The 56,913-nt window shown below is 39.7% G+C and carries 56 protein-coding genes, 1 tRNA gene and 3 pseudogenes (1 of these 60 only partly in view); 24 read left to right on the top strand and 36 right to left on the bottom strand.

Annotated elements, in window-relative coordinates:
• Window positions 1-2,207, top strand: the 3' portion of a protein-coding gene (gene leuS / locus A7Q09_RS02365; RefSeq protein ID WP_134389711.1) for a leucine--tRNA ligase. Its footprint begins 274 nt before the window's first position; only the last 2,207 of its 2,481 coding nucleotides appear in the window; its start codon lies off the left edge, out of view; it ends in the stop codon at window positions 2,205-2,207.
• Between the two features lie 15 nt (window positions 2,208-2,222).
• Here the strand turns inward: leuS and A7Q09_RS02360 are convergent, their stop codons facing one another.
• Window positions 2,223-3,566, bottom strand: a complete 1,344-nt coding sequence (locus A7Q09_RS02360) for a TldD/PmbA family protein (RefSeq protein ID WP_134389710.1) — start codon at window positions 3,564-3,566, stop codon at window positions 2,223-2,225.
• Window positions 3,563-5,101: a TldD/PmbA family protein gene (locus A7Q09_RS02355; RefSeq protein ID WP_244228467.1), complete on the bottom strand. Its 1,539-nt coding sequence runs from the start codon at window positions 5,099-5,101 to the stop codon at window positions 3,563-3,565. The genes A7Q09_RS02360 and A7Q09_RS02355 overlap by 4 nt, the downstream gene beginning before the upstream one ends.
• A 161-nt stretch (window positions 5,102-5,262) precedes the next feature.
• Here A7Q09_RS02355 and A7Q09_RS02350 point away from each other — a divergent pair, with 161 nt between their 5' ends.
• A complete protein-coding gene (locus A7Q09_RS02350) occupies window positions 5,263-6,510 on the top strand; it encodes a M20 family metallopeptidase (protein ID WP_134389709.1) in 1,248 nt (415 codons plus the stop codon).
• A gap of 94 nt (window positions 6,511-6,604) precedes the next feature.
• Here the strand turns inward: A7Q09_RS02350 and A7Q09_RS02345 are convergent.
• The 3 genes from A7Q09_RS02345 to A7Q09_RS02335 form a co-directional block, all read right to left on the bottom strand.
• Window positions 6,605-6,678 (bottom strand) — tRNA-Arg (locus A7Q09_RS02345).
• Between the two features lie 58 nt (window positions 6,679-6,736).
• The gene (locus A7Q09_RS02340) at window positions 6,737-7,285 is read right to left on the bottom strand and encodes a ferritin (RefSeq protein WP_134389708.1); all 549 of its coding nucleotides are present in this window, start codon (window positions 7,283-7,285) and stop codon (window positions 6,737-6,739) included.
• A 64-nt stretch (window positions 7,286-7,349) separates the two neighbouring features.
• Window positions 7,350-8,114: a ParA family protein gene (locus tag A7Q09_RS02335; RefSeq protein WP_134389707.1), complete on the bottom strand. Its 765-nt coding sequence runs from the start codon at window positions 8,112-8,114 to the stop codon at window positions 7,350-7,352.
• A gap of 185 nt (window positions 8,115-8,299) precedes the next feature.
• Here A7Q09_RS02335 and A7Q09_RS02330 point away from each other — a divergent pair, with 185 nt between their 5' ends.
• The 4 genes from A7Q09_RS02330 (at window position 8,300) to A7Q09_RS02315 (ending at window position 13,430) form a co-directional block, all read left to right on the top strand.
• Window positions 8,300-9,238 (top strand): ABC transporter ATP-binding protein, encoded by a 939-nt coding sequence (locus A7Q09_RS02330; protein ID WP_134389706.1) that lies wholly within the window; start codon window positions 8,300-8,302, stop codon window positions 9,236-9,238.
• A gap of 108 nt (window positions 9,239-9,346) precedes the next feature.
• Complete coding sequence (locus A7Q09_RS02325; protein ID WP_134389705.1) at window positions 9,347-10,096, top strand: ABC transporter permease subunit; 750 nt, start codon at window positions 9,347-9,349, stop codon at window positions 10,094-10,096.
• Window positions 10,097-10,136: 40 nt separating this feature from the next.
• A complete protein-coding gene (locus A7Q09_RS02320) occupies window positions 10,137-11,615 on the top strand; it encodes a GldG family protein (protein WP_134389704.1) in 1,479 nt (492 codons plus the stop codon).
• Between the two features lie 21 nt (window positions 11,616-11,636).
• Entirely contained in the window at window positions 11,637-13,430 is a 1,794-nt protein-coding gene (locus tag A7Q09_RS02315; protein ID WP_134389703.1) for a DUF4340 domain-containing protein, read from the top strand.
• 66 nt (window positions 13,431-13,496) lie between these two features.
• On the opposite strand, the gene A7Q09_RS02310 is transcribed toward A7Q09_RS02315, so the two are convergent.
• A complete protein-coding gene (locus A7Q09_RS02310; RefSeq protein WP_134389702.1) occupies window positions 13,497-14,051 on the bottom strand; it encodes a DUF2062 domain-containing protein in 555 nt (184 codons plus the stop codon).
• A gap of 76 nt (window positions 14,052-14,127) precedes the next feature.
• Complete coding sequence (locus A7Q09_RS02305) at window positions 14,128-14,739, bottom strand: TetR/AcrR family transcriptional regulator (protein ID WP_134389701.1); 612 nt, start codon at window positions 14,737-14,739, stop codon at window positions 14,128-14,130.
• Between the two features lie 96 nt (window positions 14,740-14,835).
• Here A7Q09_RS02305 and A7Q09_RS02300 point away from each other — a divergent pair, with 96 nt between their 5' ends.
• The 3 genes from A7Q09_RS02300 to A7Q09_RS02290 all read left to right on the top strand — a co-directional run bounded on the left by A7Q09_RS02300 (window position 14,836) and on the right by A7Q09_RS02290 (window position 18,181).
• A complete protein-coding gene (locus A7Q09_RS02300; RefSeq protein ID WP_134389700.1) occupies window positions 14,836-15,879 on the top strand; it encodes an HlyD family secretion protein in 1,044 nt (347 codons plus the stop codon).
• Between the two features lie 300 nt (window positions 15,880-16,179).
• Complete coding sequence (locus A7Q09_RS02295) at window positions 16,180-17,988, top strand: glycosyltransferase family 39 protein (protein ID WP_134389745.1); 1,809 nt, start codon at window positions 16,180-16,182, stop codon at window positions 17,986-17,988.
• Window positions 17,989-17,998: 10 nt separating this feature from the next.
• Entirely contained in the window at window positions 17,999-18,181 is a 183-nt protein-coding gene (locus A7Q09_RS02290; RefSeq protein ID WP_134389699.1) for a hypothetical protein, read from the top strand.
• 33 nt (window positions 18,182-18,214) lie between these two features.
• Here A7Q09_RS02290 and A7Q09_RS02285 read toward each other — a convergent pair whose 3' ends face one another.
• From A7Q09_RS02285 to A7Q09_RS11210, 3 genes and pseudogenes are all read right to left on the bottom strand, one after another.
• Window positions 18,215-18,655, bottom strand: a complete 441-nt coding sequence (locus tag A7Q09_RS02285) for an NUDIX domain-containing protein (RefSeq protein WP_134389698.1) — start codon at window positions 18,653-18,655, stop codon at window positions 18,215-18,217.
• A 203-nt stretch (window positions 18,656-18,858) separates the two neighbouring features.
• Complete coding sequence (locus tag A7Q09_RS11405; protein WP_394346607.1) at window positions 18,859-19,011, bottom strand: alkaline phosphatase family protein; 153 nt, start codon at window positions 19,009-19,011, stop codon at window positions 18,859-18,861.
• Between the two features lie 121 nt (window positions 19,012-19,132).
• Window positions 19,133-20,033 (bottom strand): annotated as a pseudogene (locus A7Q09_RS11210) (RNA-guided endonuclease InsQ/TnpB family protein); the annotation flags it as partial.
• Window positions 20,034-20,072: 39 nt separating this feature from the next.
• Here A7Q09_RS11210 and A7Q09_RS11400 point away from each other — a divergent pair.
• Window positions 20,073-20,237, top strand: a pseudogene (locus A7Q09_RS11400) (recombinase family protein); the annotation flags it as partial.
• Between the two features lie 109 nt (window positions 20,238-20,346).
• Here the strand turns inward: A7Q09_RS11400 and A7Q09_RS10855 are convergent.
• From A7Q09_RS10855 to A7Q09_RS02255, 3 genes and pseudogenes are all read right to left on the bottom strand, one after another.
• A pseudogene (locus tag A7Q09_RS10855) lies at window positions 20,347-20,445 on the bottom strand (IS607 family transposase); the annotation flags it as partial.
• A gap of 112 nt (window positions 20,446-20,557) precedes the next feature.
• Window positions 20,558-20,824 (bottom strand): hypothetical protein, encoded by a 267-nt coding sequence (locus A7Q09_RS02260; protein ID WP_134389696.1) that lies wholly within the window; start codon window positions 20,822-20,824, stop codon window positions 20,558-20,560.
• A gap of 442 nt (window positions 20,825-21,266) precedes the next feature.
• A complete protein-coding gene (locus A7Q09_RS02255; protein ID WP_134389695.1) occupies window positions 21,267-21,527 on the bottom strand; it encodes an alkaline phosphatase family protein in 261 nt (86 codons plus the stop codon).
• Here A7Q09_RS02255 and A7Q09_RS02250 point away from each other — a divergent pair.
• Window positions 21,516-22,100, top strand: a complete 585-nt coding sequence (locus A7Q09_RS02250; RefSeq protein ID WP_134389694.1) for a hypothetical protein — start codon at window positions 21,516-21,518, stop codon at window positions 22,098-22,100. The two genes, A7Q09_RS02255 and A7Q09_RS02250, sit on opposite strands and share 12 nt — an antisense overlap.
• On the opposite strand, the gene coaD is transcribed toward A7Q09_RS02250, so the two are convergent.
• The 13 genes from coaD to A7Q09_RS02185 form a co-directional block, all read right to left on the bottom strand.
• A complete protein-coding gene (gene coaD, locus A7Q09_RS02245; RefSeq protein WP_134389693.1) occupies window positions 22,101-22,625 on the bottom strand; it encodes a pantetheine-phosphate adenylyltransferase in 525 nt (174 codons plus the stop codon). It abuts the gene before it with no gap.
• A complete protein-coding gene (murA, locus tag A7Q09_RS02240) occupies window positions 22,622-23,887 on the bottom strand; it encodes a UDP-N-acetylglucosamine 1-carboxyvinyltransferase (RefSeq protein WP_134389692.1) in 1,266 nt (421 codons plus the stop codon). The genes coaD and murA overlap by 4 nt, the downstream gene beginning before the upstream one ends.
• Window positions 23,880-24,707 (bottom strand): peptide chain release factor N(5)-glutamine methyltransferase, encoded by an 828-nt coding sequence (gene prmC, locus A7Q09_RS02235; RefSeq protein WP_134389691.1) that lies wholly within the window; start codon window positions 24,705-24,707, stop codon window positions 23,880-23,882. The genes murA and prmC overlap by 8 nt, the downstream gene beginning before the upstream one ends.
• Window positions 24,682-25,818, bottom strand: a complete 1,137-nt coding sequence (gene prfA, locus A7Q09_RS02230; protein WP_134389743.1) for a peptide chain release factor 1 — start codon at window positions 25,816-25,818, stop codon at window positions 24,682-24,684. Before prfA ends, prmC begins: the two co-directional genes overlap by 26 nt.
• Window positions 25,819-25,907: 89 nt before the next feature.
• On the bottom strand, window positions 25,908-26,150 hold the full coding sequence (gene rpmE, locus A7Q09_RS02225; protein WP_134389690.1) for a 50S ribosomal protein L31: 243 nt from the start codon (window positions 26,148-26,150) through the stop codon (window positions 25,908-25,910).
• A gap of 28 nt (window positions 26,151-26,178) precedes the next feature.
• A complete protein-coding gene (gene fabF, locus A7Q09_RS02220; RefSeq protein ID WP_134389689.1) occupies window positions 26,179-27,423 on the bottom strand; it encodes a beta-ketoacyl-ACP synthase II in 1,245 nt (414 codons plus the stop codon).
• Window positions 27,424-27,454: 31 nt separating this feature from the next.
• Window positions 27,455-27,709 (bottom strand): acyl carrier protein, encoded by a 255-nt coding sequence (locus A7Q09_RS02215; protein WP_048810425.1) that lies wholly within the window; start codon window positions 27,707-27,709, stop codon window positions 27,455-27,457.
• Between the two features lie 63 nt (window positions 27,710-27,772).
• A complete protein-coding gene (locus A7Q09_RS02210) occupies window positions 27,773-28,513 on the bottom strand; it encodes a 3-oxoacyl-ACP reductase family protein (RefSeq protein ID WP_134389688.1) in 741 nt (246 codons plus the stop codon).
• Window positions 28,497-29,375, bottom strand: coding sequence for an ACP S-malonyltransferase (locus tag A7Q09_RS02205; protein WP_244228466.1), 879 nt, complete (start codon window positions 29,373-29,375; stop codon window positions 28,497-28,499). The genes A7Q09_RS02210 and A7Q09_RS02205 overlap by 17 nt, the downstream gene beginning before the upstream one ends.
• Before the next feature lie 106 nt (window positions 29,376-29,481).
• Window positions 29,482-30,159 carry an endonuclease III gene (gene nth / locus A7Q09_RS02200; RefSeq protein ID WP_134389686.1) on the bottom strand — a complete coding sequence of 226 codons (678 nt, stop codon included), beginning with the start codon at window positions 30,157-30,159 and terminating at the stop codon, window positions 29,482-29,484.
• Between the two features lie 34 nt (window positions 30,160-30,193).
• Window positions 30,194-31,531, bottom strand: a complete 1,338-nt coding sequence (gene rimO, locus A7Q09_RS02195) for a 30S ribosomal protein S12 methylthiotransferase RimO (protein ID WP_134389685.1) — start codon at window positions 31,529-31,531, stop codon at window positions 30,194-30,196.
• 49 nt (window positions 31,532-31,580) lie between these two features.
• A complete protein-coding gene (locus tag A7Q09_RS02190; RefSeq protein WP_244228465.1) occupies window positions 31,581-32,651 on the bottom strand; it encodes a helix-turn-helix domain-containing protein in 1,071 nt (356 codons plus the stop codon).
• 31 nt (window positions 32,652-32,682) lie between these two features.
• Window positions 32,683-35,133 (bottom strand): DNA translocase FtsK, encoded by a 2,451-nt coding sequence (locus A7Q09_RS02185; protein WP_134389683.1) that lies wholly within the window; start codon window positions 35,131-35,133, stop codon window positions 32,683-32,685.
• 212 nt (window positions 35,134-35,345) lie between these two features.
• Here A7Q09_RS02185 and A7Q09_RS02180 point away from each other — a divergent pair, with 212 nt between their 5' ends.
• Window positions 35,346-35,981 (top strand): superoxide dismutase, encoded by a 636-nt coding sequence (locus tag A7Q09_RS02180; protein WP_134389682.1) that lies wholly within the window; start codon window positions 35,346-35,348, stop codon window positions 35,979-35,981.
• Between the two features lie 2 nt (window positions 35,982-35,983).
• On the opposite strand, the gene A7Q09_RS02175 is transcribed toward A7Q09_RS02180, so the two are convergent.
• Window positions 35,984-36,280, bottom strand: coding sequence for a hypothetical protein (locus A7Q09_RS02175; protein WP_134389681.1), 297 nt, complete (start codon window positions 36,278-36,280; stop codon window positions 35,984-35,986).
• 60 nt (window positions 36,281-36,340) lie between these two features.
• Here A7Q09_RS02175 and A7Q09_RS02170 point away from each other — a divergent pair, with 60 nt between their 5' ends.
• Together A7Q09_RS02170 and A7Q09_RS02165 are read left to right on the top strand one after the other, a co-directional pair.
• Entirely contained in the window at window positions 36,341-36,934 is a 594-nt protein-coding gene (locus A7Q09_RS02170) for a DUF192 domain-containing protein (RefSeq protein WP_244228464.1), read from the top strand.
• On the top strand, window positions 36,901-37,722 hold the full coding sequence (locus tag A7Q09_RS02165) for a histidinol-phosphatase HisJ family protein (RefSeq protein ID WP_134389679.1): 822 nt from the start codon (window positions 36,901-36,903) through the stop codon (window positions 37,720-37,722). Before A7Q09_RS02170 ends, A7Q09_RS02165 begins: the two co-directional genes overlap by 34 nt.
• Window positions 37,723-37,799: 77 nt before the next feature.
• Here A7Q09_RS02165 and hpnC read toward each other — a convergent pair whose 3' ends face one another.
• On the bottom strand, window positions 37,800-38,702 hold the full coding sequence (hpnC, locus tag A7Q09_RS02160) for a squalene synthase HpnC (RefSeq protein WP_134389678.1): 903 nt from the start codon (window positions 38,700-38,702) through the stop codon (window positions 37,800-37,802).
• Window positions 38,703-38,840: 138 nt separating this feature from the next.
• Here hpnC and coaE point away from each other — a divergent pair, with 138 nt between their 5' ends.
• The 3 genes from coaE to galE all read left to right on the top strand — a co-directional run bounded on the left by coaE (window position 38,841) and on the right by galE (window position 42,393).
• Window positions 38,841-39,452: a dephospho-CoA kinase gene (gene coaE, locus A7Q09_RS02155; protein WP_134389677.1), complete on the top strand. Its 612-nt coding sequence runs from the start codon at window positions 38,841-38,843 to the stop codon at window positions 39,450-39,452.
• Window positions 39,453-39,650: 198 nt separating this feature from the next.
• Window positions 39,651-41,051, top strand: coding sequence for a transcription termination factor Rho (gene rho, locus A7Q09_RS02150; RefSeq protein ID WP_394346606.1), 1,401 nt, complete (start codon window positions 39,651-39,653; stop codon window positions 41,049-41,051).
• Window positions 41,052-41,427: 376 nt separating this feature from the next.
• Complete coding sequence (gene galE / locus A7Q09_RS02145; protein ID WP_134389675.1) at window positions 41,428-42,393, top strand: UDP-glucose 4-epimerase GalE; 966 nt, start codon at window positions 41,428-41,430, stop codon at window positions 42,391-42,393.
• Window positions 42,394-42,396: 3 nt separating this feature from the next.
• Here galE and A7Q09_RS02140 read toward each other — a convergent pair whose 3' ends face one another.
• From A7Q09_RS02140 to nusA, 5 genes are all read right to left on the bottom strand, one after another.
• On the bottom strand, window positions 42,397-43,206 hold the full coding sequence (locus A7Q09_RS02140) for an ABC transporter permease (RefSeq protein WP_244228462.1): 810 nt from the start codon (window positions 43,204-43,206) through the stop codon (window positions 42,397-42,399).
• Between the two features lie 59 nt (window positions 43,207-43,265).
• Window positions 43,266-44,201, bottom strand: coding sequence for an ABC transporter permease (locus A7Q09_RS02135; protein ID WP_244228461.1), 936 nt, complete (start codon window positions 44,199-44,201; stop codon window positions 43,266-43,268).
• A 38-nt stretch (window positions 44,202-44,239) separates the two neighbouring features.
• On the bottom strand, window positions 44,240-44,593 hold the full coding sequence (gene rbfA, locus A7Q09_RS02130) for a 30S ribosome-binding factor RbfA (protein ID WP_134389673.1): 354 nt from the start codon (window positions 44,591-44,593) through the stop codon (window positions 44,240-44,242).
• A gap of 29 nt (window positions 44,594-44,622) precedes the next feature.
• A complete protein-coding gene (gene infB, locus A7Q09_RS02125) occupies window positions 44,623-46,596 on the bottom strand; it encodes a translation initiation factor IF-2 (RefSeq protein ID WP_244228460.1) in 1,974 nt (657 codons plus the stop codon).
• 148 nt (window positions 46,597-46,744) lie between these two features.
• The gene (gene nusA / locus A7Q09_RS02120; RefSeq protein ID WP_134389671.1) at window positions 46,745-48,001 is read right to left on the bottom strand and encodes a transcription termination factor NusA; all 1,257 of its coding nucleotides are present in this window, start codon (window positions 47,999-48,001) and stop codon (window positions 46,745-46,747) included.
• Window positions 48,002-48,177: 176 nt separating this feature from the next.
• Between nusA and A7Q09_RS02115 the strand changes: the two genes are divergently transcribed.
• The 3 genes from A7Q09_RS02115 to lpxB are packed head-to-tail and all read left to right on the top strand — an operon-like array spanning window position 48,178 to window position 51,152.
• Entirely contained in the window at window positions 48,178-49,020 is an 843-nt protein-coding gene (locus A7Q09_RS02115; protein WP_134389670.1) for an LpxI family protein, read from the top strand.
• Window positions 49,021-49,028: 8 nt separating this feature from the next.
• Complete coding sequence (locus A7Q09_RS02110; protein ID WP_134389669.1) at window positions 49,029-49,955, top strand: Gfo/Idh/MocA family protein; 927 nt, start codon at window positions 49,029-49,031, stop codon at window positions 49,953-49,955.
• A 12-nt stretch (window positions 49,956-49,967) separates the two neighbouring features.
• Entirely contained in the window at window positions 49,968-51,152 is a 1,185-nt protein-coding gene (gene lpxB / locus A7Q09_RS02105) for a lipid-A-disaccharide synthase (protein WP_134389668.1), read from the top strand.
• On the opposite strand, the gene A7Q09_RS02100 is transcribed toward lpxB, so the two are convergent.
• Complete coding sequence (locus tag A7Q09_RS02100) at window positions 51,135-52,178, bottom strand: lipopolysaccharide assembly protein LapB (protein ID WP_134389667.1); 1,044 nt, start codon at window positions 52,176-52,178, stop codon at window positions 51,135-51,137. The genes lpxB and A7Q09_RS02100 overlap by 18 nt on opposite strands.
• A gap of 186 nt (window positions 52,179-52,364) precedes the next feature.
• On the opposite strand from A7Q09_RS02100, the gene A7Q09_RS02095 reads away from it, so the two are divergent.
• From A7Q09_RS02095 to A7Q09_RS02080, 4 genes are read left to right on the top strand one after another with little or no spacing between them, the layout of a single operon-like run.
• Window positions 52,365-52,979 (top strand): RNA polymerase sigma factor, encoded by a 615-nt coding sequence (locus A7Q09_RS02095; protein WP_134389666.1) that lies wholly within the window; start codon window positions 52,365-52,367, stop codon window positions 52,977-52,979.
• Between the two features lie 34 nt (window positions 52,980-53,013).
• Complete coding sequence (locus tag A7Q09_RS02090; protein ID WP_166791892.1) at window positions 53,014-53,565, top strand: hypothetical protein; 552 nt, start codon at window positions 53,014-53,016, stop codon at window positions 53,563-53,565.
• On the top strand, window positions 53,543-54,661 hold the full coding sequence (locus tag A7Q09_RS02085; protein ID WP_134389664.1) for a S1C family serine protease: 1,119 nt from the start codon (window positions 53,543-53,545) through the stop codon (window positions 54,659-54,661). Before A7Q09_RS02090 ends, A7Q09_RS02085 begins: the two co-directional genes overlap by 23 nt.
• Window positions 54,662-54,715: 54 nt before the next feature.
• Window positions 54,716-55,645, top strand: coding sequence for an OmpA family protein (locus tag A7Q09_RS02080; RefSeq protein WP_134389663.1), 930 nt, complete (start codon window positions 54,716-54,718; stop codon window positions 55,643-55,645).
• An 80-nt stretch (window positions 55,646-55,725) separates the two neighbouring features.
• Here the strand turns inward: A7Q09_RS02080 and rpsU are convergent, their stop codons facing one another.
• Window positions 55,726-55,911, bottom strand: coding sequence for a 30S ribosomal protein S21 (gene rpsU, locus A7Q09_RS02075; RefSeq protein ID WP_009060067.1), 186 nt, complete (start codon window positions 55,909-55,911; stop codon window positions 55,726-55,728).
• Between the two features lie 336 nt (window positions 55,912-56,247).
• Entirely contained in the window at window positions 56,248-56,463 is a 216-nt protein-coding gene (locus A7Q09_RS11200; protein WP_347877489.1) for a zinc ribbon domain-containing protein, read from the bottom strand.
• Window positions 56,464-56,913 lie beyond the last annotated feature (450 nt).

Raw genomic sequence — 56,913 nt, 5'->3', positions numbered from 1 at the left:
CAGCCGAACAGCATGCCATTTTAACGGGGACTCATCCAGCAGTAACAACCAAGCAAAATATTGATAATTTTCGTCGACAGATTCAGTCTATGGGTTTTTCATACGACTGGAAGAGGGAAATCAATACCACTGATCCCTCTTATTATAAATGGACGCAGTGGATTTTCAAAAGGCTTTTCGAAAAAGGCTTGGCTTACGTGGCTGAAGCTCCTGTGTGGTATTGTCCAAAGCTTAAAACAGTTCTTGCTAATGAGGAAATTGTTCATACTCCCGAAGGTCCACGGTCTGAAAGAGGGAATCATCCTGTTATTAAAAAACCTTTCAGACAATGGTTTTTAAAAATAACGGCCTATGCTGAAAAGCTGCTTGAAGGTTTGGAATTAGTAGAATGGCCGGAATCAATTAAAGAGATGCAACGCCATTGGATAGGCAAAAGTGAAGGGGCAGTGGTGAAATTTTCTGTTGAAGGAAAAGATATTGAAATTGAAGTCTTTACCACAAGACCGGATACCCTTTTTGGGGTGACCTTTTTGGTCTTGGCTCCAGAAAATCCATTGGTCACTAAGTTGACAGAGAGCGGGTTCAAAGAGTTGGTGGAACAATACTGTGCCTCTGCTTCTTTAAAGACTGATTTAGAAAGAACGGAGTTATCTAAAAACAAAACTGGAGTTTGGACTGGAAGCTATGCTATCCATCCGATTACAAAGGAAAAATTACCGATTTGGGTTTCTGACTATGTGCTGATGACGTACGGAACAGGCGCTATCATGGCTGTTCCTGCCCATGATCGGAGAGATTACGACTTTGCCAAAACTTTTTGTCTGCCAATAAAAAAAGTCGTTACAGCGGAAGGGATCGAGGAGGAAAATGACTGTTATACAGGAGAAGGTATAACGGTTCATTCTGGATTTATATCCGGGCTTGCAACAAAGGAGGCTAAGGAGAAAATCATTCAATGGCTGGAGGAGAAAAAACTTGGGAAAAGAACGGTGCAATACAAACTAAGAGATTGGCTTTTTTCCCGTCAGAGATATTGGGGAGAACCTTTCCCTATAATATGGAAAGAAAATACACCGATTCCAGTTCCGGATGAAGAGCTGCCGGTGTTGTTACCAGACCTTGAAGATTTCACCCCTACAGATGAAGGCATAGCACCTTTAGCTCGGAAAAAAGACTGGGTAGAATTGGGAAATGGTCTAAAGAGAGAGGTGAACACAATGCCCCAATGGGCAGGTTCTTGTTGGTATTATTTGAGGTATTGCGATCCATCCAACAAAGAAGCACCTTTTGCCGCTGAAAAGGAAAAATACTGGATGTCCCCTCACGGAGTTGATTTGTATATAGGTGGGGCTGAACATGCAGTTCTTCATCTGCTTTATGCCCGGTTCTGGCATAGGGTTCTCTATGATATCGGTCTTGTATCGACTCCAGAACCTTTTTATAAATTAGTGAACCAGGGAGTGATATTAGGAGAAGATAATCAAAAAATGTCAAAATCTAGAGGCAACATTGTTAATCCGGATGCTATTATTCAAGAATATGGAGCGGATACGTTGCGTCTTTTCGAAATGTTTCTTGGTCCTTTACAACAGAGCAAGCCTTGGTCTTCGAAGGGATTGGAGGGGCCCCATCGCTTTCTGGCTAGGGTATGGAGACTATTTATGGATGAAGATGGAGAAGGGTTGTGGGTTCTAAGAAAAGATATTCTTGAAGAAGAGGCTCCCTCTCACATTCAAAGATTACAACATCAGACAATTGCAGGAGTCACTGAAGACATTGAAAATTTTCAATTTCATACGGCTATTGCCAAGCTTATGACCTTTGTCAATGAGCTAACAAAAGAAAAAAAAAGATGGAAAAAAGTACTTGAAGCTCTTCTTTTGCTTCTAGCTCCTTTTGCTCCACATATTTGCGAAGAATTATGGCAAAAAATGGGACATAAGGATTCCTTGGCCTACGAGCCTTGGCCAAAATATGATCCAAAGTATTTAATCAATGAAGAGATGGAACTTATTGTGCAAATCGACGGAAAAGTGCGTGGTCGGATTATGGTCAAAAAAGGGGTGGAAAAGGAAGAAGCTATAAGAAAAGCAAAGGAGACCGAGGCAATTGGGAAATGGCTTGAAAAGGCTACTATTTCAAAAGTTATTTATGTGCCAGATAAGCTTCTTAATTTTGTCCTAGAAAAAAATTTAAATAGCCAATAGCCTCTTTTGAATAGCTTAGATGGCTTCGGATGTCGATGTAAAGTAAAAGTCTTTCACCAAAAGCGGAGGAATTAATGCTGGGAGATCGTCAATTTCAGATCCTATACAATTAACGGCTCTGCCGATCTGCTGAACGCTTTGAAGCATAGTCAAAGGACTTTGGTTAAATCTAAAATTATTAACCGCTTTAGAGATTTTTCCTTTTTCAATCAAAAATGTGCCATCTCGCGTAAGCCCTGTAAAGATAAGGGATTGAGGATCGACCTCTCTAATATACCACAGTCTGGTAACCAGAATGGCTTTGTCTATATCTTGGATCATTTTGTCAAGAGTGGTATCCGATCCTAACATCAAAATATTTGATGGTTCGGGGATAGGCTCTTTGTGATTTTTTTTTGCCCAATATCTAGAATAAATAAGGTTAGAAAGGATGCCATTTTGAATCCATGGGATCTTTCGACAAGGTAGTCCATCATTGGAAAAGACTTGTCCTGGAGCCTGCCTGTTAGAAGGGTCAGAGTAGATTGTTATATTGGATGGAAATAGAGGCTCTCCAATTCTATTCCCCCCACCTGGCTTTGAAAAAACGCTTCTTCCTTCATCAGCTGCCCGCCCATCCATAGAAAATAACATAAGACCAATAAGATCGACAGCAGCCGTAGGTTCAAGAAGAACTGGATAATGGCCAGGAGCCATAGAAAGCTTCTCTTTGCTTAAAATAGCCTTCTGAATAGCAGTTTCAATTAGTTTTTCTGGATCGATCTCCTCAATATTAAAAACAAAGGCTCCTGCCCACCCCGAACCAAGGCCATCATTTGTTCTTGCTGTCGCTGTCAATTGTATATTAGCAAATTTTTGATATCCAAAAAGCCCATTGCTATTTGCAATGCAGATGAAATATTTCTGGAATTTTATAAAACTACTAAGTTCAATATGCTGGCTTTGATTTTGTGTTAGTACATCCAGTATCCTCACAGCCATTTCAACAATGTTTTCTATTGAGAGGTTCCCCATGCTTTCAGAGTAGGAAAAACTGCTAGCATAGTGTTGTGGACCAAGAGGTGGTAAGAACTCAGGATCGGGAGGAGAAATCTGCGCCAGCTTTTCACAGCGTCTTAACCCGCGTTCAATGGCTGACATTTCAAGCTGATCGATGGTGTAACTAGCTGTTCTATTCGCAAAGGTAGAGTTTAAAGTAATTTTAAGAGAATTTTCAATACCATTAGTATTTAAAGCATTTCTTCCTAAGCGGATGTTTACAAATTGACCGCCTTTTATCTCCACGGATAAGCTGTTGGCTTTTGATAAAGAAAGGATAGATATTTGAAAATTTCTTGCTTCAGATTCGGAAAGTATCATGAATGTAAACGGCTGTTGAGTATAGTGATATTTCTAAATCTAGCAGGAACAGCTCCATGGGAAACTGGTGCAGTTTGAGAAGGCTCTCCTTTTCCACAAAAAAGAGTCCCGCAGAGTTTATATTCTTCTTTGCTACAAATCCCATCACAGGATTTCCAAAAAGACTGGGTGTTTCCTTGGTAGATAACATCCCGAAGCATTTGTCGGATTTTTCCATTTTTAATCTCATAAAAGAGTTGTCCACCAAATTGGAAATTATATCTTTGTTGATCGATGCTCCAGCTCCCATCCCCAATTATATATATGCCATCTTCCACTCCTGAAATGAGATCCTTAAGTTGCTCCTTTTTTTCACTTGGGACAAGGGAAATATTGGGCATCCGCTGGATGGGGAAAAAATTATAACTTTGAGCGTAACTGCAGCCGTTGGATTTTTCTTTGCCAATCCAATGTGCTTGCCCAATAGCCATCTGAAAGTTTTTAAGGATACCCTTTTCTATGATAAGAAAATCTGACCAACTAGAAGGAATCCCATCGTCATCATATCCAACGGAAGCCAGTCCACCTGGCTGATTGCGATCGGCTCTAATGGTAACAATGGGGTTGGCAAAATCAAAATTGCCCAATTGGTCAACTTTTAGAAAAGAAGTCCCAGCATAGTTGGATTCAAGTCCCATGACCCTATCTAATTCAGTAGAATGACCTATGGTTTCATGAATGGTTAACCACAGATTAGTTGGATGAAGTACAAGGTCTTTTATTCCAGGTACAACGGGTTTTGCCTGCAGTTTTTCTCTAGCCTGATGGGTCGCTTCAACTACTTCCATCTCAAAGGCTTTTTTCTCAATGATTTCTAGACCTCCAGATTTCGGAGGCTCGAAACTTGACCTGCTTTCAAATTTCCCTTCTTTTTTATCAACAACAGTAACGATAAATTTTGGATATGTTCTAAGGAATGTTTGTTCAATCCAGGATCCAATAGAGGAGGCATATATTCGAAGTTCTTTATGAAATAAGAAGAAGGATCGACAAAAATCAGCCCCAGCTTTGATTGCTTTGTCATTAAGGTCGAGTAAAAACGATGTTTTTTCTTCTAGAGGCACCCCAAAAGGATCAATTAAAACATCTTGATGCCATTGTCCTTGGATTTGTGGCAATTTTTCTAATTCAACAGGTCTTGGATTCAATTTGAGGCATTTTTTTGCTACTTCAACGGCTTCCTTTGTTTTTTCCGCAGCTTCGTTAGGATCTAACAAATTCGAAGAAGCAAAACCCCATGTTCCTTCAAAAAGGACTCTAATACCCATTCCAGATTCAAAACTACCTCCCAGTTCTTCGATTCTACTTTCTCTTGAAATAATTCTTTCTTTAAGGATCCAACAGATGCGTATATCAGAAAATTGACAACCATAGACTCTAGCTGTATGGAGGGCTGATTCAGCAACTACGGTAGCTATTCTCCGGCTCTGGTCGTAATTCCAAAAAGCATCTGGGAGAGGGCCAGAAAAAACAGTGGGCATTTTTAAGGAAAGCAAACTTCCTGCCAATCCTTTGATAAAGTTTCTTCTATCGCAATTCAATATAATTATATCTTATATAAGAATAATGGGTTTGCTCTTCAACTTAAAAAAGAAAATTAGGAAGGAGAAGAAGTTGCTTGACTGAGAGTTTTCTAAAAGAATAGGATAATACCTTTATGCATGATGCTTTGACCGAATGGATTTCCAACAATCGTGAAAAATTATTCCAATTTGTACAACACCTTATTCAAATCCCTACAATTAATCCACCTGGCAAGCAATATGCAGAAATGGTTGAGTACTTGGAGAGGAAACTTCAGCAAATTGGATTAGAAACAGAGATTGTAAGAGTGCCTGATGCAATGGTAGAAAAGCAATTGGGAGAAGCCTTTCTTTCCTTTCCACGCTATAATCTTATAGCCCGATGGAATGCTAAGGCTCCCAAGACGGTCCTTTTTAATTCCCATTACGATGTTGTACCTGTTTCGGGAAAATGGAAGCATGATCCCTTTCGGGGAGAAAAAGACGATAAGTGGATTTATGGAAGAGGTTCTGCAGATATGAAAGGATCTCTTGCCGCAAGCATTTTTGCTGTGGAGGCATTGAAAACCTTAAAAATTGATCCCCTATATAATGTTCAGTTTGCTCTTGTCGCTGATGAAGAAATTGGAGGAGAATTGGGATCTGGGTTTGTGGTGAAAAATAAATTGGTTGAACCAGATTTTGTGGTCGTTTGTGAAGGAGGATCCGCAAAGAAAATAGGGATAGGACATAATGGAATTCTTCAACTCAACATAAGGGTTATAGGGACTTCAACCCACACGGCTTATCAGCAAAAGGCAGTTAACTCGTTTTTAGAAACGGTCCATTTGGTTGAATTTTTGGAAAGATTTTTTAAGAAAATTTTGGCAGATGCAAAAAGGGTCTATGTGGCTCCTTCAAAAGAAAAACTAAAACCTATTGTCAATATAGGAGGTGTGGTGAGTTCTGGTCCTGGTTCAAAAGTTAATATCGTTTCCGCAGAGACTACTTTTACAATTGACCGTAGATTGACTCCATCAGAAAAGATGGATCGAGTCGAAAGTGAGATTAGGGAAGCTATAGAAAAATGGGCAAAGAAAAGAGGAACGAAGGTAAAAATCGAAATTATCCACAAAACTGAACCTTGCGCTCTTTGGTATAATTCATCCTTTACGAAATCATTTAAATCGGCTGTTGAAAAAATAAAAGGAGGCAAAGCAACTTTTACCATCAACAGGGGGGCAACGGATATGCATTTTTTTGTAAAGGCCAAGAATTGCGAAGCAATTGGATATGGAGTCGATGGTAAAGATATCCATGCGATGGATGAGAAAACTTCGCTTGAGGATCTTGTTGCAACGACACAAGTTTATGCGACCTTCCTTTCTTCTCCATTATCTTGAGCCAGTTTTTGGTTATTAAAGAAAAGCAGAGGTTTTTGGTTCTCTCTCTTATGGAGAGAATATAGAGCGTTATTGACTTAAATTTAAAGGTTATTGCACCCGTCGGGACTTGAACCCAAAGCCTTCGGCTCCGGAGGCCGACGCTCTATCCAGTTGAGCTACGGGTGCCGTTGATTTCTTGAGATGCGCAGCCGCTAGGGAAAATCTTCAAAGAAAAGAGCCTGGCTCAATTGTTGGGGTTTTCCATAGGAGAGTCAGCTTCAGAAATTTTCTCTCTTAATCGGTTTTTTCTTGCTAGATAATCTTCTACAAGCATGATTTGATCTTTTCCGGTTCTTCTAATCATTTTCAGCAGCTGATCCATAACCGTAACTTCTTCAAGTTGTTCTTTAACAAACCATTGAAGAAAATTATCTGATGTAAAGTCTTTTTCCTCTTTGGCTAATCGAACAAGATCATGAATTTCCTTCGTAACGGCTATTTCTCTCTCTAGGGATAAGCTGATAGCGGATTCTGGGTCTTTAAAAGAAGAATCTACTGCTCCTATTGCTGGAATGCTGACAGGAATATCATTATCAATTAAAAATTTTATAAATTTTAGAGCATGCTGACGTTCTTCATCGGCTTGTTTGAAAAAAAAAGCTGAGAGTTCTGGAAGAGCTTCTATTTCGAAATAAGAACCGATAGCAAGATAAAGAACGAAAGCCTGAAATTCACTACTAATTTGTTTATATAAAGAAGGAACTATCTTTTGGCTTATAAGCATATCTATCATCTAAATATAATTGAGAGAAAAGGAAAGAAAAAAACTTCTTTAAACTTTTAGCTATAGAATGGGATTATTTGATTTTTTTTAAAAATTCTTCTGTGAATTTCCTATAGCTCATGCAGCCTATGCTGTGAGGATCGTAAAGAGTGATGGGCTTTCCATAGCTTGGGGCTTCCGCTAGTCGGACTGTTCTTGGAATAATTGTATCAAATACAAGGTTGGGAATATGGTGGCGGACATCTTCAACGACTTGTTGACTTAAATTTGTTCTGCTATCATACATGGTCATCAGTATTCCTAAGATATTGGGGGCTGCTGAAACCAATTTTTTAAGGTTATCAAGCAGTTGAAACATTTTTGCTAATCCTTCTAAAGCGTAGTATTCGCATTGAATAGGAATGATTAGCCAATCAGCAGCTACCATCGAGTTGACCATGAGTAATCCTAAGGCTGGAGGACAATCAAGAATGACATACTGATAGGCTGTTCCAATAAGGGATTCTCTAAAGATTTTTCTAAAAAGGGAAAAAGATTCGATTGGATCATGCTGTTGATTTTCCCAGTTGGCTAATTCTAGATTGGCTGGGATAAGGTCCAAATTCATGTAGGGAGTAGAAATAATCTGGTCTTTTAAAAGTTCTTCACCAATTAAAACAGGGAATAAACTTTTTCCAGAATCAAGGGAAAACCCCACGCCACTGGTAGCATTGGATTGGGGGTCTACATCGACCAGCAGCGTCGAATATCCCTTTTCAGCTAAACAAGCTGAAAGGTTGATTGCGGTGGTAGTTTTCCCTACCCCTCCTTTTTGGTTTGCAATCGAAATAAATTTCATTGTCCAATTGTTCAATTATCATTAATAAAGAAAACTAAACTAACATTCTTGTTGAATTTGGCTAAAATAAAATTGAATTTTAACTAATTTTCTTTCTCTTTTCAGTATTTCAGTATCTGCTTTATGTAGGAAAATGGATTAACTTGACATTTTTTATAATGTTTTAATATTAAATTCTCTTTTTCATGATCAAGGTTGAGAATCTGGTAAAAACCTATTCGGGTTATACGGCACTGCAGGGAATTAGTTTTGAAGTAAAAAAAGGAGAAATCGTCGGTTTCCTTGGTCCTAATGGGGCAGGGAAAACGACGACCATGCGTATTTTGTCTTGTTACCTCCCTCCAACAAGTGGAAAAGTAGAAGTAGCCGGCTTTGATGTTCTTCAGAAACCTTTGGAGGTTAAGAAAAGAGTAGGATACATGCCAGAAAATGTTCCCCTATATATGGATTTAAGAGTAAATGAGTACCTAAGGTATAGAGCCAAACTCAAGGGGATTAGGGGCTCTATGCTCAATGAAAGGGTACAATCTGTTTTAAAACTTTGCCATATTGAAGATGTCGCTTCAAGCATGATTGGAAATTTATCCAAAGGGTATCGACAAAGGGTGGGCCTTGCAGATGCTTTGGTGCATGATCCGGAGTTGTTGATTTTAGATGAGCCAACTATTGGCTTGGATCCCAATCAGATTAGATCGGTCAGGGAATTAATTCGGAGTTTGGGCCAACACCATACCATCATCTTGTCCTCTCATATTTTGAGCGAAGTCGAGGCCGTATGTAGTAGGGTTTTAATTATAAATAAAGGTAAAATAGAAGCTGCGGATACTCCTGAAAATCTCTCAAAACTTGTAAGAGGTGGAAACATTGGAGCGATTCGACTTGAAATCCTTTGTAAGCCCTCTGTAGCGAAGGAAGCTTTCGAAGGGTTGGAAGAAGTTGAGGAAGCAGAAATTGTTGAAGAATATCCGGGAGGATGGGTGATTCTACAGGTATGGCCTAAACCTGGAAATGATATCAGGGATGCAGTTTATAATGTAATTCAGAAAAAGGGTTGGAAAATAAGAGAAATGTCAAGAATAAAAGCAACCTTGGAGGATATTTTTGTCGAATTAACACAAGATTAAAGCAGCTAACTTTCTATAGAAAAGGTTTTGGTAACAGGTGGTTGTTCTAAAAACGGTGAATAGAAAAAAACCTTTTTTTGAAAATATTTTTTTGGATGAGGATGCATTATGGCTCTTTTGACTTTATTTCAAAGAGAAATGAAAAGCTACTTTGTTTCTCCAGTAGCTTATATCCTTTTATTTTCTTGTTCTTTGATCAATGGAGCTAGTTTTGTTTTTTGGCTCAACTACCTTTCAATCAATAATATCAAAGAATTTACTCTTTTGCAGGCTTGCATGAATGCATTTTTTTTCTGGTTTTTGCTCCTTGTTCAAGTACCCGTTATAACGATGCGGTCTTTTGCTGAAGAATACAAATTGGGCACCATTGAAATGATTCTGACAGCTCCTGTGAGGGAATGGGAATTAGTGCTATCTAAGTTTTTAGGCTCTATTTGTTTCTTTTCTGTTCTTTGGATGCCAATGGCATTGTATTTAGCGGTGTTGCGGATAGTTTATGGACATTCCCTTGGGATGAGTGTAGGAATGGTTGTTCTCCCTTTTTTAATGCTCCTTCTTATTGGAATGTTCTTCATATCGATCGGCCTTTTTGTTTCGTCCCTTACGAAAAATCAGATTATTGCTGCCATTCTTTCTTTTGCTCTTATTTTCCTCATTTTCTCAGTAAGTTTTTTGATTTATTTGGGAATTGGGGGCCAGACACGGGAAATGATTTCTTATCTTTCATTTTTGGATCAAATGGATACTTTTTCACGGGGTATTTTCGATTCTAGACCCGTTGTTTTATTGGGTTCAGCCACTTTCTTTTTCCTCTTTCTTACAGAAAAAATTTTGGAATGGAGAAGGCTCAGAGAATGACAAGGAAAAAAATTGCAAAAAGAAGCTTGAGAAGGTAGCTATGAAAGGAGTCAGGGTGTCTCATCCTTTGAGATTTCAGCTTAGAATCAATAACATACTGACCATTTTATTGATGTTTGCCATAGTTTGGATAGTCAATTATTTTGGATATAAATATTATTATCGCAAGGATTTCTCCAAAGGGGGCATGTATACTCTTTCTTCCAAAACGATTAATGTTTTAAAGTCTTTACCGGAGCCAGTTAAAATTATCGTTTGTCTCACCAATTCAAAGCTTCAATCTGATATAGACAACCTCCTGAAGGAATATAAATATTATGGAGGTAACAAGATCATTATAGAACATATCGATCCTGCATTAAATCTTGAAAGAGCTGAAGCACTAGCTAAAAGACTTAAATTTGATTTACAAGAAAATGTTATTATTTTCGAATACAAAAATTTTCATAAGTTTGTAAATGATAATCAACTAGTTGAGTATGATAATTCAGTAGCAATGTTTGGCCAATCCCCTTCCATTAAGTCATTTAAAGGGGAACAACAATTTACAGCAGCTATTTTATCTGTGGTAGAAGGGAAGCCGTCCAAAGTGTACTTTTTGACGGGGCATGGGGAAAGAAATATAGATGATTACAATCAACCGGGAGGCTATGGGATTATTGCAACACAAATTCGTAAGGAAAATATGGAACCACTGAACCTGAATTTGTTGGAAAGTGGGGCTATTCCAGAAGATGCTGCAGTTGTGGTCGTTGCTGGCCCCAAAAATCCTTTCTCTTCTTCTGAAATTCAAACCATCACCCATTACTTGGATTCCAAAGGCAAATTAATAGTTCTTGAAGGCACAAACTCCAATTCAGGCTTAGAACCCTTGCTTTCAAAATACGGAATAATCTTTCAAAATGATAAAGTGGTTGCCATTGGAAGACTAGTTGGAGGTCTTGGAGGAGAGATGCTTATCGATAAAGCAGCAGGGACCCATTTTGCCGATCATCCTGCGGTAAAGCCAATGATTGGTTATACCCTTCAGCTGCCTGATTGCCGCTCTATAGCCTTGTCAACGGATTCTTCTAATCCTAATGTCAAGAAGGTCACAGCCTTAGTAAAAACTCCAGAGGGATTTTGGGGTGAGGTTAATTGGAAAGAAGAAGAAAGGCCTAAATATGATCCAGGAGTTGATATTCCCGGTCCTCTAATTTTAGCTGCTGTTTATGATGGTGGGGAAGTTCCTGGCAAGGAAGGGATTCATGTTTTCGGAACAAGGATTGCAGCCGTTGGATCTTCCTCCTTTCTTGCCAATCAGAATATAAAGCCTGATGGGGTTGATTTTTTCATTAACTTGTTAAATTGGATGCTTCAGAAAGAAATGGCCCTAGGGATTGCTCCAAAATCTGTTCAGGAATTTGGATTAAGCATTCCAGCTTCCCAAAGACAAACCGTTGCGATGATTTGCTTGATTACCATTCCTTTTGCGTTTTTGGTGCTTGGGGTAGGGATGTATTTTTCTAGAAGAAGATAACCAAAGACAACGAGAAAGAAGATGAAAAATTTTCGTTCAACCCTCATCCTCTCTATCATTGTTGCTTTGTTGACTGGATATATTTATTTTTTTGACAAGGGTAAGAAGTCTACAGAAGAAAGTCAACGGACGGAAAATGAACTTTTTCATATTGAAGCGGGTGAAATAAATTGGTTACAAATTAAATCACCTGGTGAATCCGTTACCTTGGAGAAAAAAGAAAATCAATGGAAGATAATCTCTCCAATTCATGCTGATGCTGATGAAAGGACAATCGATCGGTATCTGATTGATCTTCAATATTTGGAAGTGCGAAGAAAAATTCCCCAGAATGAGATTCCTAATGGGGATATATTAAAACAATGGGGATTTTCTAATCCATCTCTAGAAATCTATTTTAAAACTTCAAAAGAAACACACAGTTTGATTGTTGGTCGAAAAACAGCTGTAAGCGAGTTGGTTTATGCGAAAACCTCTACAGGTTCCAATGGCCCAATTTATTTAATTAGTTCGAGTATGGCGGAGTCTTTAAAGAAAGGTTTAGATGATTTGCGCAGTCGGGTTGTTTTTCATTTCAATCAGTTTTCGATTGACAAATGCGGGATTAGACAACTCAATGGCCCTTCCTTTTCTGATTATATAGTCTTAAAGAAAGCAAAGCAGTGGGAACTTCAAAAACCTGTTATGGCAAGGGCTGATGGGAACAAATTAGAGGATTGGTTTAATGAATTGCATTCGCTTCGTATTGACAAGTTTATTGCTGATGATGGGTCGAACCTTACTCAATACGGATTAGATAGTCCAAGATTTCAAATTTGGATCGATCAGTCAGATAAGAAGGCGGAAGAGAAGCTTTTGGTTGGTAATTTTTTGCCGTCTGATCCAAAGGAGCTATATGCGAAAATGGCTTCGAGTAATTCGGTCTTTACGATTCAAGCAGATGCAGTCAATAAGATCGTACAGAATTTTTCAGATATTCGGGACAAGCATGTGCTTCCTACTTTTTCAGAAGAGCAGGTTGAAAAGATATGGTTTCGGAACAAAGACCTCAAATTGGCTTATGTGAAAAAAGGCAGTGATTGGCAAAATGAAGAAACTGAGAAAGGACTTGCCAACAAAAGTAAGGTTAATGAGTTTATAGATGCATTACGTAATCTGGAAGCCAAAGACATTAAACAAGAACAGATGGAGGTAAAGGGTTATGGTTTGGAAAATCCTCAAGAGGATATAGAAATTGAATTTAATCCTGGACTAACCACCGACAAATCTCAGCGGATAGGGCTTTATTTAGGGAAAGAGGAAAATGGACTTATCTATGCCAAAAACTCTATTGAACCTTTTGTTTATGCTGTTAAAGATTCATTTATCAAAACACTCCCTAAAGATCCATGGGATTGGAAGGATCTATCGATTATCCAATTGGATCCCCAAGAGATATACCAATGGGATGTCAGCTCTGGGAATCAGTCTTTTACTGTACAGAGAAAAGAAGGGAAGTTTATAACCACAGGCATATCCGGACTGGATAAAGAGAAAGCCAATGATTGCCTTGAGTTGTTAGCGCATCTAAAAGCAGCGAGGTGGATTGGGCCTCCTTCTCAGGGAATGGAACTTTCCAAACCCCAAGCAAAAATTACAATCCATGCCAAAAAGAACTATGTTGTCCTTATTGGAGTTGCTTCGCCAACTGGTGGCAGGTATGCTCTTTTGGAAGGCAACCCGATCGCCTTCGAATTAGAGGATTTAGTTTATAAGAAGCTGGTAGAACCAACTAAAACTACTGTGCAGCAAGCTATGCCTCAAGCAGCAAAATAGGTTTTAGCTATGTTATTTATGACAAAACACATAAATCGAAGGCTCTGGGATACAAATGGTCGATTCTTAGGAAGGAGGCGTTGATTCTTCTTCAGCTTTTTGGATTTCTTGATATTTCTTTATGCTTTTAAAGACTAAAATATAGGAAATGGTTGCCAGAGGCAATCCTATGATCAAGGAGCCTATGAACATTGGCCATCCTAAATTATAAATCTCCTGCCAACTTATTAATTGTTTGAGCTCTAGATGTTGGAGTTTGGACAGTGTCATATTAAATTGAGGGCTATTTTGACCAAGCACAATCAACCCAATTTTATATTCAAGCCACATTAGTCCGGGAACGAAGGGCAAAGCAATATCATGGGCGGCAACACCAACAGCTGCTGCAACCTTACTAACACGAATAAGCCACGCTGATACAATAGCTAAAATCGTCTTGAATCCCCAAAAAGGAGTAAATCCATAAAAGACCCCAATAGCAAAACCAAGGGCTATGGAATGAGCGGATACAGGCAATTTTCGAAGGATGGTATGACTTTTTTTGAAATGATGAGAGACATAGGAAAGAAGATTCTTTTTTTTAGGTTGTGATTTGACCACTCCTTCAGACGATTTCCCCATGTATATAGCAATAAGCCTAGCTTAAAGAATAGCAAGATAGATCTTTGGAAGAAAAAAAACTTACATAAAACTTTTGCTATTCTTTTTTACAAGTGCCATCCAGGAAGATTTCAATAAAGTTATCGATAACTTCTGTTTCTGAAATCTGTGGAGTGTCTAGTTCAAAAAGAGTATTTGCCACTAGATAATGCGAGATAATACCAATAAAAGCGTTAGAGGCTAAATAAGGGTTTAATGCTTTGAAAATGTTTCTATCCATTAACATGGAAACATAATTTTCAAGTTTCTTCCGTAATTCCACTACGAAACATTCGCAAAACATTTTTGATAGCTCATGATGTTCAAGAGCACTGAAATAAAGAAGTCGGAGAAAATCGGGATCTTCTTTGACAGAGGTAAATAATTGGGTAGCTATTTGTTTTAAAAACCCAGGAACACCCTCTCGGTTTTGCTCAGGATTTTCTAATTTTTCCATAAGCACATTGAGCTGATCAATTTTCGATCGAATAATAGCTAGATACAGATCTTTTTTGGTTGGATAATATCTATAAATTAAGGCCTCGTTAACATTGGCATATTGAGCGATCTGTCGGGTGGTGGTGCCTGCAAACCCTTTTTGTGCGAACAGTTTTTTTGCTGCATTAAGAATTTTTTGTTTTCCAGAGGGGATTTCTCTAGCTTTCTCCATTGACAAGTCCATTTAGATAAGTAAGTAATCACATACTGATTTCAGTCAAACCTTTATTTATAATTTATCTAAAATTTCGCTTCGAAAAGAAAATTTATGGGCTTTAAACTCTTAAACCGCAAAGAAAGTCGAATTAAGCGGGAAACTTTTGGTCCCTTCTCTTCCAGCGAGCAAGAACCATCTTTGACTACAGTCTCGCAGGTTTCGAAGACAGAGGATCAAAAGGGTTTGCCTGCATTCCTTATAAAGTCAATCCTCTATGGAGTCATCTTTAGTCTGATTTTTTTTCTTGCCTATTTGCTTTTCGAATATTTCTCATCCTACGAAACCACCGATGATGCCTTTATCGCAGGACATATCATTCGCATCGCTCCCAAAGTCGCTGGCCATGTTGTGGGCTATTATATCGATGACAATATGGATGTTAAAAAAGGACAACTCTTAATCGAGATTGATCCCCGAGATTATCAATCAAGAGTAGCCATTGCTCAAGCCAATAAAGAATGGGCTGAAACGGAGTGGAAAAGAATGAAAGAAATCCTTAGGTCTTCTGCTGTTTCCCAACTTCAAGTTGACGCCGCATGGGCTGTCAAACTTTCCACCGAAGCCTTTTTAAAGCTCTACGAACTGCAACTTGGTTATACCAGAATTTATGCTCCGGAAGATGGTAGAATAACCATGCGATCGGTCGAAAAAGGACAATACGTCGAGGTAGGACAAATTCTTTTTGATATTGTTCCTCCTAATCTTTGGGTGGTCGCTAATTATAAAGAAACACAGATTACTTTTATGCGTCCTGGGCAAAGAGCTAAAATCCGAATCGATGCCTATCCTCACCATCGCTATAAAGGCCATGTAGATAGTATTCAAAGAGGCAGTGGCGCGCAGTTTAGCCTTCTGCCACCAGAAAATGCAACAGGGAATTATGTCAAAGTGGTCCAGAGAGTACCCGTTAAGATCCTCTTTGATGAACCCCTCGCTAGTGACGAGACGGTTGGCCCTGGTTTCTCTGTTGTCCCCACGGTAGAAGTTGGAAAATTTCATCTAAGCTTCTTTTGGTCTATTGTCCTAATTCTTACTGGCTTTGGAATTGGGGTAGTGCTAGCCTTTGTCCTTAAAAATACGAAGAAACAAAGATAGTTTTCTTCTCACTTATTCTTTATTTGCCTCTATTTTGCTTGCATTCTCTTTCCCATAATCATAGAAAGAATGAAAAAAGGCAGCTTACAAAAAAAAGGAGGTTGATCAATTACCAAGGCCATTACATACTCTCGCACAATGAAAAGTGATCAAATTAAAATATTTTTCTCTTTTAGTTCACTAATTTAACATTGCATTTCTTAAAGAAATTTTTCATGGTAGAGACCCAAACTGCTACAATCTGTACGGAAAGAAAGTCCTTTAGCCAAGCTCAATGTCTATTATGGAGTGGAACGACTAATGTGGTTTTTTCGGTTCAATAAAGTTAACGAAGAAGAAATAGAACAACGAACGCTTCCCTTTTTAAAATTATCAGCCTTTCCTTCTTTCCCTCTAGCTTCGGTTTTCTTCCTATTGGTCCTATCCTTTTTTTATATTGAAGAAAGCCGTGGTCCAGTCATCTTTGATGACAATGAAGGTCTTTATGCTGGGGCTGCAAAAGAAATGATCCAACGAAATGATTGGATTTTACCGACTGTTAATGGCGTTCCAAGATTACAAAAACCTCCTTTGGTCTACTGGTGCATTCTAATATCTTACAAGATTTTTGGAATCAATGAGTTTGCAGCACGGCTTCCTGAAGGCATTGCAACAGTCTTATGGATTATTGGCATCTATCTTCTTGGCAGCGCTATGGGTGGAGAAAAACTTGGACTTTTAGCCTGTCTAATGCTTGGAAGTGCATTTGGATTTTTCATTTTTACCCATATTTTAATGCCTGAGCCTTTTTTATCTGCAGCTGTTACCTATGCTATTCTCTTTATTTATCTAGGTATAAGGGATGGCCGAAAACGATATTTCCTAGCTGCTTGGTTTATCATGGCTCTTGGTTCGCTGGCCAAGGGACTGCATGCAGTTTTGTATCCGCTACTCAGTAGCGGACTCTCCGTATTATTTTTTCCAAAATTAAGAAAAAGATGGCTTAACTTATTTTGGTGGCCTGGCATTGTCCTTTTTTTTCTGATGTTTGTGCCATGGTATGTGGCTATTGAATATAAAGTGCCCGGCTTTCTCCGTGAGCATTTTTTCAATGAACAATTCGGACATGCCCTCAATCATCGGAATCCTCCGGATGCAGGAACAGTACCAATTTTGCAGTTTTATCTCGAGCATTTCATTTTCCTGCTTCCTTGGACCCTCTATTTGGGTTCTTTATGGGAACTAAAAAACAAGCCTTTCTTTAAGTGGGAAAGCTTTCTGTTAATTAGTTGGATCCTAACAACCTTTTTGTCTGTGACCTTTTCTTCTTTGCAAGATTACTATGCGATGAGCTGTTGGGGAGCCTTGATTCTGATTCTGGCAAAACCTTTTTGTCTTGAGCAAAAAGAACTGAATAATCCAATATATTTTAGCTTGCCCTCGCTTCTTATTGTACTTATAGGGCTTGGTGGGATCTTAGTAGCTCTTTTTATTGATCACAGTAAGGGTATTCATCCTATATGGGCGAAGCCTTTGGAAAAAAGAGACACCTTTTTGTCTGCAATATTCGGGTTTTCCTTTAGCACCTGGAAAAATTTTGTACCTCTTTTGTATAGGGCATCTTTCAGTTTTTTAATTGGTGGAATGATTGCCTATTGGTTATTTTTGAAAAAAGAAAGATTCCTGGCTGGGATATTTCTTGCCTTCACGATGATTTATCCGCTTCATCAAGCCGGTCAAGGATTTGGCTTGCTCAGTGATTATTTTTCTTCGATGAAGCTAGCTAAAAAAATCAATCATATTATTAGACAGGAAGATATTGTTATTTCTGATAGCGAGCCCAATTTTGCTTCGGGTTTGTTTTTTTATTTAAATCATTCCCCGATTTTCTGGGTCCATGCAAATCCAAAGGCAGAATTTGCTCAGAGAAGCCTTCATCTAGGTAGGGAATATTATCTAACCGAAAGGGATGTTGAAAATTATTGGAAAGGAAAACGAAAAGTGTTTCTTATCACTGAAGAAGTCTCTATGGCCTACTGGGCAGAACGTTTTAAAATAGACGCTGCAAAACTCATTCCCATTGAAAAAAGTGGTACTCGCGTATTGCTTCTGAACCAGAGGAATGAATAAATTATAAATCATGATTTCTAATGAGGATTTTAATAAAGCGTTGAAATTATTTGAAGAAGAAGACCAAAGATGGAAAGAATTTTATCAAAAGATGTCCTTTTCTCAAAAAGTGCAGTTTACATTGGCTGTGGAAGATAAATGGACAAACGAAATCCCTGGAGGGGAAAGACTTGAAGAGGATCCGGAAGATTAATTGAATGGCCTGATCTAGGACAAAAAGAAAACCTTAAGCTTCTTCTCTATCTGTTTTTATCGAACAAATTCGAGCATTTGCCCATTGTAAAATTGGGATAAGATGAATGGGTAAAAGTTTTAAACCTTCTTCGAAATTGACCCACCGCCACTCATGGTGTTCAGCTCTTCCAAGTTCTGGGCTTGGTCTAAGTAGGGGTTCTCCTTCTTTTAATTTTGCAATAAAAAATTTACTGATTTTTCCTTTTGAATAGACTTCTGTTTCTTTTGATTCTTGGTTAAAAGGAAATTCAAAAGAATTTAAAGTAGTCTCTTCTTCGGTTTCCCGTAAGGCAGCCTCAAAATCTGACTCCCCACTTTGGATGGTACCCTTGGGGAAATCCCAGTTTCTATAAGCCCTAAGAAGCAGATAGAGAGGTTTGCCCTTTTCTTCTTTATAAATTACAAAGCCTGCAGCTCTAGTTATTTTTTTCATCCAGCGAAGGTAATGACAGGAATTTTTTTTTCAGTAGAAGGCGCTTCCTATTAAAAGATTATTTATTTAGGAATTTTATTAAGAAAAGATTATTCCATGAAAATATTTTGAAGATCTTTATTCAAAAGGGCTTCGAAAAGATTTCTTGCCGACTTGTCCCGAGAGGATAAGGGAGATAAGCTAAATCTCCATTCGCTTAGCTTTTAAATAGACGGCATGTCATAATATTTGGATTGAACTTTGCCTCCTTCGCAGAAATGGAAAACAAGCAGTGTAGGGATTCTTGGGCCAGGTCCCCAATCTTTTTTGGAGGGGGAAAGGTGGTCCCCAAAACCACCAAATTTATCGTAGCTCAGTATAAGAAGAAGGTTGTTTCCTAATAAGGAGAATTTTTTAAAGCTTCTATCAGTTCAATAGCATGTTTTGCTCCTGCTTCAATGGTTGAATAACCGTTCCCTCAGACTTACTCGTTCCTGCTCACACAAGAACAAAGCTAACTTTTTGCTTCACAGAGGACAGTTTTCCCCATCGTCATGCGACAGCGGCTAGAGTTTTTTTCTCCACCGGCTTCACATTTGGCGGAACTCGCCATTGGGCTGTTTAGGACGGCCAAACCATGCGCCAGGATATTCCTGGCCGCATTCACCTCCCGGCCGTGGATGCTTCCACACTCCGGGCACACCCACTGGCAAATGGCCAGCGGCAGTGTTTCCTGGACCGTTCCCCATGCCGAACAGCTCTTGCTGGACGGAAACCAGCGACCAGCGACAAGCACCAAACCACCACGCCTTTCTGCCTTGTATTCCAGTTGTCGGCGAAACTCGAAGAAATCCATATATTGGCAATGGATCGGGCCAGTCGATGGTTTTTCAACATCCCGCGCACGTTCAGCTCCTCGATAGCGATGGGGTGAAACCGTTGCGTAAGATCGGACCTGAGCTTGTGCAAGGCGTCCTGCCGGATGTTGGCAATACGGGCATGGAGCTTGGACAGTCGGACTCTGGCCTTTTTCGCATTTCCCGATATGAGCAACCGCAAGCCTTTGGGAATCGGTGTGTCGTCCGGTCGCGCCTTGGTTTTCAGCGGGACGCAGGGGGATAGCGTCGGCAGCGACGGTGATGCTGATAAACCACCGGTCCGCCACCCGGGAGACGGTAGCGGAGATGAGCTTGCCCGTAAAACGCAACGCCTCCCGCATCCGTACCCACCCCAGATGGGGGATGCGGATGCGGCGGCCGTCGAGGGAAAACTGGTCATTGGTCAGGGGAAAACGGTCATGCACCCCCTTCTTGCGGAACTTCGGATACTTTGCACGCCCCGCCCAGAAGTTCTTGAAGGCCGCACCCAGTTGGATGATCGCCATCTGTGGCGCGTTCTTTCCGGACACCATCCAGCAGTTTCTGGTTCTTGCCCAAGCGACTACCGTAGAGCCATTGCCTATGCACGTGTGTCCAGTCACGACCAGAAGGACGATCTGGAAGGGCAAAAACAGGTTCTTGAGCTGTTCTGTGCCTTGCAAGGCTGGACATTCGAGGTGATCGCGGACCTGGGTTCCGGCATGAACTACCACAAAAAAGGCCTGAAGGGGTGCGGTCTACCTTCTCCGGTGCATGAAATTGGTCTGGCCTAAGCCGCGCAAGGTTGTAGCGTCGCCGCCCTCCTGCTGTGGGTTCATCGGGTAGGAGCTTGCCCTCGCGCTTCCAGCGCCGCAGTGTTTGCGGCGCAACCCCCAGGAACTCGGCGGCCTCTTGAATGCTGACTAGCTTGGGCGACAGGTTTAGAATATACATTTATGAGAAGGAAAAAGCAACTTGTATAGAAACTGTTCAAGCCCCAGGCTGTTCGTTGTATTTGCCCATAGGTTTCACACAAAGCATACTTGGGGTAAAAAAGATCCCCTTTTTAATATCCAGGATAAAAACCTGCTTCATCTTTAAGATATTTTTTTCTTTGCTTCTGTATAACCAGCGGAATTTTTAAAGTATACAACGAACTGAAGATGAAACTGAAAGAGGGATCAGCCCTTCCTTGGAGTGCATCGTTCCAGCCATCCGCATACCATGACCAAGAAATTCCAACTTCCGATAGTCTATCCCTAATCGTTTGCATGGGCAATGGAAGGAGTAGATGGCATTTTTTTTTGTGTGGAAGAATGGGATTGGTAGACACTTTGTACCGTTCCTACAACCTACCCATCAAATGTCTTTGTCCCTTCTTTTTTAATCCCGATCCATGTTCCTTGATTGTCGAATTCCAGTGGAGATTTTAGTTCCTCAGGAGCGTCTCCCCAATAGGGAGTATTTTTGCAGTCATAAGCAATAGGTGATTCAAAAAGAAAACACCAAAGATTGCTTTAAAAAAAATGATTCAGAACGGTGTACTGCTTTGCATAAGCATAGAGGGGTAGAGATTGACACTGTGATAGCTCATGGGTAAGCCTCCAGTATTACTCTAAGCTACGAATCGGTTGCATTTGCCACTATTTATCTGAAGCTGAGTCCAGTAAAAACTAGGGATGGGATCGGGTATGGGGCTGTTTATATAGTTGTTAAGAAATCATTTAAAGAAAAGGACCATTAGGGAGAGATCGAGATAATCTTTTATCTACTGTTTAATTCACAGGGTCATAAATAGGAGGTAAAGTTTTATATAGTACCTCTTGTTTATCCTCTTGTAGAAATGTATGTTTTGCATTTGCAATACCATCTACTTTTTCCATGCTACCAAACAAGTTGTCAAAACTGTGGTTTTCCTGGTAAATAATGATGATGTTATATAGCTGCTCCTTTGAGGGTGCAGCCCTTCCATAAATGGCAAGAATAACCACTGCAACAAAAGAATAAAGCCTTAAGAACCAGCTATGATTATCCATGGAAAAAAATTATTGTTGGTCATCTTTGAAATGAAGAGAATTGGAGAGGCAAAGAAGCCATTTTACTTTTTGTTTTATGGTCTAGAAAAGATGCAGAAAAATTTTCTATTCTTTTTATTCTTTTTTCCGGTTGCTTCTCTTTTAGCTCAAACCGCTCCTGTGCCTCAAGTAAAAGATTTACCCCCATTGAGGATGTCTAGGGAGCCCAATCCCGTCCAACCGATTCCTGAATTAAAAGTACCAATAGAAAAATTTTTTAATCAATTGCTTCAAGGGGATATACAAAGGGCTTTTCAAGAATTGTTGGTTAATAGTAGATTGGCCTCCCGCAATGAAAATATCAATATGCTTATGGATAAAACCAGCCAAGCAATGTCTTATTACGGGAAAGCTGATTCTTTTGATATCTATGATTCTAAAGCTTTCGGGAATCGCCTTTATGTAGTTACTTATTTGTTAAATCTTGAACTGCAACCTCTTCGCTGGCGATTTGTCTATTACAAACCAGATAAAGTATGGAAGCTCATTGATATAAGAGTTGATGATGCCCTTGAGGATTTAATTAACAAGTAGCTATTGTGCGGAGAGTTGAGAAATAATAGAAAGAGAATTTCTTTTGGACATTTTTTCTTTAAGTGCTTCTACAACGGCAACGGGAACAAAGGGAGATATATCTCCTCCAAGCCTGCTTATTTCTTTTACTAAAGAAGAGCTTAAATAAATATGGTTATCTTCGGGCATAAGAAAAATGGTTTCGATTTTAGGTTCTAATCTACGATTCATTAGAGCAAGTTGAAACTCACTTTCAAAATCAGATACTGCTCGAAGCCCGCGGATAATGGCACAACAGCCTAACTGCTTGGCAAAGTCTACAGTAAGGCCTGTGTAAGACAATGCCTTTAGATTTTGGAAGGATAGCTCTTTTATTGTTAACTGAACAAGGGAGATGCGTTCTTCTAATTGAAAAAGAGTTTCTTTAGGTGTTTGACCTGAAACTCCAATAATCACTTCATCAAACAAACGAACCGCTTTGAGTATCACATCAACATGCCCAAGGGTAATTGGATCGAAGGTTCCTGGATAAAGGACTTTTTTCATGTTTTTGAATACACTCTTTTGATCATGGCTCCTACCGATAACAGTTTCTCATCAATCCTCTCATATCCTCTATCTATGTGATAGACTCGATGGACTTCGGTAGTATTATCGGCTACGAGCCCCGCAAGCACGAGAGCTGCTGAAGCCCTAAGGTCTGAAGCCATGACAGGAGCTCCGCTTAACCGTTCTGTCCCATAAATATGTACTTCGTTTTTCGATAGTTCGATATTGGCTCCTAGTCGCTTAAGTTCACTGATATGCATGAACCGGTTTGGAAATATATTTTCGACGACTTTGCTCTTACCGCAGGCAATAGTTGCCATGGCACAAAATTGAGCCTGCATATCTGTTGGGAAGCCTGGATAAGAAGAAGTCACGATTTCAAAGGCTTTGAGTGGACCAGATCTCGATACCCGTAAGCCGTTTTCTTCGACTTGAATGGTTACCCCGCAATCTTGTAATTTTCCCAGTACGCTGGTCATGTGGTTGACAGGAGCCTGTTCAAGGAATAAATCGCCTTTAGTCATTGCGGCGCCAACGGCGAATGTCCCTGCTTCTATTCTATCTGTAATAATTGTATATTCGCTTCCATGAAGTTCTTTTACCCCTTCGATGATCAAGCGTTGAGAACCGATCCCGCTGATTTTAGCACCCATTGACACAAGGAATTTGGCTAAATCTTCTACTTCTGGTTCACAGGCAGCTCCCTCTATAATCGTTGTTCCTTCTGAGCGGCAAGCAGCCATCATCACATTATCTGTTCCTAGAACTGTTGAGCCGTAAGGACCTCTTAAATTGATCGTAGTGCCTCGCAATTGCCCACCCTGAGCCACAACATCACCTTTGATGATATCTATATTGGCTCCTAGCTTTTGGAGTCCAGAAATATGAAGATCAATAGGTCTGTCTCCAATCACACACCCTCCTGGTAAAGAGACTCTAGCTTTCCCACATCGAGCTATGAGAGGGCCAAGAATGCAAATGGAGGCTCGCATTTTTCGGACCAAGTCATAGGGGGCTATCCAATTAATCATCTTATTTTTGACTCTTACCGTTCCCTTTTCGTAATGAACCTGAGCACCCAGAAATTTTAGAATTTCCAACATATACCGTATATCACTAAGATCGGGAACCCGATGAATGATACATTCTTCCGGTGTCAGGAGTGTTGCAGCAAGGATAGGAAGAGCAGAATTTTTTGATCCACTGATAGTAACTTTTCCAATGAGAGGATTTCCACCTTGAATAACAAATTTATCCACGATATTTTCCTATAACAACTCGCTCCATTTGGGAAAGATCTTTTTTTACTTGGATAACAGAAAAACCATGGTCTACTAAAAGTTGCTTGACTTGAAGAAACTGCCCATCTCCTATCTCCAAGATAAGATAACGACATCTGTTTTTTGCTTGAGGAATGAATTTTCTGATCAACTTCAAACCGTCTTCCCCTCCATCTAGAGCAATACGAGGTTCAAATTGTATTTCTGGAGAAAGCTGGGGAATGATTTCCGAGGGAAGGTAGGGAAGATTAGCAATCATCAGCTCAAAAAAATCACAAGGAGGTTTATTCAATAAGTCATCCTGATAAAAGAAAAGATTTTTTAATTTCTTTTTGTTTTTTTCAGCTATTTGAAGGGCCTTACTACAGATATCTGTACCGTAAAAGGACAAGTTTGGATAAGCCTGAGCCATCGTTACTGCAATGACTCCACTGCCTGTTCCAATATCAAGGATTGGCCCTGTAAGCCTAGGGAGCAATTCCATAGCAGACTCCACAACGAATTCCGTCTCTGGTCTTGGAATAAGAACGGCAGGAGAAATATAAAATTTTTCCCCATAAAATAGACTGTAACCGAGTATATAGGCAACCGGTTCCCCCCTTGCCCTTCTTTCCACTCGTCCCCAGATAAGATCGGCGGTTTTTGATTCCAATGACAAAGATGGGGTGGTATACAGAGCAAGTCTGTCGATTTGGAGAGCATCGGAAAAAATCAGTTCGCAAGAAAGCCTAGGAGCCTCTATATTTTTCTCTTCTAAATACCTTAGAGCTTTTTTAAACAATTGACGGCTTTCGATCATCTTCCGTAGCACTGAAAGGGATGTTTTCTTCGGCTAGTTCTCGGGCGATTCTACTAGCGACTTCTTTTTGAATTAATTGATCGATTATCGGATCGATATCTCCGTCAAGAAAAGATTGTAAATTATAAAGAGTGAGAGGAATTCTATGATCGGTGACTCGTCCTTGAGGGAAATTGTAAGTCCGTATTTTTTCTGTCCGTTCGCCACTGCCAACCATACTTTTTCTTTCCATAGCACGTTTTTGAGCTTCTTCTTCTTCTTTTTTGGAAAGAAGTCGTGCTTTAAGGATTTTGAGCGCTTTTTCTCTGTTTTTTAATTGAGACCTCTCATCTTGACATCTCACCATAATTCCTGAAGGAATGTGAAAAATCTGAACAGCCGAATCTGTTGTGTTGACCCCTTGCCCCCCGGGGCCTCCGGCTCTGCAGACTTCAATCCGCAAATCTTCAGGTTTTATATTTAATTCGATTTCTTCTGGTTCCAACAGGACAGCCACTGTTGCAGTTGAGGTGTGGATTCTTCCTTGAGATTCTGTTGCGGGAACTCTTTGGACTCTATGCACTCCACTTTCATATTTCAATTTTTTGAAAGCCTCTTTTCCTTGGATTGAAAATATAATTTCTTTTAGCCCTCCTAATTCGCTAGGATGAAAATGGAGTAACTCCTGCTTCCAACCCTTTTTTTCAGCATATTTACTATACATTCTATAAAGATCGGAAGCAAAAAGGGCAGCTTCTTCTCCTCCTGTCCCCGCTCGAATTTCAATAATCAGATTTTTCGAACTTTTTTCTTCTTCCGAGGGGAAAAGTGAAGAAAGCACAGCCACTGTAAGTTCATGTATTTTTTGGTCCAGCTTTTCTATTTCGTGTTGTGCTAATTCTTGGAGTTCTACGTCGGTAGTTTCTTTTGTCAGACTAACAACAGAAGCCTTTGCTTCTTGAAGCGTTTTTAACTGAGCATAAAGATCCAGTATTTCTTTTAAGCGAGTGTGTTCTCTAGCCATTTCAATAGTTTTGGCTGGATTGCTGCTATAGAGATCTTCCTTAGAAAGTTCTGTCTGGAGTTTGTCGAACTTTTTTTGAATTTTTTCAATATATCGCTCTAAATACATGTGAATTTTTGTAAATGGAAAGAACAAAGGCAAAGAATAAGAAAGAAGAAAGGCTTGTGGGCTTATCAAGGAGAAGTCATTGGCCAAACCTACTTAGTCTTTTTCTTTCTATTTGCTGCATCACCTAGCAAAGAAACCTTTCCAAAACGTCTTGCAAATTTTTCTACTCTTCCAGCGGTATCGACAAATTTTTGTTGACCAGTAAAGAGGGGATGACAGGAAGCACATATTCCTATTCTAATAGAAGGCTTTGTGGATTTGGTTGTATAGACTGCTCCACACGCACAACTAATCGTTGTTTCTTGATAATTTGGATGAATTCCTTTTTTCATTTACATTAAAATATTCTTATTTTGTTAGTCAATCAAATCTTTTTATAATCAGACTAGCATTATGTCCGCCAAAGCCAAAGGAATTGTTCATGGCGATATTCACTTTTTGTCTCCGTGCTACATTAGGTACATAATCAAGATCGCAGAGAGGATCAGGTTCTTCTAGATTGATTGTTGGGGGTATCACCCCTTCTTGAATGGTTTTAATGCATGCGATCAATTCCACAGCTCCAGCAGCTCCTAAAAGGTGTCCTGTCATCGACTTTGTAGAGCTTATTGGTATGGAATAAGCATGTTTACCGAAGGCTTTTTTTATTGCCATCGTTTCACAAATATCTCCGGGAATGGTACTTGTAGCATGGGCGTTAATATAATCGATGTCTTGAGGATTGAGGCTCGCTTTTTTCATAGCCATCTCCATAGCTCGAGTCGCCCCTTCTCCGGAGGGATCAGGTGCAGTAATATGATGTGCATCGGCAGATAGGCCATAGCCAATGATCTCTGCATAAATAGGAGCATTTCTTTTTTTAGCGTGCTCCAACTCTTCCAAAACAACCACTCCAGCCCCTTCGCTTAATACGAACCCGTCGCGGTGTCTGTCAAAGGGGCGTGAAGCTTTTTGGGGTTCGTTGTTTCGTAGGCTGAGAGCTTTCATATTGGAAAATCCTGCAACTCCTAAAGGTACGATCGAGGCTTCTGATCCGCCAGCAACGATGATATCGGCATCACTAACCTGGATCATGCGAAAAGCTTCACCAATTGAATGAGCAGAAGAGGCACAAGCTGTTACGATAGAAAAATTAGGACCCTTTAAATTGTATTCTATAGCTATCATGCCTGAGGCCATATTAGAAATCATCATTGGAATCATGAGAGGACTACATCGGGAAGGTCCTTTTGTCAGCAAAATGGTGTGTTGATCCTCCAATGTTTTCAAACCACCAATGCCAGAACTCACAATAACCCCTATTTTTGTGGGGTCTTCTCTATCGAAATCGATGCCGCTGCTTTCAATGGCTTCCTTTGCTGCAGCCATTGCAAACTGGACGAAGCGGTCGGCTCTTCGAGCATCTTTGGGATTTTTAAAGTAGTTGCTTGGATTGAAGTTTCTTACTTCTCCGCCAAACTTGCAATCAAAAGCTTGAGTATCAAAAGCGGTAATAACTCCAATGCCACTTTTCCCGTTTATAAGACTTGTCCAGAACTCTTGGACACAGTTGCCATTTGGAGAGACTAATCCCATCCCGCTTATGATCACTCGCCTCTTACTCATAGCCTGTGCTTTTGGCTTCTTCTCAATCTTTTTAGCTTTCTTCTTCTAGGTTTTCTTCGATGTAGCGAATGACATCTCCTACAGTTTGTAGTTTTTCAGCTTCTTCATCCGGTACTTCAACATTGAATTCTTCTTCAAAAGCCATCACCAGCTCAACTGTATCTAGAGAATCTGCTCCCAAATCCTCTATAAATCTGGCTTTGGGAGTAACCTGTTCAGGATTGACTCCAAGCTGCTCTACAATAATGTTTTTCACTCTTTCTTCGATCGATTTTTTTTCTGCCATATTTTCCTCCATGATGAGATTTATCTTCTTTATGTAAAAATTTTTTCTATCAGCCAATAGCATTTATGCTAACAATCCTCCATCAATAATAAAACATTGTCCGGTAATATAATCTCCCCCAGGCCCAAGCAAGAAAACTGCTAATTTCGCAACTTCTTCTGCTTTGCCAAACCTTCCTAAAGGAATTTCTTTGAGTATTTTTTCTTTTCTTTCAAGAGGAAGATGTTGAGTCATGTCAGTTTCTATAAAACCCGGACAGATGGCATTGCAGGTTATGCCTCGTGGTCCCAATTCCTTGGCAACAGTTTTGGTTAGCCCAATTAGTCCTGCTTTGGATGCAGCATAATTGGCTTGTCCAGGAATACCTGTCAAGCCAGAAATGGAACTGATATTGATGATTTTGCCATAATTTCTTGAAAGAAAATGCTTTCCCACAAATTTTATCATAAAAAAAGAGGCCTTTAAATTAATATTCATAACACTATCCCAATCTGCTTCACTCATGCGTAAAAGCAATCTATCCTCCGTTTTCCCTGCATTATTAATCAAGAAATCTATTTGTCCAAATTCTTTCAAAATATCATCAATAGTTTTCTTCAACTGTGAAATTTCAGAAATGTCAAGAGCATAACCTTTGGTACGAACACCTAAATTTTGCAACATTTTTTCTGTTTGTTCTACCTGTAGAGGGTTTTTACTAATAAAAGCAATAGAGCTCCCCATAAGAGCTAATTCCATGGCAATGGCTTTGCCTATACCTCGGCTAGCTCCAGTAATTAAAGCAACTTTATCTTTCAAGCTCATTTTTTAATTCATCCATCGTTTCTACATTCGAAAGAGTCAGACACTGGATGGCAGGATCTATTCTTTTTAAAAAACTGCCAAATATTTTTCTAGGTGAAATTTCGATAAAAAGTTCTATGTCTAATTTAAGCATAAAATGCAAACTTTCTTCCCAAAGGACTGGATTGCAAATTTGTTTGCTTAGACTTTGGCGAAGTTCCTCAACTGTTTGAGCAATGGAAGCGGTTGCATTGGATATAACCGGAATGGAAGGAGGGTGTAGGGTGAGATTTTTGAGAAGTTCAAAAAATTCCCTTGAAGCTTCTTCCATATACTGGCTATGAAAAGGACCAGAAACATCAAGAGGGATGACTTTTTTAATTTTAGCTTCGCGAGCCAGTTTTATGGCCTCTGCGATAGAGCTATGGGATCCACTGAGCACTTGTTGGTCAGCAGCATTATAGTTGGCTACCTGGCATCCTGACATCTGGGCAATAGTTTCAGCCTGTTTTCTTGTAGATCCAATTAAAGCTACCATCGTCCCTGGATGCTTTTGAGAAGCTTCCTGAATGAGTCGAGCTCTTTCTCCAACAAGTTTCAGTGCCGTTTTATAATCAAAAGCTCCACACGCTGCATAAGCTGTTAGTTCGCCAAGTGATAGCCCAGAGGCACCAACGATCTCCAGTCTGGGTATTTCTTTACGCAAGATCGTGTAAAGAGCATATCCAAAAACAAAGAGAGAAGGTTGACAGTGATAGGTTTTCGTCAACTCAGATTCAGGTCCATAGAAAGAAATAGTGGACAAAGGGAAACCAAGCTGTTGTTCAGCTTCTAAATAAAGGTCCTGGACAACGGGGTACCGATCAAAAAAATCTTTACCCATTCCTACTTTTTGAGCGCCTTGTCCACAAAAAAGTATCCCTATCCGCATAGTTAGATGAAAAAAATAGACGACTCTTATTTTTGGTCAAACCTTATTCGAAATGGAATTAATTTTTTACCCCTATTTTTGGACAAAGCTCGTTGAGTTCACAATGAGGACAATCTGGATTTCTTGCTTTACATCTTTTTCTGCCATGCCAAATTATGAGGTTACTGAATTCAGTCCAACTTTCCTTTGGAATGCAACGCATTAAATCTTTTTCGATCTTTTCTGGTTGTTTTTCTTTAGTCAATCCTAATCGAAAACTCACCCGACTTACATGCGTATCGACGACTATGCCATCGTTAATTCCAAAGGCGTTCCCTAAAACCACATTAGCCGTTTTCCTTCCGACACCAGGCAAGTTGACCAGTTTTTCTATCTGAGGAGGTACTTCGCCATTCCATTGGGAAGCAAGAATCTGACAAGCGTTTTTTATATTTTTGGCTTTCGTTTTATAGAATCCCAAACTATGAATGGCATTTTCTAGCTCTTCAATAGGGGCGGCCGCATAGTCGGCTGCAGTATGGTATTTTTGAAAAAGCTTGGCGGTTACCAGATTGACTTGTTCATCAGTGCAACGCGCTGAAAGAATCGTCGCAATGAGAAGTTCTAAAGGATTTCGGAAAAAAAGAGCAGGCTTTGCATTAGGATAAGTCTTTTTCAGTATAGATAGAATCTTTTTTATTCTCTCTGTTTCATTGAATTTCTCTAAATTGGGAGAAGAGTTAGTTTGTTGAGGCATAATCTTTTATCGCATTCATTAAAAATCACCGGTCTCATTGAGCGATCAGGTCATAATCTTTGAAATCAACAATCTTGACTTCTACAAATTGACCAGGGGGTAAGCTCAAAGGCACATGCACCAGCGTGTCCACTTCAGGAGCATCCCATTGACTTCTAGCTAAACCTGGGCGATCAATCAATACCTTTAATTTCTTTCCGATTGCTAGGCTGTTTTTTTCCTTAACGATCTCTTTTTGTAATTCCATAATTTTTTTTGCGCGTCTTTTTTTTACTTTTTCGCCAATTTGATCAATCATTTTTTCAGCTTTTGTCCCTTCCTCTGGAGAGTAAGGGAAGACACCAAGCCTGTCAAATTTGAACTCGCAAATAAAATCACATAGTTTTTGATAATCTTCTTCAGATTCTCCAGGGAAGCCAACAATAAGGGTGGTTCGGATGGCAGCATCCTTTACTTTCTTCCTGATTTCGTATAGCAGCTCTCGAAGGTAGGCTTCTGATGTTTTGCGTTGCATCCTTCCTAGTACTGGATCAGAAATGTGTTGAATGGGAATATCAATATACTTTGCTATTTTTTTGGAGGAGCTAAACTTTTCTATGAGTGCTTCTGTCCAATGGGCAGGATGGGTATATAAAAGGCGAATCCAGAAATCACCCGGTATCGCTTCTAAACCACTTAAAAGATCCACCAATAGAGAAACTCTCTGAGTGGATTGATCGATTCCGTAGAAGGTCGTATCCTGAGAAACCAAGATGATTTCTTTTGTTCCTCTTTCCACCATGCTGGATGCTTCCTTCAGTATTGAATCGATCGAACGACTCCGGTAGCGTCCTCTAATTTTTGGGATTATGCAAAAAGTACATGGATGATTACATCCTTCCGCTATCTTTAAATAGCTAAAATGGGCAGGAGTGAGTTTGAGTCGTGGATGATCGAAATCTGGTATGAACTTTGGTGACTGAGAAAATGGAATGGAATCAGAAAGGGGAGCGTTGCGATCAATTAACTTTTTTAAATGAGAATCAATATTTGGAATTTCATCAAGCCCAAGAAAAAGGTCAACTTCAGGAAGCAAAGAAGACAGTTCCTTTCCGTACCGCTGGAAAAGACAGCCTGTCACCACAATTTTCTGTTTTGTTGCTCCCCTCTCTCTTCGATGGATAGCAGCCAGAATTGTCTCGATAGATTCTTTTTTTGCCGGCAAAATAAACCCGCAGGTATTAATTAATAGGATATCTGCTCGGTGTGGAGAAGCCGTCAAGGAAGCTCCAGCATCCAGAAGTTTGCCTAGCATTACTTCTGAATCCACAAGATTTTTAGAGCAGCCCAAGGAGATCATCGCAATGCTTGTGCCTGCAAGAGTCGAGTTCATGGAAAATAACTGGTGGATCTTTTAAGAGTTTTGTAAAAAAAAATTAGCATTATGGAGTCTTTGGAATAATAATGTCTTGAGTTGAATCCCCCGCTGAAGCAATCGATACGCTTTTCCCATCGAGTATAAATTCAACTTGAGATATATTGGAAGCACGAATTTGGAATCTTGGACCAATAAATTCTTTTCGTTCCCCTCCGTGCAGAACCCCTGAAAAAACCTGCCTGGGTTTTCCTCCTTCGATGACTTGAATGAAAATCCAAGAATCTTTTCTGGCCTGAACAACTAGTTTATAATTTTTTTCTGCAAAAGAAACAGCTGGCTCATCGGCACTCTCCTCCTCTTCTTCTGCTGCGTCTGAATTTGTCTCTATTGTCCCATCTTTTCTTCTAGGTTGATCTTCTATGTTAGGGATAGGTTCCGGGCTAACGGGCAAGGCTCTCATAACCTTCACATTATCAGATGAAGAGCCATTTTCTTTGTTGGGTGGAATCAGAGAAGAAGGAGGAGAGGGAGGAGAAGATTCTTCAATTGGAATAGGATGGATAGGAGTAGCTCTTTTTACAGTTTCATTTCCAACTTTGGAAAGATCGATTGGAGTTTCTTGGGTTGGTTGTTCTTTCCTAACAGGTTCAAGGATAGGAGGTTTAAGCTCTGGACTTTTTCGAACCATCTCTTCAGTAGAAGGGCTTTTGCCTGGGCCATGTCGAAAAGAAGTGACTTGATAAATTCTGTATACTCCAATGCCGCACATGAGAAGAAAAAGAAGGAAAGCAAAGAAAAAGGCGATTCGTTGTGGTGTAAAGAAAGGCTCTTTTTGTAGGGGTCTCTCCACATATTTTACGGGAAGAGTCATTAATAGAGAGGCAGTTTCTTCTTCCTTAGAACCAAAAATATTATCTAGTTCATTTAAAAGCGGCCTCTCATCCATGCCTAAGGTTTTTGCATAGATTCTTACGAAGCCACGAACTTGAGCCGAAGCCGGAATTTTGTCATATTGATCTTGTTCCAAGGCTGCAAGTTGTTCTGGAAGAATTTTTGTTATTTTTGAAACTGTTTGTAACGAAAGACCTTGGGCCTCGCGCGCAGCTCGGAGCCTTTGGCCGATTGTTTGTTTCATTCCCTGTTCCATAAATTCTTCTTTCTTTTTACTAAAAATGGGGAATGGGGCCATTTAAATCGACAAGTATTTCTCTAGGCTTAGCCCCATTTTCCGGACCCACAATTCCTTTTTCTTCTAAAAGGTCCATCACCCAAGCAGCTCTATTATATCCAAGCCGAAGTCTTCTTTGAAGGAGGGAGGTGCTGGCTCTTTTTTCTTGCCAAATAATTTCAAGACATTTTTCGATTAGTTCTCGATCGCTCTCGGAGATTTCCAATTCTTTAGTTTCGTTATCGATAGCGTTTTGAACTTGAGGGATAGTCGAAGAAGGATAGAGGCTTTTTATATGTTCAACCACCTCATAGACTTCCTCTTCAGATACATAAGCTCCTTGGCCTCGGATCATTTTAGAAGTGGCTGGAGGGAGAAATAGGAAATCTCCTTTTCCGATAAGATTCTCAGCTCCGTTTTCGTCAAGAATCACTCGAGAATCAAGGGCACTGGCAACTTGAAAAGCGATACGCGAGGGTATGTTGGCTTTGATTACCCCTGTGATCACTTCTCTTCGCGGAGTTTGAGTGGCAACGATAAGATGGATACCAGCGGCTCTAGCTTTTGCAGAAAGTCGCGCTATTGCCACTTCGACTTCCGCAGGGGTTGTCTGCATCAAATCAGCCAGTTCATCAATCACGACCACAATCCAGGGGAGTTTTTCTTTTTTTTCTTCTTCTTTAATAGGCGAAGTCGTGCGATCTAATTTTGAGTTATAAGCAATGATATTCCTAGTTCCAGCTTCTGCCAGCAAGCCATAACGCCTTTCCATTTCTTGAATGAGCCACTTCAGTCCGTTAAGAACTTTTTTAGAATCAATGATCACAGGCACAATTAAATGGGCAATGCCATTGTAGGCTTGAAGTTCAACTTGCTTTGGATCGACAAGAATGATTCTAAGATCGGATGGACCAAACTTGTAAAGCAAACTCAACAATATCGAATTAAGGCATACCGATTTGCCTGAGCCAGTGGCTCCAGCAATAAGAAGATGAGGCATCTCGAAAAGATCAGCAATAAGAGCTTCTCCATAGACATTTTTACCCAGGGCTAAGGGAATCTTTGCTTTGGAATTATTCCAGTCTGGACTTTCTAGGATGTCTCTTAGAAAAACTGGGATTTTCTTTGCATTGGGTAATTCCACTCCCACACTATCTTTTCCTGGGATCGGTGCCAAAATATTGACTCTTTCGGCGCGCATAGAGCGGGCTATGTCTCGTTGAAGATTTTTGATTCTATCAACTCTCACGCCTGCAGCTGGATAAAGTTCAAAGCGTGTTATCGTAGGTCCATAAGTGATCGCTCCAGGACTCACTTCGATACCAAAGCTCGCAAGCGTTTCAATGAGAAGTTGAGCCTGATTGCGTAGCTCAGATTCTGGGACTGTGACTTTCCCAAGATAGGGATTTTGCCGAAGGAGAGAAATTGGAGGAGAGACATAGGTAGAGGACTCAGCAGAAAGTTTTTCTGGTTTTGAGCTCTCCTTGGAAGGATTTTTGAGGATAGTTGCAAAAGACTTTTCTTTTGCTCCAAAAGATGGGGAGAAAATAAGAGGATCATTCTTAGGGGATTCAAAGGAATTTGAGGAGGAGGAGGTGTTTTGGTTGTCCCCCTCTTTTTCTTTGTTAGCAAATAAATTCATTTTCTTAAAAAGAGAAGGCTTCTGTTGTGGTATGGGATCATTGTCCAAATCCTTGGAGTTGCCAATTATTCCAGAAATCCCAGAGGTGTCGTTTTTTCTTCGAAAGAGGCTCTCCACACTTAAAGGAGGAGTCGACTGTTTTTTTAAAACTTTTTCTATTTCTTTCTCTTCCTTACTTAGCTTCTTATGAGCGAGTTCTAACTGACCAGATAGCCCTTTTTGCTGCAGAAGGGTTTCTTGATGTGCTTCTATTTTTTCTTTCAGATAAACGGAGAGTCTAATCAAACTTCTTACCGGCTCTGTTTCGTACAAAAGCACAAAAAAAAGGATCAGCAAGATGATGAGCAAGACCAAACTTCCTGGTTCGCCTAAGAAACGAACGAGTAAGAAGCGCTTAACTATATCCCCAATGAGGCCACCAGGAGTAAAAATTTCTCGATTTTGCTCTACAATTTTACCAAGCAACGGCTGCAATTCCAAAAGGGCTGCAATGGAGGAGAGTAGCAAAAAACTTAATGGGATTTTTTTCCACCAGCAGATTTTAGCATGGATACCTAGGGCTATTCCGGCAGTAATCAAAAGAACGGGCACAGTGTAAGCCCCAAAACCAAAAAACATAAAGAGGAAAAAAGCCGTGTAGGCTCCTAATGGACCTACCGCATTGGATATCGCTGTTTTAGGAGGCCATTGATTAAAAGCAATATCCGTTGCATGAAAAGAAGCCAAACTTAGGATGAGTAGAATGGCTGCTCCAAAACAAACAATACTAAAGATTTCAAACAATATAGAATTGCGTTCCGTACACATAATCTTAGTTTTAAGATCAAGAGGTATCGATGATGCTTAAAACCAATACCATCTTTGTCCGTTTACAATATCAAAAAATAATTAAAAAAAAGAATTCATTTTTCTTCTTGTTGAAGAACATTTTTTTTATTAATCAAAATGCTACTATAAATTCGTTATTATAATTAGTATTCCTTAGGAGAAAATTCTTCAACTTAAAAAGGAGATCGACAATGGCTTATCAATTACCACCATTACCTTATGCTTTGGATGCTTTAGAACCTCATATTAATACCATGACCATGGATTGTCATTATAATGGACATCATAAAGCTTATGTACAGAACTTAAATAAAGCCTTAGCCGATTATCCTGACCTTCAAAGGAAGAGGCCTGAAGAATTACTTATATCCTTAGATTCTATTCCTCAAAATATAAGGACAGCTGTAAGAAATAATGGAGGGGGCCATGTCAATCACAGTTTTTTTTGGAGAATAATGGCTCCAAATGCTGGAGGCAAACCTACCGGAAAACTCTACCAAGACATTCTCTCTCAGTTCGGGAGCTTCGAAGCTTTTCAGGAAAAATTTGAGGCTACAGGTCTTGCTCGTTTTGGAAGTGGGTGGGTATGGTTAGTTGTGAATAAAGAGGGGAAGCTGGAAATCCTCTCTACTCCCAATCAAGATAATCCTCTTTCTGATGGAAATCAGCCATTTTTTGGCTGTGATGTCTGGGAGCATGCGTATTATCTCAAGTATCAATTCCGGAGAGGGGAGTGGCTCAAAGCATTTTGGAATGTGGTTAATTGGCAGGCAGTCGAAGAGTTCTATTCGCAAGCAGTAGCAAAAAACCTTTCCTTTTGCCCATAGGCTTAAAATGATTCGGTCTTATCGCTATGGACAATGAGGTCAGCTAAGAGCCCTAAGCCTCCATAACAAACCGATTCAATCGTTGAGAGATTTCTTGATTGAATGGCATAGGCGCAGGCAAAGATGTGAAAATCTTTTGAAGCAGCCAGAAGGGATGTTATCTCTCTGACCCCTTCGTCCAGACAGAAAATATAGATTTGATGTCCTTTGTCTTTATAGTAAAAGAGTTTTTTAAGGAATTCTTCGTATTTTTGACTCTGTCTGGAGACTGTAAGAATAAGAGTCAGCGTCGAAGCCATGAGGTAATGTAAAATAAAAAAGTTGGCATTCCAATAAGACAGAGGAGCAAGTTATTGTTTTTGTGGTTGAATAGGCATCTAAAAGATGATCCAGTTATCCGATGGAAAATAGATGAAAACAAGAAAAAAAGCGCAAGGCTCTCTTTTTTTAAATTTTTGAAGCATGGGAAAAGAATGATCTGCAATCGCTTTCTGCTTCTTTTTACAGTCAGTTCTTTGTTTTTAGCTTTTTGGATCAGAGGAGAGGAAAAAGTTGGCACTATTGATTTGATAGGGAAATTGCCAGAACAGCATCTTTTGGTAGAAGTTGTATGGAAACCAAAAGACCTTGCTCGCGGGTTGATGTATCGGGAAAGCCTACCTGAAAATCAGGGCATGCTTTTTGTTTTGCCTTTTGAACAAAAAGCTGTTTTTTGGATGAAGAATACTCGTATACCTTTATCTATAGCGTTTATGGATAAGAGAGGAAAGATCCTTGAGATCTATTCGATGAAACCTTTTGATCTGACGCCTATCCCTAGTCAATCCTCATTTGTCAAATTCGCATTAGAAGTAAACGAAGGATGGTTTGAAAGACACAAGCTTTTAGCGGGGGATCAATTAACTCCCAAGGATACAACTTGGGAGAAACTGCTTCTTCTTTTGAAAAATTGACTATTTATATTATGAAAATATTTGCTGATTATCATATGCATCCTCAAGGTCATAAATTACAACCCTACACCTTTAAACTTCTTGATCCTTGGGCGGAATCTTGTCTCCAAAAAGGGGTGGTAGATTTTTGTTTTACCGATCATGATAGATATAGAGAAGGGATCGATTTTAAAATTTTCGACCAATGGAAACAGAAATTCCCAACCCTTAATGTTCGCTTAGGGATAGAAAGGGACAACGATCCAGTCAGCGGTCATTCAGGCTTGATTTGGGTAAAAGAAAATTGGGAAAAACTCGATTTTGTTCTTGGGTCTGTGCACTTTATAGGAGACTGGCCTTTCGATAGAAATGGTTTTGAAGAAGGTTTTTTAAAGAGACCTATCGAGGATATTTATCGAGATTATGTAAAAAATTTACTGCAATTGATTGATGAAGGTTTTATCGATGCGGTGGCGCATTTGGATTTGATTAAAATTTTCAATTATAGACCCAAAGGGAAAATAATAGATTATTTCGAACCTATTTTGGAAAAAATCAAAGAAAAAGATCTTTGTTTAGAGATTAATACAGCAGGTTGGAGAAAACCTGTAAAAGAGCAATATCCGGCCGAAGAAATTCTTTTTAAGGCTGTGGAAATGAAAATTCCTATTTCTATTGGTTCCGATGCGCATTCATGGCTGGAAGTAGGCAAGGGGTTCTCTGAACTTTTACCGTTGCTGCATAAACTGGGGATTAGAGAATTTGCGGTTTTTCGATCCCATTCTAGACAAATGGTGGTAGTGGGCTAGAGGTTAAGGCTTTGCTCTGACACCTTGGAAGGATGCATTCCCATAAGCCTCAATTCAAACGGAAATAAACTAATTTCTTAGAAAAAGGCAATTTCTTGATTTGCTCTTTTCCTATAAATCCTCCGTAGTGATTTGAAAAGAAGCGAGGGGATATCCTTATAGCCTAACTTTGGCCTGGAAGCTAAGGTGTTATAATTTATTTTTTTAATCTTATCAAGAATGGTTTTTCCACCATACCAGGTTAATGCAATTTCTAGCTTTAAGGGCCATCCAAGGGTATCGATCAAAACCTTTCCTTTATCAAAAAGCTCCTCCGTACGCTTGACTTGAAAAGAGAGTAGGTCTCTGAAATTTGAACTAAAATGCCTAGCAAATAGTTCGGCTTCGTTAACCTTGTATTGTTCCATTTCGTCTTTAGGTAAATAGATTCTATTTTTTTTAAGGTCTATGGAGATGTCCTGCCAAAAATTGGCGAGTTGAAGAGCCGTGCATATACAATCTGAACTAAGCAGTTGCAAATCGGTCGTTTGGCGGTGAAGGTAAAGAACAAGTCTTCCAATTGGATTGGCGCTTTTTTTGCAATAATTCAATACTTCTTCAAAATTTTCATATCGATCTTTTAGGACGTCTTGCTTGAAGGCATCCAGAAGATCTGTAAAAAGGTTTAAAGGGAGTTGAAATTTTTCAATGGTATCGTGAAGAGCTAAGAAAACAGGATTTTTAGCGCAAAGCTTGGGGTCAAGAAGATAGGCACGCCATGTCTCTAAACTATCCAGCCTTTTTTTTCTTTTTTGCTCATCTTCCCTTTCTTTCTCTTTTAAGGAGTATCCTTCATCGGCGTAATCATCGGCAATTCGTGAAAAGGCATAGATAGCATGGACATGAGGTGCAAGATTTTTAGCAACAAGAAGACCCACAGGAAAGTTTTCGTAGTGGGAAGCAATATGTTTACAATAAGAATAGGCTTCGGTAAGATTCATGAAAAATTTCTTTATTACATTGCTTTTTAATAAAAAAAATAACTCAAAAACAATCGTTTTTTGAATAAACATCGATACTTTCAGCTAACAAATAGGTATTTTTATATTTGATTACCATTCAAAAATCTTAAACTACTTATGAATTATTTTGGTCTAACAGGAGGTATTGGCTGTGGAAAAACGACTTTGTCTAATTGGCTTATGAAAGAAGGTTTTGAAATTATCGATACGGATCGAATCGCACAAGAGCTTCTCCAGCCGGGAAGAGAAAATTGGAAAAAAGTAGTTGACGAGTTTGGGAAAGAAATCTTAAATAATGATAATACAATAAATCGTAGAGTATTAGGTCAACTGGTTTTTCAGAATCCGAAGTTGTTGGAAACATTAAATAGATTAACGCATCCTTCAATACGCCAACAGTGGAAAATAAAAGTTATTGAAGCCAAAAAAAGCAATCCGAGGAAACGTATAATTGTTGTTATACCACTTTTGTTCGAGGAAAAACTCGAAAAAGAATTTGATAAGGTCTTGTGTGTTGGCTGTTCTCCATCGGTACAGTTCAAAAGACTTTTGGATAGAGGATTGATTTCACGAGAAATAAGAATGAGGATTGAAAGTCAATGGCCTTTGGAAAAGAAAATGGAAAATAGTGACTTTGTTTTTTGGAATGATGGTTCCATTCATTTGCTTTATGATCAGGGTCGCATGTTTTTAGACCAGCTTCGATCTTATAATGCAGGTTGTTCATAATTTCTTTTGTGAAATTTTCGAATAAAGCGGGTCAAGGAATCTAAAAACCCTATACAATCAACAATGTAAACCTGAGGATTGTTTAATTCAGTGTTGTTACAATAATTTAAAATGAGAGCATCAAAAAAAAATCATTCAGAGGGTGAGCCGATGAAAGCGCAGGAAACTTTTGATTCTAACAACGAGATGCCTTCTTCCATGAAGGCCGAAAATGAAGAAGGAAAGAACATTCAAGAATATTCCGAACAAAAAGAAGAACATATGGAAATTAAAAAATCTGTCCAAGAGACAATCACTCAAACAAAAAATAACGGGATGGAGGAATCTGTAAACTTAGGTCCTACGTTGGATCTGAGTAAGCTTCAACAGTTATCCTTTTCTGAGCTGCAGATTAAAGCTGCAGAATACCAGATTGAAAATCCGGGATTAATGAGAAAGCATGAGGTAATTTTTGAAATCTTGCGGCGTAATGCTCAAAGAAATGGAGCGATTTACGGAGGAGGGGTTTTAGAGATATTACCCGAAGGATATGGATTTTTAAGATCAGAAGCATACAATTATTTCCCTTGTCAAGAGGATGTGTATGTTTCTCCTGCTTTAATCAGAAAATATGGGCTAAAGAAAGGCAATTTGGTTTCTGGACCTATTCGACCCCCTAAGGAAAAAGAACGGTATTTTTCCCTGCTCCAAGTTGAAAAAATTGAGAATGAAGAACCCGAAAAGATTCGTGGTAGAATCATTTTTGACAATTTAACACCTATTTTTCCAAATAGAAGAATCTTTTTGGAGGGTAAAAGTGGGGATCTTTCCATGCGAGTCATGGATCTGATCACTCCCATTGGATTTGGTCAAAGAGGCTTAATTGTTGCTCCTCCAAGAACAGGTAAAACAGTTTTGATTCAGAAAATAGCCAATGCCATTACTGAAAATCATCCTGAAGCCCATCTTATCGTCCTACTTGTTGATGAACGGCCTGAAGAAGTAACTGACATGGAAAGATCGGTAAAAGGAGAGGTTATCAGTTCCACTTTTGATGAAACCCCCGATAGACATGTACAGGTGGCCGAAATGGTTATAGAAAGGGCGAAAAGAATGGCCGAAAATAAGATTGATGTGGTGATTCTTTTGGATTCTTTGACAAGACTTGCTCGGGCCTATAATACTCTACAACCGCATAGTGGCAAAATTTTAACTGGTGGAGTTGATGCCAATGCGCTTCAAAAGCCTAGGCGATTTTTTGCAACAGCCAGAAATCTTGAGGAAGGGGGCAGCGTTACCATTATTGCAACCGCACTGATTGATACAGGCTCAAAGATGGACGATGTTATTTTCGAAGAATTCAAAGGAACCGGAAATATGGAATTGCATCTGGATAGAGCACTTGTCGATAAAAGAATTTATCCAGCGATCAACATTCCTAAATCTGGTACTCGTAGAGAAGAATTACTCTATCATCCAGATGAGCTTGTAAGGATTCATGTGCTCCGGAGAGCCTTATCGTCAGTTCCTCCGATAGAAGCCATGGAATTATTACTCGAAAGACTGAAAAAAACTAAAAATAACGTTGAATTTCTCCTTTCGATGAATCTTAAGGATTAAGAGCTATCAGCTACCCTTTCCCCTTTTCTGTGATAGGGTTGATTAATGCACCCCTGTTTAGAAACAATGCACAAGTGCACTTTGCTGAATCAAACAATTGCAAGCCATTACGCTTTTAGATCTGCTGTTGATGTTTTGTTGCTAGTTCTAGTAAGATAAAAAATCTTTTTGTTAGCGCATTTGTCAAAGAAAGCATTAGTCAAAAAAACATCAGTTTTGCTAAGCTCTAGTATATTAGTGCATCCTATGATGGCTTAAGGTCTTTCTTGTCTTGCATAAGAAGGATAAAAAAATCAGTTGATTGGAGCTATTCTTAAGAAAATTTTTTTTCGTTACGCTACGCTTTATATTTTAAAAAAAGGAAAGGGGCATATCCTTGAAGGTCCTTGTTACAGGCGGTGCGGGATATATTGGCAGTATATGTGTGGAGAGATTGATAGATCGTGGCTATCAAGTCATTGTCCTTGATAATCTATCAGAGGGACATATCAAAGCTGTAGAATCAAAAGCCTTATTTATCCAAGGGGATATTGCTGATCGGAATCTGCTTTTATCTATATTCATGAATGAAAAACCTCAAGCTGTGATCCATTTTGCTGCCAAGGCCTTAGTTGCAGAATCGATGAGCAATCCTTCCTTATATTTTCAAAATAACGTGGCTTATGGAGTCAATCTTTTAGATGCTATGGTAGAGTACGGGTTAAAGAGAATAGTCTTTTCTTCCACTTGTTCAATCTATGGCTCGGTAACAAAAGTGCCCATTGAGGAAAATTTTCCGGCAAATCCAGAAAATCCGTATGGGGAATCCAAATTTCTATTTGAAAAAATTCTTGAATGGTACCGGAAGATTCATGGGATCAGGCCTGTCATTTTTAGATATTTTAATGCAGCTGGAGCAACTCTTTATCATGGAGAACATCACAGGAAGGAGACCCATTTGATCCCTAGAATTTTACAGGTGGCTTTGGGCATATTACCGAAGGTAGAGATCTATGGTGTTGATTATCCAACTGCGGATGGCTCGGCGGTTAGAGATTATATTCATGTAGTAGATCTGGTTGATGCGCACATTAAAGCTTTGGAAAGCCAGTTTGAAGGAGTGTACAATTTAGGTAGTGCAAAAGGCTACTCTGTGCTTGAGGTTATAGAAGCTGCTCGAGCGATTACGGCAATGCCTATTCCTGCTGTAGTGTGTTCTCCTCGCGCTGGGGATCCCCCTATTCTTGTGGCTAATTTTAGAAAAGCTTTTGAGACCTTTGGTTGGAAGCCAAACTATGATCTAGATGCAATCATTCAAAGCGCATGGTCATGGCATAAATCCCATCCTCGAGGCTACGACTAATCCTTATCTTGTTTTAGGATCGAGTTTATCTCTTAACCATTCGCCAAAAACATTCAATGACCAAAGGGTAAGACTTAGGTATAGTCCTGGAAAGAAAAGAAGCCACCAAGATATCTTGACGGGATTGATTGCATTTGCGCCGTCAGATAAAAGACTTCCTAGACTAGAGGAAGGAGGTTCAACTCCTAGTCCTAAAAAACTCAAAAAAGATTCTTCCAAAATGACTGTTGGAATGGTCAACGTCAGATACACAATCACAAGGCCTGCGATATTGGGAAAAATATGTTTAAGAAGTATTTTAAAACTGTTTTGTCCTAGAACCTTTGCGGCTTGTACAAAAAGAGATTCTTTTAAGATCAATACACGACTTCGAACAACCCTTGCCATTGTGAGCCATTCGACAAAACCCAGTCCTACAAGAAGAAGGATAATACGCGAGTAGGGAAGCAGTGATTCCAAATGGCTATGGAACAGAAAAGCGCGTAGAGGATTTTCAAATATGGCAATGAGTACGATGACAAAAACCAACACAGGTAAGGAATAAAGAAGATCGACAAGCTGCATCATCATCCTGTCAATTTTTCCACCAGCATAGGCGGCAATGGATCCATAAGTAACCCCTATAAGAAGACTAATCAAAGAACCACTGAAGCCCACTCCGAAAGAAATTCTTGCTCCGAAAAGGATTCTGATAAACAGATCCCGTCCATGGATATCAGTTCCAAATATGTGTGAAAGGCTGGGGGGAAGTAAGATTTCGTTTGTTGTTTTATAGAGGGATTGAGGATAAAACCAAGGGCCGATGAGCGACAAAAGGACCAATAAAAAAAATAAAGAGAATGTCCTAAAGGGAAACCCACCTTTGCTTTTTTTTATTCCAAAACAATTCTTTTGTCGAACAGGAGGCATAGCATATCGGCTAGGAGATTAAATAAGATGAGTAAAAGAGAATATACAAGTGTGACGCCGCTTACTAGAAAAACATCTCTATTGAGCACTCCGTCTACAAAAAAAGAACCCATACCACTGATCCCAAAAATCTGTTCGATAACCATCGATCCTGTCAGCAAATTAGCGGCTAAAGGCCCACTGTAGGCAATAATAGGACTGGCCGCTGCTTTTAAACCATGTACAAAGAGAATGGAGGATTCGGTCAATCCTTTGGCTTTAGCAGTCCGTATATAGTCGGAATGAAGTACTTCAAGCATTGCACTTCTCGTTAATCGGCAAACCACGCATCCATAAGGAATACCAAGGCAGAAAGAAGGGAGGATGAGTTTTTCTATTGATCCCCAGCCAGCGGGGGGAAGGAGTCTCAAAAGGATTGCAAAAATCAGCACGCAAATAGGAGCGAGCACAAAACTTGGAATTGAAATTCCCATTAGAGTAATTCCTTGAGTAATCTTGTCAAAAGGTTTATTCCAAAAAAAGGCACTTAAACAACCACTGCTAATACCAAAGGCAAGGGCTAAAACAAAAGAGCAACCTCCAAGGGTTATCGATACAGGGAGAGTTTGACCAATGATTTCGTTTACTGAGCGATTACGATATCGGGTAGAAAGCATTAAGTCGCCATGACAAAGGTTTAGCAGGTAATTTTTGTACTGTTCGAGTAGTGATCCACTGAGCTTATAACGGGCTTCAAGATTTCGAAGAATAGCAGGAGAAATATTCCTTTCGGCACTAAAGGGATTGCCTGGGGCGAGTCTGACAAGAAAGAAAGTTAGAGAAATAATTCCAAAAAGCACAAAAAGAGAAGAGAGAAGCCGTCTGATAAAATATATCAATATTGATGGAGAACTTTTCAATTGGAGACCACAGAATCTTTTTGATTCAACACCTAGAACTATGAGTCTGTATTTGTTTCTTTGTCAAGTTCTTCGATGATACGTAATACTCGGTCTCCTCTATCTAATGAATTATCGATTTTAAAAGTCAACCGTGGTGTAAATTTGCTTTGCAATCTCTTCCCAATCCACTTTTGCCATTCGTTTCGGTGCCTATTTAAAATCATAAGCAAGTTTTCATCAGGGATGGAGGCGTCAAAAAGGCTAACAAAAATGGAAGCTTCTTTAAGATCAGCGGAAGTTTCTACGGCAGATATAGTTAACACTAAGCCTTCGAGTTCTACTTCTCGCTGAAAGCACCAAGATAACTCCCGACGGATGACTTCCGAAACCCTAATCGCTCTAGTTGTCATTGGATCAATATGAATGCTCTACTATAGAATTATAAACTTTGTGGCACCTTTTCCAATTGATAACATTGAATAATATCATCAGGCTCATAATCGTTGAAATTTCCTAGGCGAATACCACATTCAAACCCCATCCTCACTTCTGATACTTCATCTTGAAAGCGTTTCAGCGAAAGAACTTCCCCATCATATATAGGCTGTTTACCTCGTAAAACTCTAGCTAATCCACCTCGTATAATTCGTCCAGATTGGACCATACAACCTGCTACTTTATATTTAGACAATTCGAAGACTTTCTTGACTACGGCTGTACCGACAATAGACTCTCGTAGTTCAGGTTCTAGAAGACCAGACATTGCTTCTTTGACTTGGTCAACTAGTTCATAAATAACACTGAAAAGCTTAATTTGAACCCCTTCTCTTTTTGCCAACGCAGCTGCAGCAGAGTCAGTTTTTGTATTAAATCCGATGACAAGTCCACCGGCAGCCTTTGCAAGAAGGATATCAGATTCTGAAATGGAACCCACACCAGAATGAATGATGTCTAAATCGACTTTTTGACTAGAGATTTTTTTCAATTGGTCAATGAGAGCTTCTAGAGAGCCTTGAACATCGGCTTTAAGAACAATATTCAAAGTCTTTTTTTGACCCTCTTCAATTGCTTGGAAGATGTTTTCTAGAGTGACTTTAGGTGTAAGAGAGGCTTCACGGTCTTTCTTAAGGGCTTCAATTCTTTCTTGAACTATTTCTTTTACCTTCTTTTCATCCTTTTCAACGACTAATTCTTCTCCAGGTAGAGGGGGGCCGTTGAGACCAAGAATCTTGACGGGCATAGAAGGAAAAGCCTCTTTGATGTTCTTCCCAGTATCATCAATAAGAGCTCGGACTTTCCCATAATAAATCCCACAAAGGACAATATCTCCGACTTTTAGATGACCCGATTGGATAATCACTGTGGCCGTTGGTCCCCTGCCTTTTTCTATCTGCGATTCGATAACCCTAGCTTTGGCATTGCCTTCATAATTGGCTTTTAATTCAAGGATTTCAGCTTGAAGTAAAATCATATCGAGGAGGTTGTCGATGCCAATTTTTTTGATAGCTGAGACTTCACAAAAAATGGTCTCTCCCCCATATTCCTCGGGGACAAGACCGATCTCTTGGAGTTGAGATTTTACCCGTAGAGGATTAGCCCCAGGCAGGTCTATTTTGTTTATAGCCACAATAATAGGAACTTTGGCGTTGCGGGCATGATTGATGGCTTCTAAGGTTTGAGGCATGACTCCATCATCGGCGGCTACAACTAGAACCACAATATCGGTGATCGAAGCTCCACGGGCACGCATAGCTGTAAACGCTTCATGTCCAGGAGTATCGATAAATGTTATGGATCGTCCATCTTTCACCACTGTATAAGCACCAATATGTTGTGTTATTCCACCGGCTTCTCCTGCCGCAACTTTTGTTTGTCTTATGGCATCAAGTAGCGAAGTCTTCCCATGATCCACATGCCCCATGAAAGTTACTACAGGGGCTCTTGATTTAATATTAGATAGGGGTTGGGGGGGGGGAGGTTGAGCCTTTGGCTTTACTAAGGGTGTTGGATGAACTGGTCCATGCCGTTCCTTTTTGTCAGTCTGTATAGTTATTCCAAGTCTCTGACATACTCCCTGAATGACCCCTTCGTCTAGCAACTGGGTCATTGAAGCGAATATGTTCATTTCCATCAAATGGTGAATAAGTTGAAAAGGTTTGATTCCGATCAAGCCAGCTAATTCTTTTACTGAAACTGGCCCTTTGATAGCAATCACTCGCTTTTCCCCTTCCTTGGGGAGGGCTGGCTTAGAGGCTTCTAGAACTGGAATGGCTTTATTATTTTCTTTCTCTAGAGAAGGAAGAATGGATAGAGAAGCATCTTTTTTTTCTTCTTTTTTGGTTTTTTCTTTTCTCTCTTCTGAATCCAAGGCAGGGGCAACAACTGCTTTAGGTTTTTTTTCTTTCGCAGTCAATGAAAAATCAGCCTCCTTGGTAGACTTCTTCGGTTTGTCTAAAGAAAGTCTATTGGGCGAATTGCTAGCAAACGATTTTATTTCATTTGTTGGAGAACATTTTTTCGAATTCATGTATAGAGTATTAAATTTTCTTTAGTTTATGATTTCAATTTGTTTTTCCTGCCAAGTGAGCCGCTTCTTTTAAGCGATGGATCAACTGCGGATCCAGCTCAGGAAGAGCAGACATAAGATCTTCTTCTTCACTTTCAGCCACAGCTTCAGGATTGATAAAGCCTGCTCTTACTATTTGTTCAGCCACGCTTTGATCAATAGAAAGCGTAGAGGCCATCTCTTCAGCGGCTTTGGTAAGCTTTTGTGTGAAATTATCCACGGCGGCTGAGGGTTCTTTGACAACGTCTATATCCCAGCCCACAATTTTGGATGCAAGCCAAATATTTTTCCCTTTTCTGCCAAGCGCTATAGAATAATTTTCTTCATCCACTGTTACTTTTACCCGGTGGTGGTCTTGATCCACTTCCACTTTCTTTACTTTTGCGGGTTTTAAAGCTTCAATAGTTAGTTCTTCTACATTGGGTGACCATTTGAATAAATCGATCTTTTCGCTATGCAACTCTCTGACAATGTTTTTTACACGCGCCCCACGGACACCAACGCAGGAACCGACAGGATCAATTTTTGGATTGTTTGTCCAAACGGCAATTTTTGTGCGAAATCCAGGTTCTCTAGCGATGGCTTTTACTTCGACAATTTTATCTGCTACTTCACTGACCTCTAATTCGAGAAGGCGCAGTATGAAATTAGGATGGCTTCGAGACAAAATAATCATAGGGCCATGGGGAGTGTCTTCTACGGAAAGTACATAGGCCTTTATTCTTTCCCCAACAACGTACTCTTCTGTAGGCACTCTTTCTTTAGCAGGCATTACGCCTTCATATCTTCCCAAGTCTATTATTACATCAGCTCTCTCTATTCTTCGGATGGTGCCGCTAACAATATTGTTAATGCGATCTTTAAATTCTGACAGAACCATTTTTCTTTCTATGCCTTTGAGGGCTTGGTTTATAGTCTGTTTAAAAACTTGAGCTGCAATTCTGCCAAAATCTTTCGGAGTCACTTCCACTTCAATCAGATCTCCAAGCTTGACATTTGGATCGATTTCTTTTGCTCTTTTGATGGAAATTTGATCATGGCTGTTTTGGACTTTTTCAACAACTTCGAGTTTGGCTCGAACATTGATTCGCCCAGTTTTAGGATGGATCTCTACCCTAAGATCCCTGGCAGGTCCGATGCTTTTTTTTGCGGCCGCCAATAAAGCTGACTGCATCGCTTCGATGAACACCTGCCTATTGATCCCTTTTTCCTTTTCCATGTATTCCATGATAGCTAGGACTTCCTGATTCATGGCTTTCTCCTTAATTTTAAAGAAAAAAGTGGAAACTTTAACATAGTTTCCACTCTTCAAATCAAAAAAATCAGTGGTGCAATAATTTACTCTTATCGTTCTCTATGGTCAAGATTTGATTTTCTTTCTTTCTCTTTCTATAGAAGATTCTTATTTTAAAAAAAAAACATAAAGGGGTGATTACTAAGAATCAAAAAAAATCAATTCTTGAGTCGGCTGATCGACTTGGTATTATTGCTGGCCGGGGTGTTTATCCATTGCTTGTGGCCAAAGGAGCAAGAAGATCCGGAGTAGAGAAGATTTTCTCAGTCTGTTTTGTGTCCGAAACAGATCATCAGATGGAAACTCTTTCGACTGCAGTGGAATGGATTCGGGTTGGTCAACTGTCTAAATTAATTCAATTTTTCAAAAAAAATGAAGTCAACACAGCAATCATGGCCGGGGGGATAGCTCCATCCCATCTTTTTGAATTAAGACCTGATCTGCGAGCAATTTTGCTTTTAGCAAAACTTAAGGAAAGAAATGCTCATACAATTTTTGGAGCTATTGCTCAAGAGCTTGAAAAAAATGGGGTCATTCTTTTAAATGCCACTACTTTTTTGGAAGACCAATTAGCCCCTTCTGGACAATTTGGAGGCCCTCAAATTAAAAAAAGATATTGGGAGGATGTTGAGTTTGGGTTTAAAATCGCCAAAGAAATTGCAAGGCTTGATATAGGTCAATCGGTTGTGGTTAAAAATGGAACGGTGCTATCGGTTGAGGCATTTGAAGGAACCGATGAGGCCATGAAAAGAGGCGGAGAATTGGGAAGAGGAAGTGCCATGCTAGTGAAAGTTAGCAAGCCTAATCAAGATTTTAGGTTTGATGTTCCTGTTATAGGGATCAAGACGATTGAGTCAGCTCAACGTTTTGGCATTGGTACCATTGTATGCGAATCAGCAAAGACGCTTATTTTGGAGAAGGAAAAGGTAGTAAGTTTAGCTGATCAGACTAAAACGAGCCTGATTGGATTTCCATAGGATCAATTATGAGCCCGATAAAACTTGGCGTTATTGGCATAGGGCATATCGGCAAACATCATGCTCGAATATATGCCCAGATGGATGGAGTCCATTATGTGGGATGTTTTGATATTAAAAAGGAGGCTGCAGGAAGACTTGCAGAAACCATTGGTGGAAGAGTCTTTGAGTCAGTAGAGGAACTACTAAAAGAAGTGGACGCAGTTTCGATAGCTACTCCGACTTCTACTCATTTCACTATTGGTTCAAAATGTTTAGAAGCTGGCGTCCATGTGCTAATTGAAAAACCGATCACTGATAGCCTAGAAGAGGCAAAATTGCTTGTGGAAATTGCCAAAAAAAATGGTGTCATTTTACAAGTGGGCCATGTGGAAAGATATAATCCTGCTTTTAGAGTTCTCGAAGGATATTTGAGTCAGCCACGCTTTATCGAATGCCACAGGCTCTGTCCCTATCCAGGAAGAAATACCGAGCTTGGAGTCGTACTGGATCTTATGATCCATGACTTGGAGACAATACTGCATTTGGTGCATTCCGAAATTCAGTCAGTTGATGCGGTAGGAGTTTCTGTCTTAAGCCTTACAGAAGACATTGCCAATGCAAGAATCAAATTTAAAAATGGGGCTATTGCCAACATCACCACTAGTCGGATAAGCCCTGAAAAAATGCGAAAAATTAGGATTTTTCAAGACGATGCTTACATTTCGTTAAACTACCTTGAGCAAAAAGGCGAAATCTATCGAAAGCGGGATCATGGCATTGAATGTCTACCCATGCCTATTGAAAAAGGGGAGCCTTTATTCTTTGAATTGCGATCTTTTATTGACTGTATCTATTCCAAAGATTCTCCCCTTGTTGGCGGGAAAGAAGCAGTTGAAGCCCTCAAATTAGCAGTAGAAATCACAGAAATCATTCGCTCCAATAAAGTGAAGTGACAAGACAAAACTATGATGCAAGTAAAACCATCCAAAAAAAAGTTTTTGTTGGTTGCTGGGGAAACAAGTGGAGATCTTTACGGAGCTCTGCTGATTGAAGCAGTTCGAAAGTCTTTTCCAGAAGCCGTTTTTTTAGGAGTAGGAGGATTAAGGATGGCGGCTGCTGGACAGATACAACTTTATGACCTTTCTAAATTGGCTGTCGTGGGACTTGTAGAAGTCATCAAAAATTTAGCTGAAATCCGAAGGATTTTTAAAGAGCTTTTGCATTGTGCCATTGTTGAAAAACCTGATTGTGTGATTTTAATAGATTATCCTGGTTTTAATCTTCGGTTTGCCTCCAAACTTCGCAAAGAATTACCTACTACTAAGATTGTTTATTATATAAGTCCTCAAGTCTGGGCATGGAATAGCCAAAGAGCAGCACGCTTCAGTAAGCTCTTTGATCTTATGGTGGTTATTTTTCCTTTTGAGAAGCCATGGTTTGAGAAAAATGCCCTCAACCTGCGAGTAGAATGGGTAGGACATCCCTTGTTGGATCGGCTGCTGCCTAATCCTTTGCCAAATTCTCAATTTAGTTCTAACAAAATAGCCTTGCTTCCAGGAAGTCGGAGAATGGAAATTATCAGGCATTTGCCTATTCTTTATCAAGTGGCATGGAAGATGGTTATGAAGCATCATGATTATGAATTTTTATGGATTGCACCCAACGAAGAACTCATCGAACTGGGATTGGCGCATCTAGGAGAAAAACATCTTCCAGAATGGTTGAAGATTCAGATAGGATACCCACTTTCTCATATCTCCAGATGCCGATTGGCTATTTTAGCCTCTGGATCAGTATCTTTGGAATGTGCTATCCTTGGGGTCCCTCAGATAGTTATCTATAAAACCAATCCTTTGACCTATCAAGTGGGTAAAAGGCTTGTTAAAGTCCCTTTTTTGAGTATTGTCAATGTGCTTGCTTCCGAGCAGATTGTGCCAGAATTCGTTCAATATGATGCACATCCAGACAAAATAGTCCCTGTAGCTTTGCGCCTGATGGAAGACGAAGAACTAAGGACTTGGATGAAAAAAAGAATGAAAGAAGTTATTGATTCCCTCGGTTCAACTGGAGCAAGTCAAAAAACAAGTAACCTAATTGTTGATCTGCTTAACGAAGAGAAGAAAGAGCAACCATTACATCTTAGGAGTTAAACCGGGAAGGCGGGTTAGCAGTTCAGGGGGATCAGCAATTTGATCCTGAAGCTGTCCACAATAAAAAATCCGAATGATGTACCCATAAAATTTTTGATTTTGAACGGGACGTTCTAATTTGTAATTAATCCGAAGGATTTCTGTTTGGTGAATAGTCCAAGTAGGAAGAGGGTTCTCAAAGGAGCTGGTAATTTTGGCATTTGATTGTAAAATAATGCCTTTGTCTATCTCATCATAAATATAAATTTGGTAACGGATCTGTTTGGGATCAATGCGAATGGTAGGATCGGAAAGAAAAATGGGCACCCGCAGAGTGACTTCTTGTCCCCACGGGGTATTAGAAAGATTACTTTTCTCCACACGTATTTTTTCAAGGCATAACGTTTTGCCCATTCCTTGAATTCCTTTCAGAGCCGAATGGATAAGAGGTGGGGAGCCACTGTCTTTTTTAGAGAGACTTCTAAAGGCAGCTACTTTTTGACGGGCTGTTTTATAAAGCGGACTAGAAGAGCTAGATTTGTGATCGAGTTCAGCGATTTTACTCCAATAGGTATAGGCTCTTTGACCATCTTTCTGACGTTCAGCTAGCTGAGCTTGTCTGACAAGTACATCGCAATTGAGAGGATCTACTTCTTCAGCATTGTTTAGAGCATCATGAGCTAAGCTCAATTCTCCTTCTCTTTCAAACCGTTCGGCATCCTTGATAAAGGCATCGAGTTTTTCTTCTTTATTTTCTTCTGCTAAAAACGAAGCATCCTTTTTCAATTCTTTGGAGTGAATTACTGGTAAGGCTGGAGGCTTAGGGGAAAGAAAAGAAGGCAACTTAAAAGAATTGCTTGCAGCTGTCAATCGATCTTTTTTTGAAACTTGATTAAAAACGTAATGTCTTAACCAGAATATGGAAAGGAGGGAGAACATTTGAAAGAATACGACAAGTACGACAAGCTTAATTGCCCAAGAATAGATAGGAGGAGAGAGGTGTTTATTAGAAACCCTCTGTTTTGAAGAAACTTTATCTAGTTGCATGAATGATCAGGCATTATTTCTAAAAATTAGAAAGATGACAAGCATCTTTTTTTCTTTTCTATCGTTTCTATAGATAGAACTGGACTTTTTAGCAAAAATATGAATTTATTGGAGTCGATATTACTTGATTTTTTCTTATTAGCTGCTTTAAGGTAAAACAACAACTCTTTTTGATACAAAAAAAGAATGAAAAAAGCTATTCCAGAAGTACTCGATCAGTCTCCAACCGATCAGGAGCTCATTCTCAGAATGAAATCTGGAGAATTGGATGCTTTCGATATTTTAGTCGAACGCTATCAAAAAAGATTATATAGGGTGATTTATGGTGTGCTGCTGCACCATGAAGATACAAACGACGTTTTAATGGAAACTTTTATCAAAGCCTACAAAAACATTGGGGGATTTCGAATTGGAGCTTCCTTTTATACATGGATCTATCGTATTGCCATTAATACCGCTATAAGTTTTAAAAGAAAATCGAAATCCAGCCCACAACCCTATCCTTATTTTCCAGACGATGAGGAGGGGAAAATGGAAAAGGAATTTGTCGATTACCGTTCGGCAGAGCAAGCGGTACGACAAATGGAAATTAAAGAACTGAATAAGGTTTTGAATGATGCCCTATCTAAGCTTTCCGAAAAACATCGAGCCGTTGTTGTTCTTTTTGATTTAGAAGAGCTCAGCCATTCGGAAATAGCTAAAATTATGGGATGTTCGGAAGGAACAATTCGCTCTAGATTGTTCTATGCACATAAGCAACTGCAAAAGCTATTGAAAAATGACAACAGCTTCATAAGTTAAAAAATGTGGAAGATGTAGAATGGGAGGCTTTGATATGGAGAGAAAATGTCTTCAAACTGCGGATGTAGAAATGAAAAAATGGATAAAAACACACTTAGAGAAACAGACAGAAAAGCTTGCCACTGCTGAATATTTTGAACAAATGCATCAAAATCTTCACAGAAGGCTTCGTGTTGAAATGATCAAAGAAAAGAGTTTTTCAGAAATGTTTTTAGAAAAACTCCAAAGAGTCTTTCTTCTTTGTGATCATACCAGAGTATTCCAAAGAGCGGTCGTAGGAAGTTTCCTTTTTGTATTTTTTCTAGGCATTGTCAGTTTCAACAGTTTCAATCTACTTAAAAACAACAGTAAGAAGATACCTAATTCTTTGGTTACAAACTATGAGTCTCCAAAAATAGAAAGAGTTGAAAAAAGCCAACATTCTCAAACCCTTGTCCCTTCTACTCCTCCTCTTCTTTCCTTACCATCCAAAGAGGATCTTGAAGTGGAATCTACCAAACTTGCTCCCAATTTCCACAATTCTAAAGATCCACATTATGTCATTCGTGATGCGTTAACTCATTATGAAGCGATGGTTGCTTTTTAAAGATTCTATTGTGGAAGCCTCATCGGCTTGCCTTTTTTTTTTCTTCCTCGTTTTGGGAAGATTGCCACTGATAGGTGCTGAAAGTCTCTTTGATACCATAGGAAGAGAAGTTAACAAGATTTTTGAGCAGAACAAAAACGCTGTCGTCCGTGTTAGAATAGAGCATAGAAATGGGGGGGAAAGTTTCTGCTCAGGTTTTTTTATCAATTCCGAAGGAGTCTTGGTTACAGCACCCGATTGCCAGTTAACCGATTCGCTCTTTTATGTTGATTACAACGCTCAATGGCATTTAGCCAAAGTTCTAGGCATTGACGAGCGAAGTGGAGTGGCTGTTCTTCAAGTTGAAGAGGGTTCAAAACCCTTTCCTTTTCTAAAGCTTGCTTACGGTCAAGAGGTCCTTACCGGGACACCTGTTGTAGGCATAGGCTATCCGTATAAGCTTCCCGCTTGCCCTTCCTTTGGATTGGTTGTAGGAAAAGATTGCGAATATTTAAATCATTTTTTTCCCACGACCCATTATAGGATTAATACAAGGGTAAATCCAGGCCAGATTGGTGGGCCCATAATTAATTCGAGGGGGTTAGTCGTTGGAATGATAACGATGAGTGTAAAAGAAGAAGAATGGAGTTATGCGTTGCCAAGCAAAGCAATTAGAAAAGTCGTTGATGATACCACTCGCTATGGGAAGGTGCGTTATGGATGGGTTGGAGTGGCTGTTACCAAAATAGGAAGAGAGGAGGCTGCAGGGCAAGTGGTAGTTGCCCGTCTATTTCCTAATACTCCTGTATCTGGTAGCGGGTTAAGGGAAGGGGATATTGTTGTCTCGATCAATGGGAAAAAGATTACCAGCTTGGCAGATGTAATGGATGCATCGTTCTTTGTTTCTGTAGGACAAAAGATACCCGTAAAGGTATTAAGAGATGGTAAGCCAATACAGTTCGAGTTTTTAGTTGGAGAAAGGCCGATTGACGCCCCTTCAGGCTCTACGATTTTACCAAACAATCCTGAGGAACTTAAAAAGAATTGGTCACAAAGCCTACCCGTAAGCTCTTCTCCAATGACTGCACCTGTGGAAAAAACAAATAATACCCATTAAAGAAGAGTTTTTTCTTTTCTTGTTATTATTTGATAAAAAAGTTATTTTAAAGAAATGGATCAAAAACCGGCCGTAGTACCTGTCAAAGTCCAAAAGAAAAAACAAACGGTTTTGCCGGCAGGAGGGTTGGGAGCTGTTTTTTTTTGGGTTTCATTAAGTGTTTTTTTAGGTGCTACAGCGGTATACTTTTATAGCCAATACATTTCACTGGAAAAGACCATTCGAGTACTAAAAGAAGAGGATGAACTTCTCAAACAAGAAAATCAAAAGCAACGGGCGGTTGTTGATCAACTTCAAGCCGAATTGTCCCAGACAGGCAGCCTATTGAAAAGTCAAGAAGAACTTCTTGAGAAAACCACTCAATCACTCAAAGCAGTCGAATCAAAAAAAATGGAGGAAGCAACAAGTGGTTCGACTAAAGAAAATTCTTCTTTAACCAAAGAACTTGAAAATAGGTTAAAAGCAGCATTTCCTGAAGAAATACAAAAAGGGGAATTAACAGTGATGCTGCAAAAAAATGGAGTGGTTGCCCGATTCGCTAAGAGTGCCTTATTTGCCTATGGAGGCATAAAGTTAAGCACACAAGGAAAAATTCTTTTATCAAAATTCCTCTCTGTAACAAAGCCTTTTTTGGTTAACACTCAGGATTCGAAAATAGAAGTTTGTTCTTTTACGGATAATGATCCGCCTGCTCATGAAGTACAAGATATATATCCTACAAATTGGGAAATTTCAGCCATACGTTCGGCTGCTGTTATCAGGGCATTAATCCAGATTGGACAACTGCCTGAAGGTATGTTTTCTCTTGCTGCTGGAGGAGAAACCAATCCAATAGCTGATAATAGTATGTTAGAGGGAAAGGAAAAAAATAGAAGGGTTGAAATTACTGTCTATCCAGCATCTCCTAATGCGGATTTTCGCGCTACTGCAAACCCTTCCTTGATTAATTTAGAAAAAACGAAGCAGTTGCAGCCTCACCATTAGATTAGGGATCATATAAAAAGAGGCAAAACTCTAAGCAACCTGATAGGTGTTGGAGGATGATAAGGAACGAAACCTAGGAATTAGTAAAAGGAAGAATAAATTTTTAATCGAGCTTCTTTTGCTTTCCTTCTTCTTCGATTGCAAGGTTTTTCAAAGGCTTTTCTTAATCTTGCTTCTCGAAGTGTACCTTCTCTATCAAGCTTTCTTTTTAGCCGTCGTAAAGCTTTATCGATAGATTCTCCTTTTTTTACTTTTACTTCAGTCATATTTTCCTTTCGGTAATTAACACATTAATGCAAATGAAAACATATGCAACATTCAGATTCTTATATTAGCGTCTTAGAAAATAGGATTTACTAAATGACAGATAAAAAAGAAAAAGCAAGTTTTTTTATGATAATTTTTTTGGATTTAGATCTTAAACAATGAGTTATTATCCCTACTGGTAGTTTGAGTTGTCTCTGGGAGCCAGAAACGAACACTTCTCATTCTATTTGAGCATGATCGTATGTAATTACATAGCCCTTAGCGTATGGGCCTGTTTATGGGATCTACGAAGGAATTTAACTTTCTTCCGTTCCGTCAGACTTACTCGTTCCTGCTCACAGAGGAACAAAGCTAACTTCCTGCTTCACAGAGGACAGTTTTCCCATCGTCATGCGACGGCGGCAAGAGCTTTTTTCTCCACCGGCTTCACATTTGGCGCAACTCGTCATAAGGCCGTTTAGGACGGCCAAACCATGCGCCAGGATATTCCTGGCCGCATTCACCTCCCGGTCGTGGATGCTTCCACACTCCGGGCACACCCACTGGCGAATGGCCAGCGGCAGTGTTTCCTGGACCCTCCCCCATGCCGAACAGCTCCAGTTGTCGCCGAAACTTTAAGAAACCCATGTCGGATAGAAAGCAGGCAAGATTACCGGTTCTTCTCCATGCCGCCCACTTTCAGCTCTTCGACAAGCACGCGGTGAAATCATCGCCTGAGCCATGAGGTGAGCTTGTGCAAGCCCTCCTGCCGGATATTGGCAATACGGGCATGCAGCCTTGCAAATCCAAGCCTTGGCTTTTGTCCGATTGGCCGACCCCTTTTTCTTGCGCAAGAGATTTCTAGAGAGTCTCCGCAATCGCTTGAGCAAGGCCCTGTGCGGCTTAGGACCGAGTACCTTTTCTCCTTGTGGAGAGTGTTGCCATGGCCGATACCCCCAAATCCCCCCCCGGTCGCGCCTTGGTTTTCAGCAGGACGCAGGGGATAGCGTCGGCAGCGACGG

Origin of the sequence: Methylacidiphilum sp. Yel, from assembly GCF_004421185.1 — a bacterium.
Lineage (GTDB): Bacteria > Verrucomicrobiota > Verrucomicrobiia > Methylacidiphilales > Methylacidiphilaceae > Methylacidiphilum.
The sequence above is the reverse complement of the archived record's forward strand: the minus strand, read 5'-3'. Positions and strand labels throughout refer to the sequence as shown.

Bases quoted from the DNA above. Each gene is read 5' to 3' on its own strand.
- A7Q09_RS02360 (WP_134389710.1), bottom strand. From the start codon at position 3,566: ATGATACTTTCCGAATCTGAAGCAAGAAATTTTCAAATATCTATCCTT.
- A7Q09_RS02350 (WP_134389709.1), top strand. From the start codon at position 5,263: ATGCATGATGCTTTGACCGAATGGATTTCCAACAATCGTGAAAAATTA.
- A7Q09_RS02340 (WP_134389708.1), bottom strand. From the start codon at position 7,285: ATGATAGATATGCTTATAAGCCAAAAGATAGTTCCTTCTTTATATAAA.
- A7Q09_RS02335 (WP_134389707.1), bottom strand. From the start codon at position 8,114: ATGAAATTTATTTCGATTGCAAACCAAAAAGGAGGGGTAGGGAAAACT.
- A7Q09_RS02330 (WP_134389706.1), top strand. From the start codon at position 8,300: ATGATCAAGGTTGAGAATCTGGTAAAAACCTATTCGGGTTATACGGCA.
- A7Q09_RS02325 (WP_134389705.1), top strand. From the start codon at position 9,347: ATGGCTCTTTTGACTTTATTTCAAAGAGAAATGAAAAGCTACTTTGTT.
- A7Q09_RS02320 (WP_134389704.1), top strand. From the start codon at position 10,137: ATGAAAGGAGTCAGGGTGTCTCATCCTTTGAGATTTCAGCTTAGAATC.
- A7Q09_RS02315 (WP_134389703.1), top strand. From the start codon at position 11,637: ATGAAAAATTTTCGTTCAACCCTCATCCTCTCTATCATTGTTGCTTTG.
- A7Q09_RS02310 (WP_134389702.1), bottom strand. From the start codon at position 14,051: ATGGGGAAATCGTCTGAAGGAGTGGTCAAATCACAACCTAAAAAAAAG.
- A7Q09_RS02305 (WP_134389701.1), bottom strand. From the start codon at position 14,739: ATGGAGAAAGCTAGAGAAATCCCCTCTGGAAAACAAAAAATTCTTAAT.
- A7Q09_RS02300 (WP_134389700.1), top strand. From the start codon at position 14,836: ATGGGCTTTAAACTCTTAAACCGCAAAGAAAGTCGAATTAAGCGGGAA.
- A7Q09_RS02295 (WP_134389745.1), top strand. From the start codon at position 16,180: ATGTGGTTTTTTCGGTTCAATAAAGTTAACGAAGAAGAAATAGAACAA.
- A7Q09_RS02290 (WP_134389699.1), top strand. From the start codon at position 17,999: ATGATTTCTAATGAGGATTTTAATAAAGCGTTGAAATTATTTGAAGAA.
- A7Q09_RS02285 (WP_134389698.1), bottom strand. From the start codon at position 18,655: ATGAAAAAAATAACTAGAGCTGCAGGCTTTGTAATTTATAAAGAAGAA.
- A7Q09_RS02250 (WP_134389694.1), top strand. From the start codon at position 21,516: ATGATTATCCATGGAAAAAAATTATTGTTGGTCATCTTTGAAATGAAG.
- A7Q09_RS02255 (WP_134389695.1), bottom strand. From the start codon at position 21,527: ATGGATAATCATAGCTGGTTCTTAAGGCTTTATTCTTTTGTTGCAGTG.
- coaD (WP_134389693.1), bottom strand. From the start codon at position 22,625: ATGAAAAAAGTCCTTTATCCAGGAACCTTCGATCCAATTACCCTTGGG.
- prmC (WP_134389691.1), bottom strand. From the start codon at position 24,707: ATGATCGAAAGCCGTCAATTGTTTAAAAAAGCTCTAAGGTATTTAGAA.
- prfA (WP_134389743.1), bottom strand. From the start codon at position 25,818: ATGTATTTAGAGCGATATATTGAAAAAATTCAAAAAAAGTTCGACAAA.
- rpmE (WP_134389690.1), bottom strand. From the start codon at position 26,150: ATGAAAAAAGGAATTCATCCAAATTATCAAGAAACAACGATTAGTTGT.
- fabF (WP_134389689.1), bottom strand. From the start codon at position 27,423: ATGAGTAAGAGGCGAGTGATCATAAGCGGGATGGGATTAGTCTCTCCA.
- A7Q09_RS02215 (WP_048810425.1), bottom strand. From the start codon at position 27,709: ATGGCAGAAAAAAAATCGATCGAAGAAAGAGTGAAAAACATTATTGTA.
- A7Q09_RS02210 (WP_134389688.1), bottom strand. From the start codon at position 28,513: ATGAGCTTGAAAGATAAAGTTGCTTTAATTACTGGAGCTAGCCGAGGT.
- A7Q09_RS02205 (WP_244228466.1), bottom strand. From the start codon at position 29,375: ATGGGTAAAGATTTTTTTGATCGGTACCCCGTTGTCCAGGACCTTTAT.
- nth (WP_134389686.1), bottom strand. From the start codon at position 30,159: ATGCCTCAACAAACTAACTCTTCTCCCAATTTAGAGAAATTCAATGAA.
- rimO (WP_134389685.1), bottom strand. From the start codon at position 31,531: ATGAACTCGACTCTTGCAGGCACAAGCATTGCGATGATCTCCTTGGGC.
- A7Q09_RS02190 (WP_244228465.1), bottom strand. From the start codon at position 32,651: ATGAAACAAACAATCGGCCAAAGGCTCCGAGCTGCGCGCGAGGCCCAA.
- A7Q09_RS02185 (WP_134389683.1), bottom strand. From the start codon at position 35,133: ATGTGTACGGAACGCAATTCTATATTGTTTGAAATCTTTAGTATTGTT.
- A7Q09_RS02180 (WP_134389682.1), top strand. From the start codon at position 35,346: ATGGCTTATCAATTACCACCATTACCTTATGCTTTGGATGCTTTAGAA.
- A7Q09_RS02175 (WP_134389681.1), bottom strand. From the start codon at position 36,280: ATGGCTTCGACGCTGACTCTTATTCTTACAGTCTCCAGACAGAGTCAA.
- hpnC (WP_134389678.1), bottom strand. From the start codon at position 38,702: ATGAATCTTACCGAAGCCTATTCTTATTGTAAACATATTGCTTCCCAC.
- coaE (WP_134389677.1), top strand. From the start codon at position 38,841: ATGAATTATTTTGGTCTAACAGGAGGTATTGGCTGTGGAAAAACGACT.
- rho (WP_394346606.1), top strand. From the start codon at position 39,651: ATGAAGGCCGAAAATGAAGAAGGAAAGAACATTCAAGAATATTCCGAA.
- rbfA (WP_134389673.1), bottom strand. From the start codon at position 44,593: ATGACAACTAGAGCGATTAGGGTTTCGGAAGTCATCCGTCGGGAGTTA.
- nusA (WP_134389671.1), bottom strand. From the start codon at position 48,001: ATGAATCAGGAAGTCCTAGCTATCATGGAATACATGGAAAAGGAAAAA.
- A7Q09_RS02110 (WP_134389669.1), top strand. From the start codon at position 49,029: ATGAGCCCGATAAAACTTGGCGTTATTGGCATAGGGCATATCGGCAAA.
- lpxB (WP_134389668.1), top strand. From the start codon at position 49,968: ATGATGCAAGTAAAACCATCCAAAAAAAAGTTTTTGTTGGTTGCTGGG.
- A7Q09_RS02100 (WP_134389667.1), bottom strand. From the start codon at position 52,178: ATGCAACTAGATAAAGTTTCTTCAAAACAGAGGGTTTCTAATAAACAC.
- A7Q09_RS02095 (WP_134389666.1), top strand. From the start codon at position 52,365: ATGAAAAAAGCTATTCCAGAAGTACTCGATCAGTCTCCAACCGATCAG.
- A7Q09_RS02090 (WP_166791892.1), top strand. From the start codon at position 53,014: ATGGAGAGAAAATGTCTTCAAACTGCGGATGTAGAAATGAAAAAATGG.
- A7Q09_RS02085 (WP_134389664.1), top strand. From the start codon at position 53,543: ATGAAGCGATGGTTGCTTTTTAAAGATTCTATTGTGGAAGCCTCATCG.
- A7Q09_RS02080 (WP_134389663.1), top strand. From the start codon at position 54,716: ATGGATCAAAAACCGGCCGTAGTACCTGTCAAAGTCCAAAAGAAAAAA.
- rpsU (WP_009060067.1), bottom strand. From the start codon at position 55,911: ATGACTGAAGTAAAAGTAAAAAAAGGAGAATCTATCGATAAAGCTTTA.